General features: G+C 42.4%; 49 protein-coding genes (1 of these 49 only partly in view). 23 read left to right on the top strand and 26 right to left on the bottom strand.

Translation table 11 applies throughout. From position 1 onward, the window contains the following. Window positions 1-535: 535 nt before the first annotated feature. From I5907_RS00750 to dnaE, 3 genes are all read right to left on the bottom strand, one after another. Window positions 536-778: a hypothetical protein gene (locus I5907_RS00750; protein ID WP_196988842.1), complete on the bottom strand. Its 243-nt coding sequence runs from the start codon at window positions 776-778 to the stop codon at window positions 536-538. Window positions 779-960: 182 nt separating this feature from the next. Continuing rightward, the gene (locus I5907_RS21980) at window positions 961-1,227 is read right to left on the bottom strand and encodes a T9SS type A sorting domain-containing protein (protein ID WP_196988841.1); all 267 of its coding nucleotides are present in this window, start codon (window positions 1,225-1,227) and stop codon (window positions 961-963) included. A 145-nt stretch (window positions 1,228-1,372) separates the two neighbouring features. Next, window positions 1,373-5,050 carry a DNA polymerase III subunit alpha gene (gene dnaE, locus I5907_RS00740; protein WP_196988840.1) on the bottom strand — a complete coding sequence of 1,226 codons (3,678 nt, stop codon included), beginning with the start codon at window positions 5,048-5,050 and terminating at the stop codon, window positions 1,373-1,375. 167 nt (window positions 5,051-5,217) lie between these two features. Between dnaE and I5907_RS00735 the strand changes: the two genes are divergently transcribed. Continuing rightward, window positions 5,218-5,895, top strand: coding sequence for a C40 family peptidase (locus I5907_RS00735; protein WP_196988839.1), 678 nt, complete (start codon window positions 5,218-5,220; stop codon window positions 5,893-5,895). A gap of 54 nt (window positions 5,896-5,949) precedes the next feature. On the opposite strand, the gene I5907_RS00730 is transcribed toward I5907_RS00735, so the two are convergent. Then, window positions 5,950-6,453: a DinB family protein gene (locus I5907_RS00730; protein ID WP_196988838.1), complete on the bottom strand. Its 504-nt coding sequence runs from the start codon at window positions 6,451-6,453 to the stop codon at window positions 5,950-5,952. A gap of 242 nt (window positions 6,454-6,695) precedes the next feature. Here I5907_RS00730 and I5907_RS00725 point away from each other — a divergent pair, with 242 nt between their 5' ends. Then, window positions 6,696-9,200, top strand: a complete 2,505-nt coding sequence (locus I5907_RS00725; RefSeq protein WP_196988837.1) for a serine hydrolase — start codon at window positions 6,696-6,698, stop codon at window positions 9,198-9,200. 150 nt (window positions 9,201-9,350) lie between these two features. Here I5907_RS00725 and I5907_RS00720 read toward each other — a convergent pair whose 3' ends face one another. The 3 genes from I5907_RS00720 to I5907_RS00710 form a co-directional block, all read right to left on the bottom strand. Further along, window positions 9,351-11,360, bottom strand: a complete 2,010-nt coding sequence (locus I5907_RS00720) for an OstA-like protein (RefSeq protein ID WP_196988836.1) — start codon at window positions 11,358-11,360, stop codon at window positions 9,351-9,353. Between the two features lie 14 nt (window positions 11,361-11,374). After that, on the bottom strand, window positions 11,375-12,385 hold the full coding sequence (locus I5907_RS00715; protein ID WP_196988835.1) for an MlaD family protein: 1,011 nt from the start codon (window positions 12,383-12,385) through the stop codon (window positions 11,375-11,377). 431 nt (window positions 12,386-12,816) lie between these two features. After that, a complete protein-coding gene (locus I5907_RS00710) occupies window positions 12,817-13,731 on the bottom strand; it encodes an N-acetylmuramoyl-L-alanine amidase family protein (protein ID WP_196988834.1) in 915 nt (304 codons plus the stop codon). A gap of 73 nt (window positions 13,732-13,804) precedes the next feature. On the opposite strand from I5907_RS00710, the gene I5907_RS00705 reads away from it, so the two are divergent. Beyond that, window positions 13,805-16,507, top strand: coding sequence for a putative LPS assembly protein LptD (locus I5907_RS00705; protein ID WP_196988833.1), 2,703 nt, complete (start codon window positions 13,805-13,807; stop codon window positions 16,505-16,507). 140 nt (window positions 16,508-16,647) lie between these two features. On the opposite strand, the gene I5907_RS00700 is transcribed toward I5907_RS00705, so the two are convergent. Further along, a complete protein-coding gene (locus I5907_RS00700) occupies window positions 16,648-18,678 on the bottom strand; it encodes a M13 family metallopeptidase (RefSeq protein ID WP_196988832.1) in 2,031 nt (676 codons plus the stop codon). A 241-nt stretch (window positions 18,679-18,919) separates the two neighbouring features. Between I5907_RS00700 and I5907_RS00695 the strand changes: the two genes are divergently transcribed. Beyond that, on the top strand, window positions 18,920-19,909 hold the full coding sequence (locus tag I5907_RS00695) for a bifunctional heptose 7-phosphate kinase/heptose 1-phosphate adenyltransferase (RefSeq protein WP_196988831.1): 990 nt from the start codon (window positions 18,920-18,922) through the stop codon (window positions 19,907-19,909). 230 nt (window positions 19,910-20,139) lie between these two features. Here the strand turns inward: I5907_RS00695 and rpsG are convergent, their stop codons facing one another. From rpsG to I5907_RS00680, 3 genes are all read right to left on the bottom strand, one after another. After that, window positions 20,140-20,607, bottom strand: a complete 468-nt coding sequence (rpsG, locus tag I5907_RS00690) for a 30S ribosomal protein S7 (protein ID WP_196988830.1) — start codon at window positions 20,605-20,607, stop codon at window positions 20,140-20,142. A 23-nt stretch (window positions 20,608-20,630) separates the two neighbouring features. Next, on the bottom strand, window positions 20,631-21,014 hold the full coding sequence (gene rpsL / locus I5907_RS00685; RefSeq protein WP_196988829.1) for a 30S ribosomal protein S12: 384 nt from the start codon (window positions 21,012-21,014) through the stop codon (window positions 20,631-20,633). Between the two features lie 173 nt (window positions 21,015-21,187). Beyond that, window positions 21,188-22,252, bottom strand: coding sequence for a branched-chain amino acid aminotransferase (locus I5907_RS00680; RefSeq protein WP_196988828.1), 1,065 nt, complete (start codon window positions 22,250-22,252; stop codon window positions 21,188-21,190). A 63-nt stretch (window positions 22,253-22,315) separates the two neighbouring features. Between I5907_RS00680 and I5907_RS00675 the strand changes: the two genes are divergently transcribed. The 4 genes from I5907_RS00675 to I5907_RS00660 all read left to right on the top strand — a co-directional run bounded on the left by I5907_RS00675 (window position 22,316) and on the right by I5907_RS00660 (window position 24,529). After that, entirely contained in the window at window positions 22,316-22,870 is a 555-nt protein-coding gene (locus I5907_RS00675) for a hypothetical protein (protein ID WP_196988827.1), read from the top strand. Between the two features lie 143 nt (window positions 22,871-23,013). Then, window positions 23,014-23,481 carry a DinB family protein gene (locus I5907_RS00670; protein WP_196988826.1) on the top strand — a complete coding sequence of 156 codons (468 nt, stop codon included), beginning with the start codon at window positions 23,014-23,016 and terminating at the stop codon, window positions 23,479-23,481. A gap of 20 nt (window positions 23,482-23,501) precedes the next feature. After that, window positions 23,502-24,101 carry an RdgB/HAM1 family non-canonical purine NTP pyrophosphatase gene (gene rdgB / locus I5907_RS00665; protein ID WP_196988825.1) on the top strand — a complete coding sequence of 200 codons (600 nt, stop codon included), beginning with the start codon at window positions 23,502-23,504 and terminating at the stop codon, window positions 24,099-24,101. Next, entirely contained in the window at window positions 24,089-24,529 is a 441-nt protein-coding gene (locus I5907_RS00660; protein ID WP_196988824.1) for an acyl-CoA thioesterase, read from the top strand. The genes rdgB and I5907_RS00660 overlap by 13 nt, the downstream gene beginning before the upstream one ends. A 3-nt stretch (window positions 24,530-24,532) precedes the next feature. Here the strand turns inward: I5907_RS00660 and I5907_RS00655 are convergent, their stop codons facing one another. Beyond that, window positions 24,533-25,753: a glycoside hydrolase family 5 protein gene (locus I5907_RS00655; protein ID WP_196988823.1), complete on the bottom strand. Its 1,221-nt coding sequence runs from the start codon at window positions 25,751-25,753 to the stop codon at window positions 24,533-24,535. 140 nt (window positions 25,754-25,893) lie between these two features. On the opposite strand from I5907_RS00655, the gene I5907_RS00650 reads away from it, so the two are divergent. From I5907_RS00650 to I5907_RS00635, 4 genes are all read left to right on the top strand, one after another. Next, window positions 25,894-26,496 (top strand): hydrolase, encoded by a 603-nt coding sequence (locus I5907_RS00650; protein ID WP_196988822.1) that lies wholly within the window; start codon window positions 25,894-25,896, stop codon window positions 26,494-26,496. Window positions 26,497-26,604: 108 nt separating this feature from the next. Further along, complete coding sequence (locus I5907_RS00645) at window positions 26,605-26,952, top strand: DUF6496 domain-containing protein (protein ID WP_196988821.1); 348 nt, start codon at window positions 26,605-26,607, stop codon at window positions 26,950-26,952. A gap of 17 nt (window positions 26,953-26,969) precedes the next feature. After that, window positions 26,970-27,146, top strand: a complete 177-nt coding sequence (locus tag I5907_RS00640) for a hypothetical protein (protein ID WP_196988820.1) — start codon at window positions 26,970-26,972, stop codon at window positions 27,144-27,146. 158 nt (window positions 27,147-27,304) lie between these two features. Continuing rightward, window positions 27,305-28,531, top strand: coding sequence for a 4-hydroxy-3-methylbut-2-enyl diphosphate reductase (locus tag I5907_RS00635; RefSeq protein WP_196988819.1), 1,227 nt, complete (start codon window positions 27,305-27,307; stop codon window positions 28,529-28,531). A gap of 55 nt (window positions 28,532-28,586) precedes the next feature. On the opposite strand, the gene I5907_RS00630 is transcribed toward I5907_RS00635, so the two are convergent. The 4 genes from I5907_RS00630 to I5907_RS00615 form a co-directional block, all read right to left on the bottom strand. Continuing rightward, window positions 28,587-29,141: a hypothetical protein gene (locus I5907_RS00630; protein WP_196988818.1), complete on the bottom strand. Its 555-nt coding sequence runs from the start codon at window positions 29,139-29,141 to the stop codon at window positions 28,587-28,589. 170 nt (window positions 29,142-29,311) lie between these two features. Further along, window positions 29,312-29,719 carry a thiol-disulfide oxidoreductase DCC family protein gene (locus tag I5907_RS00625; RefSeq protein WP_196988817.1) on the bottom strand — a complete coding sequence of 136 codons (408 nt, stop codon included), beginning with the start codon at window positions 29,717-29,719 and terminating at the stop codon, window positions 29,312-29,314. Between the two features lie 79 nt (window positions 29,720-29,798). Next, on the bottom strand, window positions 29,799-30,521 hold the full coding sequence (locus tag I5907_RS00620; protein WP_196988816.1) for a YebC/PmpR family DNA-binding transcriptional regulator: 723 nt from the start codon (window positions 30,519-30,521) through the stop codon (window positions 29,799-29,801). A gap of 342 nt (window positions 30,522-30,863) precedes the next feature. After that, complete coding sequence (locus I5907_RS00615; protein ID WP_196988815.1) at window positions 30,864-32,393, bottom strand: amino acid permease; 1,530 nt, start codon at window positions 32,391-32,393, stop codon at window positions 30,864-30,866. Between the two features lie 141 nt (window positions 32,394-32,534). Between I5907_RS00615 and I5907_RS00610 the strand changes: the two genes are divergently transcribed. The 6 genes from I5907_RS00610 to I5907_RS00585 all read left to right on the top strand — a co-directional run bounded on the left by I5907_RS00610 (window position 32,535) and on the right by I5907_RS00585 (window position 38,186). Then, window positions 32,535-33,782 (top strand): dicarboxylate/amino acid:cation symporter, encoded by a 1,248-nt coding sequence (locus tag I5907_RS00610; RefSeq protein ID WP_196988814.1) that lies wholly within the window; start codon window positions 32,535-32,537, stop codon window positions 33,780-33,782. Between the two features lie 166 nt (window positions 33,783-33,948). Next, on the top strand, window positions 33,949-34,668 hold the full coding sequence (locus tag I5907_RS00605; RefSeq protein ID WP_196988813.1) for a DedA family protein: 720 nt from the start codon (window positions 33,949-33,951) through the stop codon (window positions 34,666-34,668). 11 nt (window positions 34,669-34,679) lie between these two features. Next, on the top strand, window positions 34,680-35,927 hold the full coding sequence (locus I5907_RS00600) for an MFS transporter (RefSeq protein ID WP_196988812.1): 1,248 nt from the start codon (window positions 34,680-34,682) through the stop codon (window positions 35,925-35,927). Between the two features lie 221 nt (window positions 35,928-36,148). After that, window positions 36,149-37,147 (top strand): glycosyltransferase family 9 protein, encoded by a 999-nt coding sequence (locus I5907_RS00595; protein ID WP_196988811.1) that lies wholly within the window; start codon window positions 36,149-36,151, stop codon window positions 37,145-37,147. Between the two features lie 14 nt (window positions 37,148-37,161). Further along, on the top strand, window positions 37,162-37,596 hold the full coding sequence (locus I5907_RS00590; RefSeq protein ID WP_196988810.1) for a hotdog fold thioesterase: 435 nt from the start codon (window positions 37,162-37,164) through the stop codon (window positions 37,594-37,596). A gap of 35 nt (window positions 37,597-37,631) precedes the next feature. After that, a complete protein-coding gene (locus tag I5907_RS00585) occupies window positions 37,632-38,186 on the top strand; it encodes a hypothetical protein (RefSeq protein ID WP_196988809.1) in 555 nt (184 codons plus the stop codon). Here I5907_RS00585 and I5907_RS00580 read toward each other — a convergent pair whose 3' ends face one another. Beyond that, window positions 38,187-38,603: an NUDIX hydrolase gene (locus tag I5907_RS00580; protein ID WP_196988808.1), complete on the bottom strand. Its 417-nt coding sequence runs from the start codon at window positions 38,601-38,603 to the stop codon at window positions 38,187-38,189. 88 nt (window positions 38,604-38,691) lie between these two features. Between I5907_RS00580 and pyrE the strand changes: the two genes are divergently transcribed. Together pyrE and I5907_RS00570 are read left to right on the top strand one after the other, a co-directional pair. Beyond that, window positions 38,692-39,324: an orotate phosphoribosyltransferase gene (pyrE, locus tag I5907_RS00575; RefSeq protein WP_196988807.1), complete on the top strand. Its 633-nt coding sequence runs from the start codon at window positions 38,692-38,694 to the stop codon at window positions 39,322-39,324. Window positions 39,325-39,432: 108 nt separating this feature from the next. Further along, on the top strand, window positions 39,433-39,924 hold the full coding sequence (locus I5907_RS00570; RefSeq protein WP_196988806.1) for a hypothetical protein: 492 nt from the start codon (window positions 39,433-39,435) through the stop codon (window positions 39,922-39,924). 182 nt (window positions 39,925-40,106) lie between these two features. On the opposite strand, the gene ychF is transcribed toward I5907_RS00570, so the two are convergent. Next, window positions 40,107-41,204, bottom strand: a complete 1,098-nt coding sequence (gene ychF, locus I5907_RS00565; RefSeq protein ID WP_196988805.1) for a redox-regulated ATPase YchF — start codon at window positions 41,202-41,204, stop codon at window positions 40,107-40,109. Window positions 41,205-41,492: 288 nt separating this feature from the next. Here ychF and I5907_RS00560 point away from each other — a divergent pair, with 288 nt between their 5' ends. Then, complete coding sequence (locus I5907_RS00560; RefSeq protein WP_196988804.1) at window positions 41,493-42,725, top strand: nucleoside recognition domain-containing protein; 1,233 nt, start codon at window positions 41,493-41,495, stop codon at window positions 42,723-42,725. Window positions 42,726-42,865: 140 nt separating this feature from the next. Next, complete coding sequence (locus I5907_RS00555) at window positions 42,866-44,470, top strand: flavin monoamine oxidase family protein (RefSeq protein ID WP_196988803.1); 1,605 nt, start codon at window positions 42,866-42,868, stop codon at window positions 44,468-44,470. A 202-nt stretch (window positions 44,471-44,672) separates the two neighbouring features. On the opposite strand, the gene I5907_RS00550 is transcribed toward I5907_RS00555, so the two are convergent. The 4 genes from I5907_RS00550 to I5907_RS00535 all read right to left on the bottom strand — a co-directional run bounded on the left by I5907_RS00550 (window position 44,673) and on the right by I5907_RS00535 (window position 50,875). Further along, window positions 44,673-45,743: an agmatine deiminase family protein gene (locus tag I5907_RS00550; protein WP_196988802.1), complete on the bottom strand. Its 1,071-nt coding sequence runs from the start codon at window positions 45,741-45,743 to the stop codon at window positions 44,673-44,675. A gap of 99 nt (window positions 45,744-45,842) precedes the next feature. Continuing rightward, complete coding sequence (locus I5907_RS00545) at window positions 45,843-46,856, bottom strand: carbon-nitrogen hydrolase (RefSeq protein WP_346266761.1); 1,014 nt, start codon at window positions 46,854-46,856, stop codon at window positions 45,843-45,845. 108 nt (window positions 46,857-46,964) lie between these two features. Further along, the gene (locus I5907_RS00540; RefSeq protein WP_196988801.1) at window positions 46,965-48,866 is read right to left on the bottom strand and encodes a DUF3858 domain-containing protein; all 1,902 of its coding nucleotides are present in this window, start codon (window positions 48,864-48,866) and stop codon (window positions 46,965-46,967) included. Between the two features lie 11 nt (window positions 48,867-48,877). Further along, window positions 48,878-50,875: a transglutaminase family protein gene (locus I5907_RS00535; RefSeq protein WP_196988800.1), complete on the bottom strand. Its 1,998-nt coding sequence runs from the start codon at window positions 50,873-50,875 to the stop codon at window positions 48,878-48,880. Window positions 50,876-50,959: 84 nt separating this feature from the next. On the opposite strand from I5907_RS00535, the gene queG reads away from it, so the two are divergent. After that, complete coding sequence (queG, locus tag I5907_RS00530; RefSeq protein WP_231401921.1) at window positions 50,960-51,886, top strand: tRNA epoxyqueuosine(34) reductase QueG; 927 nt, start codon at window positions 50,960-50,962, stop codon at window positions 51,884-51,886. A 389-nt stretch (window positions 51,887-52,275) separates the two neighbouring features. Here the strand turns inward: queG and I5907_RS00525 are convergent, their stop codons facing one another. The 4 genes from I5907_RS00525 to I5907_RS21880 all read right to left on the bottom strand — a co-directional run. Continuing rightward, window positions 52,276-53,274, bottom strand: coding sequence for a hypothetical protein (locus I5907_RS00525; protein WP_196988799.1), 999 nt, complete (start codon window positions 53,272-53,274; stop codon window positions 52,276-52,278). Window positions 53,275-53,438: 164 nt separating this feature from the next. Continuing rightward, on the bottom strand, window positions 53,439-54,842 hold the full coding sequence (locus tag I5907_RS00520; RefSeq protein ID WP_196988798.1) for a tetratricopeptide repeat-containing protein: 1,404 nt from the start codon (window positions 54,840-54,842) through the stop codon (window positions 53,439-53,441). 267 nt (window positions 54,843-55,109) lie between these two features. Beyond that, on the bottom strand, window positions 55,110-56,660 hold the full coding sequence (locus I5907_RS00515) for an Rne/Rng family ribonuclease (RefSeq protein ID WP_196988797.1): 1,551 nt from the start codon (window positions 56,658-56,660) through the stop codon (window positions 55,110-55,112). A gap of 330 nt (window positions 56,661-56,990) precedes the next feature. After that, a protein-coding gene (locus I5907_RS21880) for a tetratricopeptide repeat protein (protein ID WP_196988796.1) crosses the window boundary here: on the bottom strand, window positions 56,991-57,671 show its 3' portion. The gene runs 159 nt beyond the window's last position; 681 of the gene's 840 nt are visible here — the last part of the coding sequence; the start codon falls outside the window, past its right edge; it ends in the stop codon at window positions 56,991-56,993.

Genomic DNA, 57,671 nt, shown 5'->3' with positions numbered 1-57,671 from the left:
TTGCGTCGCACTCTTGTACGGTTGAATATATTGCAGCACGCATAACCTCATCTGCGTGTTGCTGTAGTTACATAGAATCAACTTTGGGCAACGCTGCCACGACTGACTTTTTTACCGGCATATAGCTATGGTTGCGCTGCCACTGGTGGTTGAATGGTGTGGCGGCAGATCATGAACGTTTCCGCATTGTTGCTTTAAAGGCTTGTGTGTTGGCTAAGGATGCTGCGAAGACTGAATTAATACTTGAGTTTTGATGGATTTTGTTTCGTGCCCCAAAAGAGCAAAATTTCTATTTGTTTTTTCCTGGGCTTATAATGATAAATTAACTGCGTGTGTTTATCCAGGATACCTATTCTTACATTCTTTCTTTTAAGTGAAGGGCGACACATTTCAGGATAACGTTTTAGCAGCAATAACATTTCTTCTGTACGGGTTACAAATTTTTCAACTTCTTTCTCCGACCATGCCTGCTTCAGATAATCTACTATTTAACTAAAGCTGATTTTAGCGCTGTCTGTCCAGCATATTTCCAGTACTACTTCTTCAGCCATTTCTTATACTTTTTCATTACTTCATCATGCGGCGTAAGTTTACCTGCTTTCATTTCAGCCAAAGATTTATCTATTGCATTTTGCTGCTCTTCACTAATTTCATCCCACCAGTCCTGTTGATCTTTCATAAATGTTTTTACAACAGAAAGAACTGTTCTTTTTTGTTTCTCATTTAATCGCGGCAGGTATTCCGCAATTTCTTTATCGAGTGTTTTAGCGGTATTCATAACCAAAGAATTTCTGATTATTTATTGTAATAACTGATTTGTTTATTTCAAATATACTGAAAACTGCTGAGTGAAATTTTGGATTGGTTTACAAAGGCACAGGATGTTAAACACAAAAGCTGCGCCTCAATCCTGCGCAAACATCAGGTTGATATACTCAGACCAACTGGGGAGAATTTTATTCAGCTTATTCTTATTGCTTTATACTTAGTTGACGATATGCCATTTTTATTTTCTACTCTTATAAAATATGTCCCGCTTTTAAATTCGCTCGTGTTAAGTGGTAATTCCTCTGACATATCGGAAACATTGTATTCTATTTTTGTTATTATTCTGCCAGAAATATCCATTGCTGTGATTTTGTTCTGTCCTGCTACGGTAGGCTTAATATGTAAGATATCTTTTCTTCTATCGGTCGGTGTCCTCACCGACCGAAACTGTACAATCATTCCGGTTTGTGAGGGCACAAACCGGTAGAGCGTTTTTGTTCAATCTACAATCAAACCGTACAAGAGTGCGACGCAACAGAAGCTTAATAGTAGCAATGCTGCCTGGCTCACAAAAACTAAAAAAATTTATACTCGAAACACGTAACTAACCCGCCAGCCCAACGCTTACTTCCACATCAGGGTTGGTCATCAGGTAGCCGGCCATTTCTTCATTCATGGTAAAACCTTTTTCAAGTGTGTACAAAGTAATCTTCAGATTGTCTATAGGGTCGTACACATTGAAACGAAGGGAATGCTTGCCGGGATTTGCTTTTACATTGCTATCTATAAAATCTACAAAATCTTTGGTTACAGAAGCGGGTGTCAGGTTTACTTCCACCTGCCTGGTAAGTACCTGTTTGGCTGTTTCGAGCAACATAATATTGCTTACTTTAAACTCGTATTGGTCGCTGTTGAAACGTTGTTTGAAAAAACCATTGATGAGCAGGTTGTATCCTTTATTGAGGTAATTCTGGAAACGGGTATAGTCGTCGCTCCACAACATGAGCTCAGATTTACCACTGAAATCTTCTATGCTAAGTGCACCAAAGTTCCTGCCCGTTTTAGTAACGCGGTGCTGTGCATCTACTACAAGACCGGCTATGCGGAAACTACGGTTTGCATTGGCTGCAATAAGGGTGGAAGAATCTTTTATTTCATTAAAGTCGGCAAGGTTCATAATGCCGTAATGCTTTAATTCAAACTTGAAGTGATCCAGCGGGTGGCCGCTCATAAACATGCCCGTTACCTCTTTCTCAAAATCGAGTTTTTCGGTAAGCGTCCACTCTTCGCATTGCGGCAGTTTGGGAGTGGCAATTTCTGGCATTACGCTATCGCCAAAAAGGCTGTTAGCGCTTTGGCTTTTGTTTGCCTGGAACACATTGCCAAAGCGGATGATTTTTTCGATACCTGTAAGCGGATCGCCCTGCGATACATAAAAATACTGGGCACGGTGTACATCTTTGAAACAATCGAAAGCACCTGCATATGCAAGGCTCTCCAAAGATTTTTTGTTTACGGTACGCTGGTTAACGCGCCTGATAAGATCGAAGATATCTTTGTAGGGGCCATTTTTTGCACGCTCTTCTATAAGGCTTTCGATGGCTGCTTCACCTACGCCCTTCAAACCCCCGAGGCCAAAACGTATTTCTCCTTTTTGGTTTACGGCAAAGCCTTTCAGCGATTCGTTGATGTCAGGACCAAGTACTTTTAAACCCATACGTTTACACTCTTCCATAAAGAAGGTGATCTTTTCTATGGCACCGGCATGGTTTAGTACTGCAGCCATATATTCACTTGGGTAATGAGCTTTGAGATAGCCGGTCTGGTAGGCCACAAAGCCGTAACAGGTAGAGTGCGATTTATTGAAGGCATACTGTGCAAACGCTTCCCAGTCTGTCCATACTTTTTCAAGTACGTTCTTATCGTGGCCTTTGGCAACGGCGCCATCCATAAACTTGCCTTTCATTTTGTCGAGCGTTTTACGGTCTTTCTTTCCCATTGCTTTGCGCAATACATCGGCATCGCCTTTGGTAAAGCCTGCAATGCTCTGGCTAAGCAGCATCACCTGTTCCTGGTAAACAGTAATACCGTAAGTTTCTTCCAGGTACTCTTTCATGTCGGCAATGTCATACACCACTGCTTCACGGCCATGTTTACGCGCAACATACTGCGGTATGTAAGCCATCGGCCCCGGGCGATACAGGGCATTCATGGCAATAAGGTCGGCGAATTTATCGGGTTTTAATTCACGCAGGTATTTCTGCATACCGGGGCTTTCAAACTGGAATGTGCCATTCGTTTCCCCGCGCTGGTATAGGAGAAATGTTTTCTCATCATCCAGCGGTATATTGTCAAGGTCGATTTTAACGCCGTGGTTTTTGTTAATCAGCTCCAATGCCGTTTTTAAAATAGACAACGTCTTTAAACCAAGAAAGTCCATTTTTATTACACCGGCTTCTTCAATAACGCTGCCTTCTATCTGGGTTACCCACAGGTCAGAATCTTTTGCAGTGGCAACAGGTATCAGTTCGGTAAGATCCCTTGGTGCAATGATGATGCCCGCTGCATGTATACCGGTATTTCGTACAGAACCTTCCAGGCGTTCTGCTTCGCGCAGTACCTGTCCGCGAATATCGTCACCTTTGTATATCTCACGGAGGCGTTTAATATTTTCCAACTCTTCGCCTCCATAGCCTTCTTTGTCTTCCAGCGATTTTTGACCTTCTTTAGCTTCTTTGGAAGTCATGGGTGCGGTGAGTACGCGGCCCAGGTCTGTACCCGGCCTGTCGGGCACCATCTTGGCCAGTGCATTGCTTTCGCTCAGGGGCAGATCCATTACACGCGCCACGTCTTTTATACTCATTTTGGCGGCCATGGTACCATAGGTAATGATCTGCGCTACCTGGTTCTTCCCGTATTTATCCACCACGTAATTGATTACACGCTGGCGGCCGTCATCATCAAAATCCGTATCTATATCCGGCATTGACTTACGATCCGGGTTCAGGAAACGCTCAAACAGCAGGTTATACTTAATGGGATCTATATTGGTTATACCAATACAATATGCAACGGCACTGCCTGCTGCAGAACCACGGCCGGGGCCCACAAATACACCCATGTCCCGGCCGGCTTTTATAAAGTCGCTTACAATTAAAAAATAACCGGCAAAGCCCATTGTTTTAATGGTAAACAATTCAAAGTCGAGCCTTTCGCTTATCTCTTCAGTTATTTCTCCGTACCGCTGCCTGGCCCCTTCGTAAGTTAAGTGGTGCAGGTAGTTCCATTGGTTTAGATTGCTGTCGTCTGTGGTTTGAAATTCTTTTGGGATAGGAAAGGCGGGCAGCAGAATGTCTTTTTTCAGGTTGAGTACCTCCACCTTATCAACGATGGCTTGTGTATTTTCAAGCGATTGTGGCACATCACTGAATAGCTGCGCCATTTCATCCTGCGTTTTAAAATAAAACTGGTCATTGGGAAATTTGAAACGACGGTTCTTAACATTAGCGTCGTCGTTTACAAAATCATCAAAACCCGGTGTGCTTTGTTTTTCACCGGTATTGATGCACAGCAGGATATCATGGGCGTTATAATCATCTTTATCTGTGTAGTGGCTGTCATTGGTGGCAATGGCAGGCACATTGTACTTTTTGGCAAACTTCAGCAAAGTAGCATTGATCAGTTCCTGTTCCTTGATCTGGTGGCGTTGTAATTCTATATAATAATCATCGCCAAACATATCCAGCCACCATTTAAATTCTTTTTCTGCTGCTGCTTCCCCATCGTGTAAAATGGTTTGCGGCACATAGGCTCCAATGCAACAGGTAGTGGCAATTAAGCCTTCCTTATATTTTTCTATCAGCTCTTTATCTATGCGTGGGTATTTGCTGTACATGCCTTCTATAAAACCCAGGGAGGTAAGCTTTACCAGGTTTTCGTAACCCTTCTTGTTTTTTGCCAGCAATACCTGGTGATAGCGTTCGTCTTTCTGTTCCTTCGAAAATGTTTTCCTGTGCCTGTCTGCCACCACGTAAAACTCGCAGCCGACAATTGGTTTTACAACCGGCTCCAGTATGTCTTTGCCTTCCGGTGTTTTGCCTACAATTTTGGTATTGTTCCATGCCTGCTTTACAAATTCAAAAACGCCAAACATATTGCCGTGGTCTGTAATGGCCAATGCTGGCATACCGAGTTTACCGGCTTTTTTATAGAGGTCACTTATTCCTGCTGCGCCGTCAAGCAGGGAATATTGCGTATGTACGTGTAAGTGTGAAAATTGCATGAGTGTAAGCCGTTTTTTTTCTTCGTTGGTCAGGCGTCAAATTTCGCACTTTATAGCGTGGGGGAAGTGCAAAAAATTTATCCACATCAGGCGTTTTGCACATACGAAGTGTAAAAGTTCTGCACTTTACTTGTGTAAACTGGCCACGAAAACTATATTGCACCGGCATGAAAAGAGTACACTTATTATATCTTCTCTGCGCTATGGCTTGCGTTACCAGTTGTAAGAGTTTTAAAGCGACGACGACCGGCCCTTCTTCAACTGCTCCCAGGCCACGGCAAACCAGTAATAGTGCTGTCTTTATAGACGACATAAGTGTTACACCCGGCGAAAACAGGACATCTGTTACAACAAGTGAGCCCAAAAAGCCGGTGTTCAATAACAGGGTTGTTTCCGCTTCTAATGTAGATATTGAATCTGTACAGGGGGTACAGATCAGGTATGCTACCATGCTGGATGTACCCGTGGAGGCCCTTACCAATGTGCCTCTTTTGCAGGATTTGGATTATTGGTGGGGTACCAGGTATTGCATGGGTGGTTCCACACAAAATTGTATAGACTGCTCCGCATTTACACAAACTGTTATCAAAGATGTATATGCCGTGCAATTGCCCAGGACAGCAGAGGAACAATACAATGCGTCCACACCCATCGACTATGTCGATCTCAGAGAAGGTGATCTTGTTTTTTTTCAAACTTATGGCAGAACCATTTCTCATGTGGGGGTCTATATAGCCAACAATAAATTTGCCCATGCTTCTACCAGTGGCGGTGTTATGATCAGCGATCTGAATGAAGAGTATTGGAAAAAAAGATATCGTGCTGCGGGCAGGGTTACAAAATAGTTTTAGGGCTGACGGTACATTAAAAAAGGTTGCTGTGTAAGCAACCTTTTGTTTTTAAAAATCGTTTTCGTCTGCGCTTGGCCCATAACTGCCCGGTATTGGTATATTCAACAGCCGCAGGTAAACACCCAGTTGTGCCCTGTGGTGTATTGTTTGGCTAAACGACATACGTATTACTTCATATTTCGAAGACACGCTGTGAATTTTGTCTCCTGTTCTCAACGTCCAGTCTGGCAGAAGATCTTCTTCTTTTGCATTTTCAAGCGCAGCCCTTCCTTCTGCGTACGATTTTTCATAAAGCGCCAGTATATCTTCAGTGGTTGTAACTTCTGCAGGTGTGTAATCCATTCCTGCAAAATCAAGTTCTGTAGTGTTCAGTACCATGGCAGACCACGAGGGCAGTTCCGCAATATGTGTGGCAAGATTTTGCATACTCATACTTTTTTCATGCGGTTTCCAGCCAAACTTATCGGCGGGTACACGTTGTAACATTTTTCTTGTTGTTGCAGCTTCCTGCTCCATTTCTTTCAGCAGCAGGTTAATAATTGATAGTGCCATAAAGTGTGTTTTGTTTAATTGATATAACAAAGTAAACAACGTTGTATGACAGCCCTATGTCAACAGTATTTTTTACGTTGGAATTTTCTATGTACCCGGCAGCAGCAATGCTATTAAGCTTCCGTTGCGTCGCACTCTTGTACTGTATATCATTATGCAGCTGCGCCGGGTGGCATCAGCGCAGTTTACATGCAGAGATATTATTTATATAAAATATCTTTAGTATAAATCAACTGCATTTTATGAAAGCAGCTTCTCTGTTTATGTGTCTTTTTTTCTTTATGGCTGGTCATGCGCAAATATCTGAAACCGCAACACAACTGGATGACGTACTAACGTTGTTGTACAAGACAGATCGCTTTAATGGTACTGTACTATATGCCGAGAAAGGTAAAGTAGTGTATAAAAAAGCGTTTGGCATTACCGACTGCAGAACTGCGGAAATGCTTACCACAAAATCATCATTCAACCTCGCATCTGTAACCAAGCAATTTATATGTGTGGGCATATTAGTGCTCCAGGAAAAAGGCTTGCTGAACATAGATGATAATATAAAAAAATATATACCTGAATTGCCATACGACAGCATCAGTATCCGCAATCTTATGACCCACACTTCCGGTCTGCCTGAATATTTCGACCTCTTTCAGCGCTACCGCGGAACACTGGATACACTCACCAATGACATGTTGATAAAGCTTTTTGCGCAGCATAAGCCTGCACCTGCATTCCGGGCTGGCACCGGTTGGAGTTACTGCAATACAAACTATGTATTGCTGGCAAGCATTATTGAACGCGTAAGTGGCGAAGCGATTAAAGATTTTATATCAGTTAATATAACAACACCGCTGGGCATGCATGATACCTATGTGTACACTAATCTTATGCGTACCATACCCGCCAATCACGTTGCAGGTTTTACGCAGGTAAATGGTATAAAAAAACTGCATGACCTTACCAACCTCGATGGCGTTGTGGGCGATGGTAACTTATACAGTTCTGTAGAAGATTTGTATAAATGGGAGCAATCTTTTTACACCGGGCGGCTGCTAAAAAAGCATACAATACAGCAGTTGTTTGAGCCGGTAACGCTAACGGCAGATTCCACATATCCTTATGGCTTTGGCTGGTTTATAGATAGTGCAGGTTTGTACCAGCATACCGGTGGCTGGGCGGGTTTCAGAAATATTATCTGCAGGGATGTAAACAATAACCGTACGCTCATAATACTTAGCAGTGGTGATAATGCAAGTGCCATCCAGGCAGGTAAACAGGTGTTTATTCAACGGCCTTATATGGTGCAGCCAATTACGCTTGTTACAAATGTGCGGCTGATAGATGGAACCGGCACTCCTGCACGCAACGCTGCTGTTAGAATAGAGGGTGACAGGATTGTTGCTGTGGGTAGTTTGAAACCGTTCGCGAATGAAACAGTAATAGATGGAAAGGGCAAAATACTGGCACCGGGTTTTATAGATACGCATAGCCACCTGGAAGGCTCCTTGAAAGAATCACCTGATGCGGTTGCTGCGCTTAACCAGGGTATAACAACTATTGTGGGCGGGCAAGACGGGGAAGGTGATATGATTGAGGAAATAAAAAAAACACTCCATGAAAGACCTGCGGCTATAAATGTTGCTACCTACACCGGGCATACCACTATAAGAGAAAAGGTGTTGGGGCCAACACAATTAAGCAGAACAGCTACAGCAGCAGAAATCGTGCAGATGCAACAACTGCTGCAGGAAGAATTAAGCAAAGGTTCTTTAGGTCTTTCTTCAGGCCTGGAATATGAAGGTGCTTTTTACAGTAACCGGAATGAAGTGATAGAACTCGCCAAAACAACTGCTGCCGCAAAAGGCAGGTATATCAGCCATATACGCAGCGAGGATATTACGATGGCCGATGCAATTGACGAGATCATTACCATTGGCCGGGAGGCAAACTTACCTGTACAAATATCGCACATAAAAATAGCGCTGAAAGACGACTGGGGAACAGCCGGCAACCTGCTGGCTCAGTTACAACTGGCAAGGGCAAATGGTATTGACATTACAGCAGACTGCTATCCCTATAATTTCTGGAACAGTACTTTGCGTGTATTGTTCCCCAAAAAAGATTTTACCAGCATGGCTGGGGCAAAGTATGCTACCGATCATTTATTCGATGCAGACGGCTCTGTACTGGTAAGGTTTGCACCAGACAGCACCTATAAAAACAAAACGATTGCAGCAATTGCAGCAATACGCAATGAAACGCCTGCCCAAACTTTATTGTATCTGGTTGATGCTGCTGAAAAATATGAACAGCAACACCCGGGTGAAAATGCGGAGACGGTAATGGGCAAAGCCATGAGCGATGATGATATTACACCATTTCTTTCCTGGCAGCATTCCAACATTTGTTCTGATGGCGCCATCGGGGGGCACCCGCGTGCATTTGGTGCGTTTACAAAACTATTGGGATATTATGTGCGTGAAAAAAAGATCATGCCGCTGGAGACCGCCATTAATAAAATGACCGCACTGGCTGCTGAGCATGTTGGTATAAAAGAACGGGGTATTATAGCGCCCGGTTTTTATGCAGACCTTGTTTTGTTTGATGCTGATTCAGTAAAAGATCGTGCAGGTATAAAAAATCCTGCTGCTCTTTCTGATGGCATTATAAATGTTTGGGTAAATGGCGTTTTGGTATATGATCATCAGCAGTCAACAAAGAAATATCCGGGTGTATTTGTGGAACGTTAAAAGACTTTTGTTGTACGAATATATTGCAGTTTATAGCATAGCCTTTTTTGCACATGCAGTATCGTTGATGCCCGGCGTTATGCAGTACAAGAGTGCGACGCAAGGGACGATCAATAGCGTTGTTGCAGCCTGGTACATGAAAGAAAAAAATTAGTCGGCGAAAAGCTCGTACTTCGATTTCGGTCTTTGATCTTCGAGCCATTTAAAACCGCGGAGTTTTAACTCTTCGTGGTTTACCTGCCGCATAGGGTAGGTGGTGCCCACAAGGTTATTTCTAAAGACTACTTTTTGCGGTTTCTTTTCCTGGAAATACATGTCGATAATATCGGCGGTTGCCTGGTTAACGCCGATGAATTTATTGCTTTCATCCTGGGCATAATAGATACTTTCTGCGTTACTTTTTGCACGCAAAAAATCCATATTGCCGTTCTTGAAGTACCCATTGATGGTGCGGCCCTTTACCTGGTTGTAATAGTTGCTACCTACTTTATTTACCGTTAATGCATTTTCAAAAACGTACAGGCGGGATGGTTTTTTGTTTTGCGTGTAGAGATACATGGTATCCCCGGTTACCTGGCTTTCCCTGGCCCAAACCACGGGTTGCTTAAACAAACGAAAAGCAGAATCCTCCCCTGAGTAAAAGAGGCTGTCGCCCACGGCCTGTAATGAATCTGAGAAGATGCGCACATGGTAATAAGCTTCAAAAAACCGGTCTGTACTGTCGTTGCCAGCAAAGGTGGACGTATCTGCGAGCACCACTTTTTGCATGGCAGCATCTTTTTTTGCCAGCGCATCTGAAGCGGTGGCGCTGTCTTTGCTGAAAACGGTATCCTGCATTGCAATGAGCGAATCTTTTGCAGCCATTGCCTGCCTTTTTGCCGCGGTTAGTAATGTATCTTTTAGCGTGTCAGCAGTATCTTTTTTTACTGTAACGGTACTGTCTTGTTGGGTAATCAGTTTTTGCTGTGGTTGTTGCGTACTGTCTGGCGGCGATTGTTTACCGCGGGGTAACCGCGGCAGTTCCTTTCTTTCAGCCAGCGGCTTGCCGGCCGGTGGCATGTTTAATGAATCTGTTACGGTTTCGTCGTCATTACCGGCCTGTTCAAAAACAGGTGCAGTTTCTTTAACCGGGATGGCTGTATCTTTTTGAGAAGACAATTCTGTAATAACTGGTACGGTACGGTATTTCTTAAGATCTGATAAACGTGCGGAATACATCGTATCTGCTGCGACGAATAAGGAATCGCCTTCTTCCTGCTCAATGATCATGACCGGCTTTTCTGTTGCCAGGAAAGAGCTGTTCTTACGGTTACCGTTTAAATGATTGGCGAAGAGCGTTACTTTTTGCGCAGTATCTCTGTAGATCACTTTACCTCTTGCTTCATATAAACCGGTAGAGTCTTCGCTGGCCATTTCATCTGCGGTAATAAAGGTTGCTTTATCCCACACTTCGGTACGCTGGCCAAAATATGTTTTCTTTGTTTTGGTATCGTAGTAGCCATCTTTTGTTCTTACTGTGCGTCGGCCGCTGTCACTTACAATAGTGGTAGGTACTACAAATGTTGCAATGCCTGTATAAGTATTGTATAAAAGAGTGTCTGTTTTAATGGTGTATTCAGGATCTACAAGTACCACATCTTTTTTAAAATAGACGTCTCTAGTATCCTCGTAATAAAAACCTTCCTTACTGGTAAGTACGGTTTTGCCATTCACAACCTTACCGCCTTCATAGTAGTTACCAATATGCGTATTAAGATCGTAATCGAGTTTGGAAGTGGTTAATGTGCCTTTGCCATCTGTAAGTTTTACATTGCCATTGAGGTAAGCTTTTTTTTCTTTACCCAGGTATTTGAGGTAGTCTGAATAAATATGCAGGCTGTCATTATCATTGATATGTACTTTCCGGAATGCCTCGAGAATATTGGATTTTGTATTGATCGCCGCGCTATCGCAGTAAAACAATGTTTTTTCCTGCTGCACCGCCACATGCCCAACGAGTAGCTGGTACTCGGTTAAGGAGTCAACTTTTTTGAAACTTATTTTATCTGCATGTATAATGTTGATTTGTTTTTGACCGGCGCTGTCAACAATAATCGGTTGTTGTGCATATAAAAAACATGCTGTAAGCAGCATGTAAAATAACAGGAAGAGTTTTTTCAAGCTTAATTGCCCTCTCATTTCTTTTCAGGTGAAGTGCTGTCGGCCAGCGGCGCCGTAAGGTAATCTCCTTTATCTTTTTTACCGAATACAGAGATGTTTACGTAGCGTTTGGGATGGGCACGAAGGTCGTCCATTAATATATTCAGGCTTCTAACGGTATTGTTAAGGTTGTTGTACATTTCTTTGCTGTTGATGAGCGAGCCGAGCGTACCATCTGTAGAATTAACTTTTGTCATTACACCATTCAGTTTTTCAACAGAGCCTTTCAGGTTGTTGATGGCGCCGTCAATGTCTGCTTTTGCAAGGTTGTCTGTTGTTTTTTCAAGGTTAGAAAGCATGTTGTTGATCTTCTCATTATTGGCAGCAAGATTTCCTGAAAAGCTATCGAGGTGGTTGAGTGTATGGCTCAATGCACCAGACTGGTTATTCAACATGTTTTGTAACGAAACGGCAGATACCGCAATGCTCGCTGTTGCCTTGTTCAGGTTGAGCAATGTGCTTTGCAGGTTGCCTTTCGTGTTGGGGTCTAATATCGTATTAAAGTTTTGCAACAAAGAATCCAGCGATTTTAGGGTGGATTGCAACTGGTCAGACACTGGTGCAAGCTTGCCTGCAATTTCACCCAGCAGCCCTTTCGATTCGCGGGTTGTAAGCGTATCCTCGCTTTTTAAATAGCTGGTGCTGGTACCTGGTTTTATTACAATGGCCGGTGTGCCAAGCAAAGAGCCGTTTATTTCAGCAACAGAATTGGCAGGTATGTTGTAATCTTCATTCAGTTTTATTTCAACTACAACAGAAGTAAGGTTTTCATCTGCCGCCACAATGTCTGCTACAGAGCCTATCTGGAAACCGTTGAAATAAACAGGGTTCGATGGTTTCAGTTCCTGCAGGTTGGTATAATTTGCGTAGAGGTAAGTGCCCGTTTTAAAAAGACTTTTCCCTTTCAAAAAATTAAAACCCAGTATTAAAAAAGTAATGGCTATTGCAGTTAGCGCGCCGATTTTTGTTTCGTTGGATATTTTCACTTAGTTAAGTTTTTGATCAAATCTTCTTTCAAATATAAGTCCATATTTTTTATTGGGCCCGGCTGCATTACTGCTATAGCGCTTTGGTTGCGTCGCACTCTTGTACGGCAGTGCATTTTTCAGCAAGGTTTGACCCCGTTAAGTATCGTTGTAACCCGCTGCTGCGCGGTGTTTGCGCATAGCAGCGGGTAATGTGGTTGCATGCGCCTGGCCATTTTTTGCCCGGGCCGGGGCTTGTACAAAACAGATCGCTGCAGCTGCCATAAAAACGGAACCCCGAACCGAGCGTGGCAACAGGTGATGCCACAACATATGCTGCCGGTTACATACATTTTACTTTACATATGCAATGGGCGCAAAACTAATTGTTATGCAGTACAGACCTGGAAAAGATTTGTAAAATCTGTGTATCAAAAAGCCTGAAAAAAATGTTATGGATTTTCCAGCGAGTAACGATAGCGCTGTACTGCTTTGGTGATGGCATCCGCAGTTTCCTGCTGGCCTTTATCGCTGTTAAGGTATTCTTCTTCTTCGGGGTTGGTAATGTAACCTGTTTCAACCAGTATGCTTGGCATGGCCACGGCCTGTAATACCCATATGCCCACCTGGCGTTGCAATGCACCGCGAACAGCACGGCCAATACTTTGAAATTCTTCTTCTACAGTAAGTGCAAGGCTGGCACTGCGCTCAAAATACTGCTGGGTTTTTAAGCGGTAGAGTATCAGTTTTTCAGGTGCATTTGGGTCAAAATCTTCAATCTGGGTGCTCATGGTACTGTCTATGTACAAAGACTCATTCTCCCGCATGGCCAGTTCTTTATCTTCGTTTTTATGTACTGCCCAAATATAAGTTGAAGCACCTTTAGCCGGGTTGGGTGTGTACCATGTACGGTAAGTAGGTACTTTACGTGTTCTTTTTTTGCGGTTTTTTCCTTTGCCGGTATAATAAGTTTGTGTTTTGTAGCCGGTGATCTCACTGTGTTTTTGCGCAGGCGCAGCATCGCAGTGTATGGAAATGAAAAGGTCTCCTTTTGAATTGTTGGCTTTATCTGCTTTTTCCCTGGGGTTATCGAAAACGTCGGTCGTTCTTGTCATGATAACCTTTACATCAGGCATAGCCATCTGTAAAGTTTTCTCCAGTTTTATAGCTATTTGCAGGGTAAGATCTTTTTCGTACGAGTAGCTTCCTTTGGCACCGGCATCTTCCCCGCCATGGCCGGCATCTACCACGATTGTTCTTATTCTTTGTTTTTGAATAGGGGCGGGTTTGCCATTGCTTACTGTAAAAGAAGAAAATAGAAAAACACAACCTGTAAGCGCTGCAAAGAAGATTTTTTTGGTAAGCATAATTTCTGTTCGTTAAACTTGTTTTTCTTCACAAATCATTTATGTTTTAAAGCCCTACATTTGTCCGACTTCTATGGCGACGACTCGTTACAAAACTAATATAAAATATATTGTACTGCCGGTACTGGCCATGCTATTAACTGCAATAACGTTCATTACGGATGGTAAGTACAAAACTCCAAAACCTTTTTTCAAATTATTAACAGCTGGCAGCGATACAACGATCAAGGGGGATACTGTGCCGCCAAAAGTGAAAGATACAAGTTTACGTATTATTACAGACACATTTGGTGCCGGTGATACGGCTAAAAATATTGTTACAGTTGATACCCTCAGCTTTTCAAAAGACTCTATTGAGTCGCCTATAAAATACAGTGCAGAAGATTCGGGCGTGCTGGTAATTGATAAGAAACAGTTTATGCTTTACGGAAAAGCTAAAGCAGAAAATGAAGGCCTGGCACTGGATGCAAACACCATTATATATGACCAGGCAACAGAAGTTATAACGGCATACGGCGGAACAGATACTTCCCTGGGTGCATTGAATAAACCCAAGCTTACACAGGAAGGTACAGAATCCATAAGTGATACCATTCAGTTTAACCTAAATAGCCAGCGGGGTCTTACAAAGAACACTTATTTAAAGCAGGATGAGCTTTTTGTAAATGCAGAACGGTTCAAAAAGATTACCAAAGATGAGGGTTTTGGTTACCGCACCAGGTTTACCACCTGTAACCTGGATACGCCACACTTCGACTTCAGGGCTAAAAAGATCAAGATCATCAATGATAAGATTGCCGTTTCCGGGCCGGCATACCCGGAATTTGAAGGCGTGCCAATGCCGGTAGCTATTCCGTTTGGTATTTTTCCGCTAAAGCGTGGCAGGCATTCAGGGTTATTGCCACCATCATTTGCATCAAGCCAGGATTTTGGCTTAGGCCTCGAAAATATGGGATTCTATAAGGTGTTGGGCGACAATTACGACGTTACGATCCGCGGTAACCTTTATACCTACGGCGGCTGGAGTGTGAACATTACACCTGATTATTACAAACGCTATAAATACAAAGGCAACCTTAACCTCGCTATACAGAAAACCAAAATTCTTAATAGTTCAGCATCTGCCAAGGAAGAGTTTAGTACCACAAACAGTTTTTTTATTACGTGGACACACAACAAAGATTCAAAAGCCCGGCCAGGAACCAATTTTTCTGCAAGCGTTCGGGCAGGTAGTACAAAATACAACCAGTTTGTAACCAATAACAGTTATACCAATTTCCAAAACCAGTTAAGTTCTTCTATCACATGGTCTAAGATGTGGAGCCAGGGCAAATACAATCTAAATATCTCTGCCAACCACGATCAGAACAACAACCTTGGTTTGATCAACCTGCGTATACCAACAGTAAACTTTAGTACCACCACTTTGTATCCTTTACAACCAAAAGAATTTGTAGGCACACCAAAGTGGTATCAAAAGCTTGGTGTATCTTATACAGGAACCGTATTAAACCAAATATCATTTTACGATTCGGCATTTAGCACAAGACAACTACTGGACACAGCATTATGGGGTTTTGAACACAGGTTGCCACTTACACTTACATTGCCGCAACTGGGCCCGTTTACGATAAGCCCAAGTATTTCATATTCTGAAAGATGGTATGGCCAAATGCTGCTGAAAAACTGGAATGAAGCTGTAGACAGCCTTGAAACACGCATTCAGCGCGGATTTTATACTGCACGGGAAGTTACATTCGGTGTGTCTGCAAACACGAGGATTTTTGGTACGTTCAATTTTAAATCCAAAACAATTAAAGCATTGCGGCACGAGATTAAGCCATTTATCTCGATGAACTATAAACCAGATTTGGTAAGTCAGTATTACAAAAGAGTAAAAATAGATGCAAAAGGAACGGAAACAACATATTCCGTTTTCCAGAACGGTGTGTTGGGTAACTATAGCCAGGGAAAATTTGGCGGCATCAGCTTTGGACTGGACAATCTTTTTGAAATGAAGGTGAAGGATAAAAAAGATACGGCTGCTTCAGCAACAAAGAAGATCAGGCTTATTGACGGGCTGGGCGTAACAGGTGGCTATAACCTGATTGCAGATTCTTTAAACTGGAGCCCTTTTAGTTTTAGCCTTCGCAGCACCTTATTTGAAAAAATAAACATTACGGGTAGTGCGTCCATGGACCCATATGGTGTTGACTCTTTTGGCAGAAGGGTGAACAGGCTGTTGTGGAAAGACGGTAAAGTTGGCCGCTTAACAAACGGAAGCCTGGCTATTTCTACGTCATTAAAGAGCAAATCCAAAGATGGTAAAACAGACCAGGAGCGTGTGCCCGTTGATGAGACGCTTACTCCGGATGAGCAAATGCGGCAACTGGAATATGTGCGCAATAACCCTTCTGAGTTTGTAGATTTTGATATACCCTGGAATGTATCGCTTTCTTTTTCACTTAGCTTTTACCGTACGCTTGCTTCCAACCTAAGGGATTATACAACCACCATTAACAGTAACCTTAGTGTGAACGGGGACTTTAGTTTAACGCCAAAATGGAAAATTGGCGGTAATACTTATTTTGATTTTAAACAGGCTAAAATATCGCAGTTGTCGATGTTTATTACCCGTGAAATGCACTGCTGGCAGATGTCTATTAATGTAACGCCTGTGGGTTTGTACCGTTCATTTAACGTTTCCATCAGCCCCAAATCCGGTATACTGCGTGATCTCAAGATCAACCGTTCAAGATTCTTCTATAACCAATAACAAATACAACAGTACAAACAGGAATTCTTTAAGAGGGGTATGTACCGCGCACGCTGGTCGGTGCTGAGTAATGTACAGGAAGTACAAGAGTGCGACGCAACGATGCCTCACCCTTGTACTGCTGTTTGGTTAATTGTAATTTACCAGATCCGCACTCTTGCGCTGTCTGGGATAAACATCTTATTTCCCTGCTTTACATTGAAGGTTTCGTAAAATGCATCTACATCGCTCATAGGCCCGTTTACACGGAATTTTGCAGGCGAGTGTACATCTGTAAGAACCTGTGTTCTTAATTGCTGCTCCCTTGTGTGACCGAGCCAGCCAAGTGCATAACCCATAAAATATCTTTGGGCGGGGGAGAGGCCCGCAAGCTTTTCGTTCTTTTTGTATTGTTCGGTGTTTTTAAATGCATCCCACCCCAGCAGAATGCCACCAAGATCTGCAATGTTTTCACCCAATGTAGCTTTGCCGTTTATCTTGAAAGTGTCTACTACCACATAGTTGCCAAATTGCTTTACCATAACATCTGCGCGGTCGGTAAATTTCTTTTCATCATCTTTAGTCCACCAGCTTTCGAGGTTGCCTTGTGCATCAAACTGCCTGCCTTCATCATCGAAGCCGTGTGTAAGTTCGTGGCCGATCGTGGAAGCACCGCCATAGCCATATACCACAGCATCATCCAGTTCTTCATCTTTATAACCGGGTACCGTAAAGATGCCTGCAGGCATTACTATTTCGTTATTGGAAGGATTGTAATATGCATTGTATGTTTGAGGGTACATGTCCCACTCGTCTTTATCTACCGGTTTGCCCAGTTTGTTTACGTTATAGTTGTGCCACCACAAAGAAGCATTGATCAGGTTTTGCACATAACTCTCTTTGCCAACTTTCAGTGCAGAGAAATCTTTCCATTTATCCGGGTAGCCGATCTTTTTTGTAACAGATGCCAGTTTTGCCTGCGCCTTTGCTTTGGTACTGTCACTCATCCACGCCAGGTTTTGGATACGGTTTTGTAAAGCTCCGCGAATTTGTTCTGCAAGGGTTTCATACCGCTTTTTCGCAGTTTCATTAAAGAATTCTTTTACATACAACTGGCCAAGCAGTTCGCCCATTACGTTTTCTTCAGAGCGTATAACCCTTTTCCAGCGCGGCTTTCGTTCTGTAGCACCTGTAAACAGTTTGCTGAATTCAAAATCTTCCCTGCCAAATGCGTCAGGCAAGGCAATAGAAAATGCCTGTACCAGGTTAAGGCGCAGGTAATCTTTCCATGTTTCAATTGCTGTTGATTGCAGCACTTTGCCCGCAGTGGTGTAATATTCAGGCTGGCCGATAATTACAGAATCAACTTTGGCCACATCAAAAATGGTCATGTAATTATTCCAGTTTATAACGGTTGAGACTTTACTGAGGTCTTTTACCGCGAACTTATTATAGTTGGCGTAAGGGTCTCTCAGGTCTTCAATTTTACGGTGAGATTGTGCCAGTGCAGTTTCCAGCGCCAGTATGTTTTTTGCACCCGTGTTAGCCGCAACACTGTCACTACCCAGCATGGAAAGCATTGTAGCTATATATGTCACATATTTGTTCCGTATGTTTTGAGAAGTGCTGTCTGTTTTAAAATAGAATTCTCTTTCCGGCAGTCCCAGTCCTGTTTGCCACATTTGCAAGGCATATACAGTGCTGTTTTTTGCGTCCTGGCTTACACCAAAAGCAATTACGCCATCCACACCCATGCGGTCCAGCTCAGCCATGGTGCTTTGCAGTGAGGTAACATCTTTTATTGCTGCAATTTTATCGAGGTATGGCTGTATGGGTTTTATGCCTTCCTGCTCAATTTTTGCAGAATCCATGGCAGTGGTCCAGAAGTCGCCTATCTTTTGCTCATTACTGCCTTGCGCCGCATTGGCTTTGGCCGCTTCTTCATTAATAATACGTAAACGCTTCTGGTTTTCTTCAATTACAAGGTTGCCAATGCCCCAACTGCTTTCCTCGGCTGGTATAGGGTTCTTTTTTATCCAGCCACCATTTGCATAATCAAAAAAATCATCTGCAGGGTTTACCGTGCTGTCCATATTGGCCGCAAGTACATCAGGTTTGTCAGCCTCTTTTTTTGTTTCGCTGCACGATGCGCTCATTGCCAGCAGCACTGCCAGTGCAATGTATCTGTTCATAAATAAAATTTGTGGCAATGTAATAATTAGGTGGCCATTGTTGCTGTTAATTTGATGAACGTATGTAAGGTTTATGTGAGCCCGGCTTCATTGCTGCTATTGAACTTTGTTGCGTCGCACTCTTGTACTTCCTGTTCGCTTTGCAGCATTGGCAAAGCCGCTGTCGTGTATTTTTACCGGTTGAGTAATTAAAGGCGAATAGATACATTTGCAAACTGCCGTAATATCATAAACAGATAGTATGAACGATTTCAATAAATTATTTGCAGCATTTGCTGATCTTAAAGTGGCTGTAATAGGTGATGTAATGCTGGATACCTACTGGTGGGGCAAGGTAGACAGGATTTCACCTGAAGCACCTGTACCCGTAGTGGCGTTAAGAAATAAAGAGCAGCGTATAGGCGGTGCAGGTAATGTAGCATTGAATACTATTTCTCTTGGTGCAGAAACAACACTGTTTACGGTAACCGGTGCTGATGAAGATGCCGAAATGTTGTGTGGACTTTTACAGGATCAGCATATTGATACAAAATATATTGTAAAAAGTGCAGACAGGATAACAACTAATAAAATACGCATCATCAGCCGCAACCAGCAAATGATGCGGCTCGACTCAGAGGTTACGCATTATATCTCAAAAGAAGACGAAGAAACCCTGGTAAAGAACTTTATTGCTTATGTAAAAAGACATAAACCGTCGGTGGTTATATTTGAAGATTACAATAAAGGGGTACTTACTCAAACATTGATCGAAAACATTATCGCTGTTTGCAAAGAACATGATATTGTTACAACGGTTGATCCCAAGAAAAAGAACTTTTTTGCTTTTAAGAATGTAGATATTTTTAAACCGAACCTGAAGGAAGTTACCGAAGGGCTCAATCTTATTATAGAAGCCGTAAATGAGCAAACGCTGAGACAAATACACACCGAATTAAATGCGCAGTTGCAGCACAAAATATCTTTGATCACGCTCTCTGAAAAAGGTGTTTATATACAAAAAGGCAACTATGCCAGGGTAATACCAACACATGCCCGCAATATTGCCGATGTAAGTGGCGCCGGAGATACTGTTATTGCAGTCGCTTCACTTGTTTATGCAGCCACAAAAGATGTTACACTTGCTGCACAGGTTGCCAATGTGGCCGGCGGACAGGTGTGTGAAGAGGTAGGAACCGTAGCTGTTGATAAAGCGAAGCTGCTGGAAGAATGTAAACTCCTGCTAAAGTAATGTTCTATGTATTTCTTTTATTAAGGGTATTTCCCGGAGCGCATGCAAGAGAAACATGCGCTATATTTTTGGTATAAGCAGGGCAGCTCATTTAGCTTCGTTGCTGCCATCTTCCTTATGTACAAGAGTGCGACGCAACCAAAGCTGATGCACCAATCAACTGCCGGGTACAAAAAATAAAAAAAGCCACCGGTATTCCGGTGGCCTCAGTATTTCTAATCCAAAATGTGCTATACTTTAAAGTGGCTGAATGCTTTGTTCGCTTCTGCCATACGATGCGTGTCTTCTTTCTTTTTGTAAGCTGCACCTTCACCTTTGCTTGCTGCTACTATTTCATTGGCCAGTTTATCTGCCATTGTTTTACCATTTCGCTCACGGCTGTAACGGATCAGCCATTTCATACTTAAAGAAATCTTTCTGTCAAGACGTACTTCTGTCGGAATCTGGAAAGTTGCACCACCAATTCTGCGGCTGCGTACTTCTACAGCAGGCGTTACATTACCCAATGCTTTTTTCCATATTTCATAGCCATCATCACCGGTTATTTTAGATACTTTATCTACAGCATCATAAAAAATGTTGATAGCTACACTTTTCTTGCCCTGCCACATCAGGTTATTGATAAAACGGGTAACCAGTTTATCATTATAGCGTGCATCCGGCGCTAATGGTAATTTTTTGGCTTGCGACTTACGCATATCTGAAGATTACGTTGATTTAATTATTTTTTCTTTGCTTTTTCTTTCTTGGTACCGTATTTAGAGCGGCTCTGTTTGCGGTCTTTTACACCGGCAGTATCAAGACTACCACGTACGATGTGATAACGTACACCCGGTAAATCTTTTACACGACCACCACGGATCAAAACGATAGAGTGCTCCTGGAGGTTGTGGCCTTCACCCGGGATGTATGCGATAACCTCTACTTTATTCGTCAAACGCACCTTTGCAACTTTACGCAAAGCTGAGTTTGGTTTCTTTGGTGTAGTGGTATAAACCCTTGTGCAAACACCGCGACGTTGAGGGCAGGCATCCAAAGCCCTGGATTTGCTCTTCGCCCTGATAATCTCACGGCCCTTTCTTACTAACTGTTGTATTGTAGGCATTATGTACCAATTATTTTGGGACGGCAAAGGTATAAGCCTCACGGTAAAATTCCAAATAGATCATCTTTTTTTTTGAACATAATATCGATTTCTGCCTAAAATGTACCGTGATTGTGGAAAACAAAGCTATAAAAAAATAAAATGAGCGGCTGCAAACCGCTCATTTTTACCATTTAGATTTTTATAAGCCAGCCATATTTGTCTTCAGCTTTTCCTTCTTTTATAGCGTTCATTCTGTTTTTTAGTTCGGCGGCTATTTTAAAGTTTGCCGGTTCAAACTCCATCACCTGGTCTTTATATTTAAGTTCTTTGATCATTGCTATGGTTGCCGCGGTACCTGTACCAAAGACTTCCTGCAAATACCCTTTGCTGTACGCAGACGTCAATTCATCTATGCTTATTTTTCGCTCATCAACGGTAAAGCCCATATCTTTCAGGAGCATAATCGCACTGTCTCTCGTAACTCCCGCCAAAATGGTCCCCTCCTCAAGCGAAGGTGTAACGGCCAGACCATTGATTATAAAAAATACGTTCATCATGCCAACTTCCTGCAACCATTTGTGTTCAAATGCATCTGTCCACAATACCTGGTCGTAGCCAAGCTTTTTCGCATCTGTTGCAGCCTTCATACTGCCGCCATAGTTGCCTGCATTCTTTGAAAAACCAACGCCACCCGGTGCCGCACGGGTGTATTTTTCTTCTACGGCAATTTTCATGGGGGCGGCATAATACGGCCCCGTGGGGCTCAGCAGTATCAGGAACTTATATGTGTCAGAAGGTTTTACACCCAGTGTAGTGTCTGTTGAAAACATTACCGGCCGTATATACAATGAGTGGTCTGGTTTTGCAGGAATCCAATTACGATCCAGGTCAATCAGCTGTTTCATTCCTTCTATGAAAATGTCTTCGGGTATTTCAGGCATATTCATCCTTTCAGCAGACTGGTTAAACCTGCGGAAATTGTCGTACGGCCTGAAAATAAATGCATCGCCATCTTCGCTGCGGTATGCTTTTATGCCTTCAAAAATTGCCTGGCCATAATGCAATGCCGATAATGATGGTTCCAGCAGCAGTGGCTGGTAAGGCTTTATCTCCACATTTTTCCATTCCCCGTTTTCATAATCGGCTTCCAGCATATGATCAGTAAAATATTTACCGAAAGGAATATTCTCAAGGTTCAGGTCTTTTAGTTTGCTGCGCTCAGCTTTGGTAACATTGATTTCAAGTGCGTCTGTCATATCGCTAAATTTGTTGCAAAGAAAAGTAAAAAAGAAAACTAACGAACGTTAACAGTAATTCAAATGTCAACTTCATTACCTCATTTCATACTTGCGGGGCTTTTCAAAGACGCGCTTGTTATTACAGAAGATCGTTTTGAGCAGCAGGAACCCGCAAAAAAGCCGCGGCAATTTACTAACAAAACAAGCAATGAGGAAAGTGCACCACCACCAATACCAAAAAAATGGTTTTTGGGTGACAATAAAAGAAACGTGGTCATACTCTTAAAGGATGAAGCAGCAGTGCATATCAACGATGAGTGGCTGGGAACATTGAGTAAATTGCTGGCTGCTTGCAGGCTAAACCTGGCAGACGTCGCCATTGTAAACCTAAAACCCGGAATAACATTTACCCTGTTACAGGAGCAGTTACAACCGCAACATGTATTAATGTTTGATGTAAAGGCAGAAGAAATTGGTTTGCCATTCAGCATACCCAGCTACCAGGTACAAAAATACGGTGGCACCACGTTTATGATTGCACCCGCTGTTACACTTTCGGCTGATAAAACCAGCGATGCAATAAAAGCTGAAAAGCGCAATCTCTGGGAACGCCTTAAAGTCATATTCAATGTATAAATCTTTTGGAGCCGGGCTGCAGTGCAGGCATTAAGCTTTTGTTGCGTCGCACTCTTGTACTGCCGGAAACTTTATTGAGCAAACACGAAGATCTGATCGTAACAATATATAGACCTTGTCTTTAAAATTATAGCCTGCCTTCTATGGAAAAGAAAGCATTAATACTTAGAAATTTTGAAGAAGTAAGACGCCGTAGTATCATGCTGTGGAATGGCTTGCCCGAAGCCTGCAATTACTGGAAACCGGATGATGCTGCCATGAGCGCAATTGAACTGGTTCGCCATGTATTGCAGGCAGATTACGGCTGGAACATTATCATCAACAAAGGTGATATGACCAACTACAAGACACCATGGGATGGCAGAGATTTTATAAGTGTACAGGATGAGATAATATTTGCCCAGCCTTACCGTGAAACTTTTCTGAGGAGTGTAAACAGTTTTTCAGAAGAGCAATTGTCAGCAACCACCATCATACATCCGGGCAATGGTGCAGAAAAAAACCTGGCTGATTACCTGCTAAGAATTGCTTACCACGAATCTGTACATGCAGGGCAGTTTCTTTCTTACCTGAGAGCCATGAAAATTGACAGGCCTTTTATTTGGGATTAATAGCAGTTATAAACACTATTATGGAGCAACGAACAATCATTTTTGCAACGAACAACGATCATAAAGTGGCAGAGATAAGAAAAGTGATCGGGGAAAAATTCCGGGTTATTACAATGAAAGAGGCAGGAATAGATATAGATATTCCCGAGCCGCATGATACCCTTGAAGCAAACGCCACAGAAAAGTCAACCACGATATACCAGCTTACAAAGCTACATTGCTTTAGTGAAGATACCGGTCTTGAAACAGCGGCGCTCAATGGAGAGCCCGGGGTAAAAAGTGCAAGGTATGCAGGTGAAGGAAGAGATTTTCAGGCCAATATAGACAAGTTGTTGCGTAAGCTGCAAAACAAAACAGACCATACAGCAAGGTTTAGAACGGTAATCTCTTTAATATGGAACAACACAGAATATCTTTTTGAAGGCATATGTAATGGTGTTATTATCCGAGATCAAAAAGGAAACAAAGGTTTCGGCTACGATCCGGTGTTCATACCCGACGGTGCTGACAAAACATTTGCTGAAATGACCATCGACGAAAAGAATATTTACAGCCATAGAAGAAAAGCAACGGATCAATTGATTGCTTTTCTTCAAAAACAACCAGCATGGAACGAGTAAAAGTAAACCTTCCCGATGTTTTCAGTTTTTCAGTAGAATTGCGTATACGCATAACAGACCTCAATTTTGGCGGGCATGTTGGTAATGATACTTTTCTTTCACTGCTGCATGAAGCACGTCACGAATACCTGAAGCGCCATGGCTATGGCGAAGTTTCATTCGAAGGAGCAGGTCTTATTATGGCAGATGCTGCAATCGAGTACAAGAAAGAATTGGTACAAGGTGATGATATTAAGATATCCGTTGTAGCTGCGGGTTTCGACAAATACGGCTTCGATCTTTTTTACAAAATAGAAGTTAACCAGCCGGGCGGTTACGCGCTGGCGGCAAAAGCCAAGACAGGTATGCTCTGCTTCGATTATGCCAAACGAAAAATTGCATTGCTACCGGGCGCTGCACAAGAAAAGTTGCAGGCGTTGACTGCATAGATTTTACTCAGCTTTAAAACCCAGTGCCTTGATATAGCCATTATTTGGTGTGCAATTTTTAAAAGCACAATTTTTCAGAAAGCCATCCAATGCCTGAATGATTTCTGCTGTGTTGGCAGGCCTTAGTTTTCTTACCTCTTCAAAATTCTTTTTTGCCGTATCTGCATATTGCATTACCTGCTCATAATATTGAGGAACCTGAAAAGTAACAATGCCCCTGGTATTATCAAGCTTTTTATAGGGCCAGTAATGCCAGCTGATGTTATGAGCGTCCATTGTTTTCCTGAAAGCTTCAACCCAGGCATCATCGTTTTCGCCTGTTTCTCCGCAATACAGCGGCACATTGTACTTACTGCTGAAATCAATGTACTCCTGTATAACGTCTGCGGTGGTCGCAGTCCAGTATTTGTGAAAGGTGTAAACAAGTTTATCATCGAAAGGGGCACCAAACGGTTTGAAATTGGAATTCCATTGTGCACCGCCAATAAAGACCAGGTGGTTTTTGTCAACAGTTCTTATGGCAGCGGTTATACGTTTGTATAAAGGCTCCAGCAGCGGGTTTAGTTTGTCTTTATCGAAGTAGTGTGCAATTGGTTCATTTAGCAGGTCATAACCCAGTATTACCGATTCTTTGGCGTAATGTGTTGCAATACGTTTCCAGATATCTATGCATAGCTGCTGGCTGCCTTCGTTTTCAAAAATATAAGGATAGCCATAACTGTCATCTATATTATCTCCTGTTTGCCCGCCGGGTGCGCAGTGCATATCCAGCAATACATACAGGTTTTCTGCTTTACACCACTTTATTACACGGTCAAGCATTTTAAAACCGAGCGTTGAATCATTTACACCCATATAATTCTCATTCGTGAACAGGCGGTAATTGAATGGTACGCGAATGGAATTCATGCCAATACTTTTCAGGTAGTGAATATCTTCCTGCGTAATGTAAACATCAAGATATTTTTTCCAAAAGGCTTTCGTTGCATCAGGCCCTACGAGTTCTACAAATGTTTGATTGATGAGCCTTGGCGAGCTGGCATTGTTAAATTTAAACATGTAACCTTCCGGTACCAGCCAGTTGCCGAGGTTGGTGCCTTTTAGCAGCAGGGGTTTGCCATCAAGGCCGATAATGTCTTTGCCGTTGGTTCCAATAAATTTTTGTGCGCCAACATTAGTTGTGGTACACAACAGCAGCAGGAAAAGTGCAGGTATAAATTTCATACAGCAATATAGATTTTGAACGTGCTCAAAGCTGAATAAAGATATGCAGTACAAGTGAGTGACACAACAAAAGCTTCATACATGTACTGCAGCTAAATACACCTATACTTACAATGTTTATGTTTGTAAAAAATTAGTGCATGTCATCGTTACTACTCAACAGAACAACTTTTGGAGATACAAAGAATAAAGGCAATGTTCTTTCTGAGCAGGAAGCAAATGAACTTTTTACTACGTGGGTGTTGAATGCCAAATTGCAGTTACACATGAAGCAGGTTGGGCACTTAATGAAATGCTGGGCAGCAGAGCAGGAACACCTGGGCGAAGAGGATCAATGGCGCTGGGAATTAGCAGGGTTACTACATGATGCAGACTGGGACCAGTGGCCTGCGCAACATTGCAGGAAGATTATTGAAGAGCTTGAAACAAGAGATATTGACCCGGAAATAATCCGGGCCATTGCGTCTCACGGGCCCTTGCATTTTGGTGTGCAGCCTGAAACCAGGATGGACAAAATGTTGTATGCATTTGATGAATTAAGCGGGCTGGTACATGCATATTCGCTGATGCGGCCAGCAGGGTATGAGGGTATGGATCTGAAAGGTGTAAAGAAGCGCTTAAAAGAAAAATCTTTTGCCGCAAATGTTTCAAGAGATGACATCAATGATGCCTGTGCACGTGCCGGTTTACAGCAGGATGAACTGATTATGTTTATTATCGCGCATCAGCCTGCTGTGCAATAAATTACACAAAACAACTGCTGTAGCGCATATTTGGTATTGTTATGTTGTTGGCAATCTATTTGCTGCTTTTGCTGTGATAACTTAATCCATTAATTCAAAACATTATTTATGGCAAAGTATGCTAAGAAGTCGCAGGCAAAGGTTAAGCGTGCAATGGAAGAAATGAAAGAAGGAACATTGAAAAGTGGTAGTGGCAAGAAAGTGACAGACCCCAAACAGGCAATTGCAATAGGCTTGTCTGAAGCAAGAGAAGAGGGTGCGAAAGTGCCTAAAAAAGCTTCTTCTAAAAAGAGTGCAACAAAAGCAGCGCCCAAAAAAGCGGCTAAGAAGGCGGCTCCGAAAAAAGCTGCCGGTAAAGCAGCAACAAAAAAGGCAGCAATGAAAAAATCTGCAAAAAAAACCACACCAAAGAAAGCGGCTACCAAAACGGCAAAGAAATCTGCCGGTAAAAAATAAACAACAAATGCTGACATATGAAATCATCAACACACACGCAAAAGAAGGCTATGGAAAAGCCCATGAAATCGAATGTTCCAAAACCAGACGTAAGAGATAACCTGGACAGCAGGAAAAACGAGGAGTTTGAGATCAATAAAGGCAAGGTTACGCACAACGAAAAAGCGCATCACCACGAAAACAAAAAAAATTAAAGGCCGGAAGGCCTTTTTTTATTTTGGGTTTATTGACTGCACTTTATATGTGTGGCAGCAAACGTTGTTACAACTGCCTGTTTTACTAATGATGGCATGCGTTAATCTTGTTTTAGTAAAAACAGGCTTTAAACCAACTTTATTAACTTCGCAGCCAAATGAAGAAGTTCAACGTTCCTAATATATATCGCAGCGATTTAATGAGCGCTATTAAGAACAACCGGAAACAGGCTGATAAACTAAAAAAAGACTTTACGCCTACACTGCTCGATTTCGGCCCGGTACAGATATACCTGGCCCGCCATTTTGGTTTTTGTTATGGTGTAGAGAATGCAATAGAAATTGCATTTAATACGATTGATGAAAATCCCGGCAAGAGAATATTCCTGCTGAGTGAAATGATCCACAATCCCCAGGTGAATGCAGACCTTACTGCACGCGGTGTTCAGTTTTTGCAGGATACTTATGGCAAACAGATCATTCCTTTCGACAGTCTTACGCCGGACGATGTGGTGATCATTCCGGCATTTGGTACAACGGTGGCTATCGAAAAACTGTTGAATGAAAAAGGCATCAGGACAGAGCAATACAATACCACCTGTCCTTTTGTTGAAAAGGTTTGGAACCGCAGCGAGCAAATTGCTAAAAAAGGTTACAGTATTGTAGTACATGGCAAACCAAAACATGAAGAAACAAGGGCAACCTTTTCTCATGCATCATCTCATACACCCACAGTGGTGGTGAATGACATGCGTGAAACTATAGAGCTGGCAAAGTATATTACCGGCGAAAAGCCCGCCGAACATTTTTATACCGAATTCAATGGAAGGTATTCAGCAGGGTTCGATGTAATGCGGGATTTGGAGAGGATTGGTGTGGTAAACCAGACAACACAACTGGCTACAGATACACAGGCTATTGCCGAATACCTCAGAGATGTTATTAAAAAGTATTATGGCCTTGATGAGATTACAATAGCTGGGCGCTTTTCTGATACAAGAGATACATTATGTTACGCCACGAATGATAACCAGGCTGCAGTAGCAGGCATGCTTGAAACTCCTGCCGATCTTGCAATTGTAGTGGGTGGATACAACAGCAGTAATACTTCTCACCTGGTAGAGCTTTGCGAACAAAGGCTGCCTACGTACTTTATAAACAACGCTGATAAAATAATTTCCCGTGACGAAATCATTCATTGCAATTGGGTAACAAAAGAAGAAAAAACTGTGAAAAGTTTTTTGCCTTCTGCAACGCCTGTAAAAATGCTGATTACAAGCGGTGCAAGTTGCCCGGACGCTGTTGTGGAGGATGTTATTGATAAAATAATATCATTTTATCCCGTTAATAATTCCATTAGTCAGCTTGCAGAAAGTTTTATATAAAAGAAAACTGCAACGGTAAACCATTGCAGTTTTCTTTATTATCAAAAACCCCTTGTTATTGCCTGGTCACGATTTCAAAAACCTGGTGTACAATGTTGTTACTGGCTTCTTTTGCTTCAGTGAAAAAGTTAAAGGTAGAAGTGTAGCGGTCAAAAGTTACTGTAAGCACTTTAAAAGATCCGGGTACAATCTGGGCAGCCATTACATCATTTGGTGCAAGAGTAAGATTACCCGTTTTTGGATCAATGGTAAGTTCATATTTCCAACCTTTGTTTGTAAGCCCCCCGTCTGCGTAATTCAATAATACTTTGTTCCTGCCGGCAGGTATAAATTTCTTTTCAATAACATAGTCAAGCGAGATGATCGCTGTTGTATCGCTCACTTCGTTCCTGAAATCTGTTCGGCTGCCCCTCGAACTAAATGTTGACCTGAAAAATTTTACAACGGCTGTGTCAGATACAAGTTCAGATGCCACACTTTGTGAAGCTGTAAGCGCAGTATCAGCTTCTTTTTTGCTACCAATTTCTTTAGAGCAGCCGATAAAAATAACGGTCACAGTCAGTGTAAGTACAATGATTCCTTTGATGTTTTTCGCCTTCGTCAATTGCATGTTCATTTGTTTTAGGTAATGCACTCCCTATACGGCCACAGGCCGTAACAGGAAAAAAATATTTAGTATGGAACTGGTTAGCACACTCCCGGGAGCTGTGTGTAAGGTGTTCGCATTATAGTACGCAAGGCAATACGTAAGTGTTGGGGCCAGTCAAAAAGAAATTGTATTTAATCCAGGAAGCGTCGTTTAACTGCAGGTGTTGGTAACATACAGGCATCTTTTTTACCAAACCACTTATACCTGTTTTTAGCAATCCATTTGTACAAAGGGTTGCTTATAAAAGAAGGGAAAATGCGCAGTGCAAACAGTGATTTTGCCGGCCAGTCCAGGTAAGCGGCAATGCGCAATGCAGCATCTGCATAGGTATAGGCTTTGCCATTTTCAATAAATACCAGGCTGTCTGTTTCTTCCGGTATTGCATACTGTTTTCTCAATGCAGTTCCTGTTGCTGATTGTAACGGTGAAAATTTCAGCCTTCCATTGCTGTCGTTGCGAATGGCGAAATTGACCATGGCGTTGCAGTAATTGCAAACGCCATCAAATAATACAATAAGGTTTCCTGCTCCAGTCGTCATTGGATGGCAAAATTAGGCTAAATAAAAAAGGCTGATCCAAAGATCAGCCTCTTCACAAATATTTAAAATATAATGTATGTTATCCCATATTATGAAACACCTTACTTACGTCATCATCCTGCTCCAGTCTTTCTATCAGTTTACTTACGTCTTCTGCCTGTGCGTCGGTAACCGGCACTGTTGTAGAAGGAATCCATTCCAGCTCCGAGCTCAGCGGCGTAATGCCTTTGTCTTCGAGGGCTTTCTGCAGCCTGCCAAAGTCTGTAAAAGCACACCGTAATACAACAATGTTATTACCTTCATCATCGGCGCTTTCACCCATTTCTTCCAGTCCAAAGTCTATCAGCTCAAATTCGAGTTCTTCAATGTTCAGTCCTTCAGGCTTCAGTTTAAAAACACCCATTTTTTTAAACTGAAAGCTTACGCTGCCACTGTTTCCAAGTGCGCCGTTGCCTTTGTTGAAGTGGCTTTTCACATTGGCCACCGTCCGTACATGGTTATCGGTGGCGGTTTCTACCAGTATTGCTACGCCATGTGGTCCGTAACCTTCATAAAGTATCTCCTCGTAGTTATCCATTTCCTTGCCCGATGCACGTTTTATAGCTGCTTCCACGCGGTCTTTCGGCATGTTTACACTCTTCGCATTCTGGAAGCAGCGGCGCAAAGCAGGGTTTGTGTTGGGGTCTGGTCCGCCGGCTTTTACGGCAATGGCAATTTCTTTTCCTATGCGGGTAAACTGTTTTGCCATCCTGTCCCAGCGGGCAAACATGGTGGCTTTACGAACTTCAAAAATTCTTCCCATAATAAATATTCGTTGTGGGTTTTACTTTAATTGTTTGTTTCCAACTTTGGTTCTTTTGGCATCGCCTGTTGTGTCACTCACTTGTGCGTTCCGTTTTTATGGCGGCTGCAGCGTTCCGTATCTCTTACCGGCTTATAAGCAAAAGCCTAAACAGAACAGGTAAACGCTGTTACACCCGGAGGTGTTGCATTATGTTATACAGTACAAGAGTGCGACGCAACAGCAGCTTCATACATGTACTGTTGCCGGGCTCCAAAAGATCTGCCACTCAAATTTTGAGCGGTGGCAAAATTAGGTTTTCAGTTCTGTACAACAAAAAACCCCGCAAAGCGGGGCTTATTTTTAATTGAAATCTTTTGCGTGTGGTATAATCTCTGAGGGGTTTCTCAGTTTACTGTGGTGGCGGCTGTATAGAAAATAAACCACCAGTCCTATAGCCATCCAAACCAATGCAACTGTAAGCGTTTGTGTATCCAGGCCTACAATCATCGCCGAGCAGATAAGCACACCAAGAGACGAAACAATTGGTACTGCAGGTGCCCTGAATGGCCTGTGAATGGTTGGTTCTTTTTTACGCAATACCCATACACCCGCACTTACCACTACAAAAGCGAATAATGTTCCGAAAGATGTAAGATCACCCGCAACATGGCCGGGTACAAAAGCTGCAAACAAACCAACAAATACAAACAATATCCAGTTTGCTTTATAAGGTGTTTTGAATTTCGGGTGCAATTCATTAAAAACTTTTGGTATCAGTCCGTCAGAGCTCATGGTATAAAATACACGGCTCTGTCCCATTAACATTACAAGAATTACAGACGAGAAGCCCGCAAGAATTGCTATAGTTACAGCAGTAGCCAGCCAGGTATAATTTGTCATGTATGTGCTAATGGCATAAGCAACAGAAGCTTCACGTCCCTTTTCAGGATCTACAAAATCTTTCCAGTTTGCCACGCCCGTTAAAACGTGCCCAAATAAAATGTATAAAATGGTACATACAACCAGGGAGCCAAGTATACCAATTGGCATGTCTCTTTTAGGATTTTTTGCTTCCTGGGCAGCAGTACTTACTGCATCAAAACCAATGAAGGCAAAGAATACAATGGCTGCGCCACCCAAAACACCTCCCCATCCATGTTTGTTCCAGCCGCTGTAGTCAGCAATTACTTTACCAGCCTGGTCTGTAACAGGCGGTGTTCCTTCAGGAATAAGATAAGGTGTGTGGTTGGCAGGATTTATATACTGCCAGCCAATAGCTATAAAGAGTAAAACGATCGATACTTTAATGATCACAATGATCATGTTTACCGTAGCACTTTCCTGTGTGCCTTTTATAAGCAGCAGGGTAAGCAATAACAAGATTACCAGTGCCGGCGCATTTACGATGCCTGAATGCAAAATGCCGGCAGAATCTGTAAAACTTTCAAAGGGGGAGTGGCACCATTCATACGGTATTCGGTTACCTAGCAGCTTGTTGAGGTATTCACTCCATGCAATAGAAACGGTTGCGGCACCCAACGCATATTCCATAATGAGTGCCCAGCCAATTACCCACGCTACCAGTTCGCCCATTGTTGCATAGCTGTAAGCATAAGCGCTGCCCGCAATAGGAATCATGGCAGCAAACTCTGCATAACATAAACCGGCAAAAGCACAACCGATGGCTGCTACTATAAAAGATAATGTAACACCTGGCCCTGCAGCCTGGCCGGCAGCAGCGGCTGTTCTTACAAACAGACCTGCACCAATAATAGCACCAATTCCAAGCGCTACCAGGTTACCTGCACCCAGGGTTCTCTTTAAACCTTTCTCGCTATCCTCTGCCTGCGCAAGAAGAGATGATAAAGACTTTTTTGCAAATAAACTCATACAATTGGTTCGTTTTTAATAAAATGGATTTGCCAAAATAAGGATTTCTTTTTGTTCGGCTTTAAATCTTTTATAAAGCCGTTTAGCAAGACTGCTGTTAATTTTTAAATACTATATTGCGGCTTTATAAACACTACCTGCATGAAGTCTTCCGGCAAACTTACATGGTATATTTTGGGTGCTATGATCCTCGGCGCTGCTGTAGGTTATGCAGTACACGTTAATGCTTCGCCGGAGTCTGTTACTTCTTTTTCAACCAACATAAAATTACTTACCACTATCTTCCTGCGCCTGGTGCAAATGATTATTGCGCCGCTCGTATTTGCTACGCTTGTTGTAGGTATAGCAAAACTGGGCGATCTTAAAACGGTAGGTCGTGTAGGTGGAAAAGCGCTGTTGTGGTTTATTACCGCCTCACTTACCAGCCTGCTGCTGGGTATGGTACTGGTAAATTTCTTCAAACCGGGAGCCGGGCTGGATCTCAACCAGGCCAATAAAGAAGCCGTGAGTGCACTGGCTGGTAATACAAAAACTTTTACTCTGCAAAATTTTGTAGAGCATGTTTTTCCTAAAAGCCTGATAGAAGCAATGGCTGGCAATGAAATCCTGCAGATTGTTGTTTTCTCTATTTTTTTTGGTATTGCTACGGCTGCAATGGGCGATTATGCAAAGCCACTGATAAAAGCGCTTGATATCGCATCACATATCATACTCAAAATGGTGGGTTATGTAATGAAGTTTGCACCCATTGGTGTATTTGGTGCAATAGCCGCAGTAATAGCTGTTAATGGGTTTACCATTTTTGCATTTTATGCCAAATACTTTATATACTTTTTGCTTGGTATAATGGCATTGTGGATTGTATTGATTGCGGTTGGGTTTATTGTGCTGGGTAACAGGATGCCGGCATTACTTAGGCGTATTGTGCAGCCACTGTTCATTGCGTTTACCACAACAAGCAGCGAAGCCGTTTTTCCAAAACTTACAGAAGAATTGGAGCGGTTTGGTTGTAAAGACAAGATTGTTTCATTTGTATTGCCGCTTGGTTACTCTTTCAATCTGGATGGCAGTATGATGTATATGACATTTGCCAGTATTGCCATTGCGCAGGCGTATGGGATACACCTTGATACCGGTACGCAGTTAACCATGTTGCTGGTACTGATGTTAACCAGTAAAGGCATTGCAGGTGTACCGCGTGCTTCGCTGGTAGTGGTGCTGGCCACCTGTGCCATGTTTAAAATACCGCCCGAAGGCGTAGCTTTAATATTACCCATAGATCATTTTTGCGATATGTTTCGCAGCATGACGAATGTGTTGGGCAATGCACTTGCCACCAGTGTGGTGAGCAAATGGGAAGGTGAACTGGGTGAAGAAGCCGTGGCATAAACCACAGAACTAAAGTACCAAAGTTGAAGATTTGTTTGCTTTGCCCGCGTGGTGGAATATGCTCAGTAAAAGGCAGGCGTACAAGAGTGCGACGCAACGGTTGCCCAATAGTAGCAATGCAGCCGGGCTCAAAAAAAAATATTATTACTAAGAACGACTAATATACATGATACCTTACCTGTTAAGTTTTGACTGGCACGAGTTATTACAGCCACAGTTTTATATTCAGAATGGTGGCTTGTGGTTATTGCTTTTTGTAATTTTTGCAGAAACCGGTTTGTTTGCAGGCTTCTTTTTGCCAGGCGACAGCCTGCTTTTTGTTGCAGGTATTTATGCACAGAATATGGACGATGGCAGCCCCGGTTTATCGCACTCATTTTTAAGCCTGATTGGTTTGGGTGGTGTAAGCAATGAAGCGCTGGACCTCTTTGTGTTGATAGCACTTGTGTCTGTAGCCGGTATTCTCGGTAACTATGTTGGTTATTGGTTTGGCCGAAAGAGTGGGCCATTTTTGTACAACAGGAAAGATACTTTGCTGTTTAAGAAGAAATACCTGTACCAGGCACAGGAGTTTTATGAAAGATATGGTGGCTGGGCAATTGTAGCGGCCAGGTTTGTGCCCATCATCAGAACTTTTGCACCCATTGTTGCTGGTATTGTACAAATGGATAAAAAGAAATTTACCTACTTCAACCTGGTGGGTTGTATTGCATGGGTAGCCAGTATGATACTTGCCGGTCACTTCCTGCAAAAATGGATATTGGAGTGGTTCAACTTCGACCTGAAAGAACATCTTGAAATAATTGTTATAGGCATTGTACTGGTCTCAACAGTACCCATTATCTGGAAGTTGTTTTTCAGTAAAAGCAAAAAAGAAAGCGTTTAATCAACCAACGTATGCAAGAAAAGAAATACGGCATACTCTCGCTGCCTGTATTGGTTGCCGCCCTCGGCTACTTTGTAGATATCTACGATCTGCTGCTATTTAATATTATCCGTGTTCCTTCGCTTAAGTCGCTCGGCCTGAATGATCAGCAGATATCATCAGATGGTTTATTCATCATTAATATACAAATGATCGGCCTGCTCGTGGGCGGCATATTGTGGGGTGTACTGGGCGATAAACGGGGGCGTTTAAAAGTTTTGTATGCATCCATTATTTTATATTCTTTCGGCAACATTGCCAATGGCTTTGTACAAACTGTAGACCAGTATGCCATCGTGCGTTTTATAACAGGTATAGGCCTTGCAGGCGAGCTTGGCGCAGGTATAACACTTGTAAGTGAACTGTTACCCAAAGAGAAAAGGGGCATTGCAACATCAATGGTGGCAGGCATTGGGTTAACAGGTGCAGTATTTGCTTTTTTCTTAAAAGAAATGTTTATACAGCCCGATAACTCGGGCTGGCGCATTTGTTACTTTATCGGGGGTGGGTTGGGTTTCGTGTTATTGCTCATGCGTGTTGGTGTACTCGAATCAACCATGTTCAAAAGCATTGAAAACAAAAAGGTTTCCAAGGGAAATTTCCTGATGCTTTTCAGTAACGGAAAACGCCTGAAAAAATACCTGCTTGCCATACTCATTGGTTTACCCACCTGGTACGTAATCGGCATCCTCATTACATTCTCCAAAGAGTTTGGCGCAAAGATGAACATACAGGGCGCCGTTGACCCCGGTAAGGCTGTAATGTTTGCATATGCGGCCATTTCTGTTGGCGATATACTGGTTGGCTTTGTAAGCCAGTATTTCAAAAGCAGGAAGAAAGCACTGTACATTTTCTATGGTATAACTGCGCTTGCAATGGTATGGTTTTTTAACCTGCAGGGCGCCAGTGTAAACCAGCTTTATATGGCAAGTGCGCTGCTTGGGTTTGGTACCGGTTTCTGGGCCATTTTTGTTACCATGGCCGCCGAACAGTTTGGCACCAATATAAGGGCAACTGTTGCCACTACGGTGCCAAATATGGTAAGGGGTTCATTAACGCTTGTCTCTATCCTTTTTATATGGCTGCAGAAAAGTTACGATTATGTAACAGCCGGTTGGATAACAGGTATCGTTGTAATGACCATAGGGTTACTCTCCGCAATTTTTACTGAAGAAACTTTTCACAAAGATTTGAATTACCTTGAAGAAGAAACGGTGTAAAACAGGTTGCCCGCCACAGGCCGGCTTCTGAATTGCAGTTGTAAAAATGTCTTTGTTTTCCAGCAGTAGTTTTTTATGGCATCGCCGGTTGTGTCACTCCCTTCAGGGTTCTGCTTTCATGGCATCTGCAGCGCGCTGTTTCTTCCATCGCCGTATAACTCAGCCTGTCATTCTTATCTTTATAACAATTAATCAGGGAATAATTATATCAACAGCATTGCATGAAAATACTAGTTATACGTTTTTCTTCCATTGGCGATATTGTACTCGCTTCACCCGTTATGCGTTGTTTAAAAAAACAGCTTAATGCAGAAGTACATTTTCTTACAAAGCAAGGTATGAAAGCTGTTACAGAACATAATCCCTATATCGACAAATTCTTTTACTTCGATAATAACCTGGCACAGCTAAAACAACAATTAAAAGCAGAGCAATACGATTACGTGGTAGACCTGCACAAAAATTTCAGAACATTTAGTATAAAGCTTGCCTTACGCACCAAAACACTTACATATAAGAAAGAAACGCTGCGAAAATTTTTACTTACAAAACTTCATATCAACGTAATGATGGATAAACACATTACGCAAAGAAGTCTTGATACTGTAGCGCCGCTTGGTGTAAAAGACGATGGCAAAGGGCTCGATTATTTTATCGGGGAAAAAGATGTATTGCCTTTAGAGGCAATACCGCTCACCCACAGGTTTGGTTACGTGGCCCTGGTTATAGGTGGTTCTTATTTTACCAAAAAACTACCGGTAGAAAAGCTGCAGCAACTCTGCAATAAAATCAACCACCCGATCATACTGGTAGGTGGTAAAGAAGACATTTGGGAAGCTGAGCAAATTGAAAAGGTCGATGCGATCAAGATATACAATGCCTGCGGAAAGTTTAACCTCAACCAGTCTGCAGACCTGGTAAAAAAAGCAAAGCTTGTTATTTCTCACGATACCGGTTTGCAATACATTGCATGTGCATTTAACCGGCCTGTGCTGGCCATCTGGGGTGGTACTTCTCCTGAACTTGATGTAGAACCTTATTATGGCAAAGACACACAGCAGGCAGTAAAATTCACGTATGAAAACTTTGTTGTAAAAGGTTTGTCTTGCCAGCCATGTTCCAATTACGGGTTAAAGAAATGCCCACGTAGTCATTTTAAGTGTATGCAACTGCAGGACATGGATCGCATTACTGCAGCAACAGAAAAAATATTGTGGTAAATTAAAAGGCTTATATGAGTATCTGGTTCAACAAACAAATAACAATAGACGGTATCAATCCCCTCGGTAAAAACACGATGGGCGAGCACATCGGTTTGCACTTTACAGAGGTAGGGGCAGACTATCTTGTAGCAACAATGCCTGTTGACCATCGCACACATCAGCCGTACGGGCTGTTGCATGGCGGCGCTTCTGCTGCACTGGCAGAAACGCTGGGAAGCGTATGCAGTGCCCTCGTAATAGACCCGGAGAAATTTATTTGTGTTGGTATAGAAATAAATGCCAATCATGTTCGCAGTGTAAGAAGCGGGTTTGTTACCGGTACATGCACACCTATACATATCGGCGCAACTACGCATGTGTGGGACATACGTATAAAAGACGAAAGAAATAAACTGGTTTGTATCAGCAGGTTAACTGTTGCAATTTTGAAGAAGAAAGCACTCTGACCCTTATCTTCGCCTAAACTCTAAACACCTATTCTATGCGTAGCAGTAATTTTTTGTTTATTGCCCTTATCTTAGTCACTGCCTGCAATAAAGACAATGCGGCAAAAGGCATCAGTATTGAAGGTTTCAAGATAACAGACTACTACGGAAATTTTCTTTTCTACCAGGGTACACCAGATAATGACTGGAAGTTTTCCGGAGGGCTCAGTAAGGAAGAAATGGCCTTGTTTGATTTCGATCCCGGTATAAACATTGACAACACAGTTGCATCAGATATAAACAGTTTAGTTGCGGCTTATCCAAATCCGTGCTTTGGTATATTAGGTTTGCACCTTAATTTGAAAGATTCGGTACTGGTTAAAGTTGTAATTGCCGACGAAAAACTGAATGTATTAACAAAGCAGGCATTTAAAGCGGCAGGTCTGGTAAACATGAATTTCGCTTTGGATGCAAACCAGTTTCCATCCAAATCTTCACGCAGGGTTTATTATAGTATTTCTGCAAAAGATAACCCCGATTATAAAACAGGTTATGGAGACATCAGGATCTGCGATGGATGGGATCCTGCAAATACAGGCACGTGTTTCTGATTAACTTTGGCCTTTGAATCTGGCAATAATATCTTCAATATTCTTGTAACTGTTTTTTAAGCAGTTGCTGACTGCTTCATCATTTGCCCAGATGATCTTTTCTATATGCTCTTCTTCCTGCGGTACGGGTACAGGAGAGCCGGTAACTTTCATGGCATACCAGTGCGTTTCTTTGATTGCATCGCTGTTTTGCCATTTGTCGTAGTATTCGTGGTACGTAAGCCCAATCAGTTCACCAAGGGTAATATCGCTGATGCCCGTTTCTTCCGCTACTTCTCTAACCGCACATTCAGGGATTGATTCCCCATCATCGAGTTTGCCTTTTGGAAGATCCCATTTGCCGCGGCGGAAGATCATCAGCAGTTCATTGTTTTCATTGGTTACGAGGCCACCGGCAGCAATAATTTTTATGGGCATAACAATGGTGTTTATAATTTTTAGTGAGTCATCCGGAAATTGTAACCTCCTCCGCTTACCTTCGCTCCATCTGGTAAATATACTTGTTATGTCATCAAATGAAAAAGCAGTAGCTGAAAAATTATTACAGGCAGGCGCAGTAAAATTGAGTCCTGAACAGCCTTTTACATGGGCAAGCGGATGGAAGAGCCCAATTTATTGCGATAACAGGAAAGTGTTGTCGTTTCCTTACATACGCGATTTTATCAAGAGCGAAATGTGTAACGTAATTTTCGAGCAATTCCCGGAAGCTGATGCGCTTGCAGGTGTAGCCACAGCTGGTATTGCCTGGGGCGCTATGGCTGCTGACCAGTTGAAACTGCCATTCCTGTACGTACGGCCAAAACCAAAAGAACATGGTATGGGCAACCAGATAGAAGGCGCTTATGAGCCCGGCCAGAAAGTGGTGGTGGTAGAAGACCTCATCTCAACAGGTAAAAGCAGTTTGCAGGTTGTTGATGTATTACGCAACGCAGGTGTGGAAGTGGCAGGCATGGTTTCTATTTTCAATTACGGATTTGATGTTGCCGATAATGCGTTTGAAGAAAAGCACTGCAAATTTATTTCCTTAACCAACTATGGTGCTATGATTACGCTTGGTATGGAAAAAGGCATTGTTGCTGCTGACCTGGAGCCGCTATTGTTGCAGTGGAGAAGTGACCCCGCCAACTGGATGAAATAAGCCTGATCTATATTAAATACATTGAAAGGAATAACCGGGAAGTACTGTTTCCGGTTATTTTTTTGCGTTTGTTTTTTCCGTAAATTCAAGGAACTAAATAACGATTTTATGGACTTGCTCAAATATGAATTCCAGAAAGCCCCTGCCGACAATTATTCAAACGATCTTGGCTTATTGGTAAAGAAAGTAAGATACTACAGGAACAACCGCCCTGTGGAAGAGTTCAATAATGCGCTGCCGGAGCTGCATGAAATGGAAAGTAAATTACAGCAGATAGCCAAAGCAGGCGGACAGCGTAAAAGGCTGTATGTGCAGGAAATAATTGATGAACTTTCTGAAGAGAAAGACTTACAGAAAAAACTTACAGACAAAGTATCCAAAGGTTGTCATGCCATTGTACATGCTTTGTACGATGATGCTTTTGATATGAATGATTATGCCTACGAATTAAGAAAAGCAATGGGCGTTTATTGGGTGCAGTTTTTTGGCTACAAAGCAAACAGGCAAAGCGATGGTATGCTGGCGGTGGTTAAAGAAGTTTTTCGTGCTGCATGTTATGATATGCATATGGTGTTTATTGACAACAACCAGGGCCGGTAAACACCAGCGCTGCGTTTTTACGCGGTTTACCTCGTTCTTATACTGGCGGCTGTCTCGCATCGCGCTTGTTGCATACCGGCTCAACAGTACAAGAGTGCGACGCAACAGGCGATGCCATGTAATACAAAAGCCGGGCTCATAATAATCCCGGCTTTTGTATTAAGTCTGCTGGCGCAAAAACTTTACACGTTGAAACGGAAGTGCATAATGTCTCCATCTTCTACCAGGTAATCTTTACCCTGTACAGCAAGTTTTCCATTATCGCGGCATGCAGCTTCTGAACCGTATTTTAAAAAGTCTGTGTATTTGATAACCTCTGCGCGTATAAAACCTTTTTCGAAGTCTGTATGTATAACGCCTGCGGCCTGTGGTGCCAGCATACCTTTGGTAATCGTCCACGCACGCACTTCCTGCACGCCTGCGGTAAAATAAGTGGCCAGGTTTAAAAGCCGGTAAGTCGATTTGATCAACCTTGCCACGCCACTTTCGTGCAGCCCCATATCTTCCAGGAAAAGCTGGCGGTCATCAAAGTTTTCCATTACTGCAATTTCGCTTTCAATGGCCGCGCTTATAAACAGTATTTCAGCCTTTTCGTCTTTTACGGCAGCGGTTAACGCGGCAGTGTGTTTATTACCGTTTACTACTGACTTTTCATCTACATTACAAACGTAGATCACAGGTTTCATGGTAAGCAAAAACATGTCGTCAATATGTTTGGCCTTGTCTTCCGGGCTAATGTCGAATGCACGTGCGTTTTTGCCCTGTTCCAGGTGCGTTTTCAGTGCTTTCAGAATGGGCAACGCAGCGGCTGCATCTTTATCATTCTTCGCAATCTTATCGCTTTTGGAAATCTTTTTGTCAACACTGTCCAGGTCTTTCAACTGCAGCTCGGTATCAATAATTTCTTTATCACTCACCGGGTCTATCTTACCATCCACGTGAATTACATTGTCATCATCAAAACAACGCAGCACATGTATAATGGCATCGGTATTGCGAATGTTGCCCAGAAACTGGTTGCCCAAACCTTCGCCTTTGCTGGCACCTTTTACAAGACCTGCAATATCAACTATCTCAACCGTTGTGGGCACCACGCGGTTTGGTTTCACCAGTTTTTCCAGTTCAATCAAACGTTCGTCCGGAACCGTAATTACACCAACATTAGGTTCAATTGTGCAGAAAGGAAAATTGGCTGCCTGCGCTTTGGCATTGCTCAGCGCGTTAAACAATGTTGATTTACCTACGTTTGGTAACCCCACTATGCCTGCTTGTAAAGCCATATTAGTACTAAATTTTACGTTATAAGAATTGTTATGTAACAGGCTGCATTGCTACTATTCAGCTGTTGTTGTGTCACTCACTTGTACGTTCTTACCGCTATGCAGCATGTTTGCCGGCCATCTGCTGGGTAGTAACAGCATATTTTAAAAGCTTGGAAAATTGCTTTAGATATTACTGCCCAGGCCCATGTATATGCCCTTTTTTAGAGGCGCAAAAGTAGCAATACTGTATTAATTCAGAACTTTAATTTATTTTACGAGCTCATCAAACTCCCTTTAGGGCTTGGTATGGCGTTAAATATTGTTTGGGTGGCATTTATAGTAATTGCTTTTGTAATAGCGCTCATCAAGTTCCTGTTTTTAGGAGACACGATGATCTTTAAAACACTGGTAGATGGCATTTTCGATACGGCAAAGTCATCAGTGACCGATGTTGCTTTTTCGCTGGCCGGTACCATGGTGTTTTTTCTAGGGCTTATGAATATAGCCAAAGAGGCAGGCGCTATCAACTGGCTGGCACGTCGTTTAAATCCATTTATGAAACGCCTGTTCCCCGAGGTGCCGGACGGCCATCCTGCAATGGGGGAAATGGTCATGAATTTTAGCGCCAATATGCTGGGTCTTGATAATGCTGCTACCCCGTTTGGCCTTAAGGCCATGAGAAGCCTTGAAGACATTAATCCCAACAAAGGCACGGCATCAAATGCGCAGATCATGTTCCTGGTACTGCATACCAGCGGGCTTGTGCTAATACCGCTTTCTATTTTCACATACCGCATTTCTGCCGGTTCTGCAGATGCTACCAGTGTTTTTATCCCCTGTGTACTCGGTACGGTTATTACTACGCTTGCCGCCATAATGGTGGTAGGTATAAAGCAAAAACTTAAATGGGATTTTGTACTGGCCGCATGGATTTTTTCCCTGCTTGCACTGGTGGCGGCATTAATGCTGGCCGTTTATTTTATGAGCCCTGCTATGAAAAACACGTTCAGTACTGTTTCGGGTAATCTCATTTTATTATTCATTATCGTAGCAATTGTATTGGGCGGTGTTTGGAAAAAAGTATCTGTATTTGATGCTTTTATTGAAGGGGCAAAAGAAGGCTTTAACGTAGTGATCAAAATTATACCTTACCTGGTTGGTATGCTGGTGGCTATAAGAGTGTTCAGAGATAGTGGCGCCCTGGCATACATTACAGACGGTATTGCATACCTGCTTCACCTTACCGGTATTAATACCGATTTTGTGCCGGCACTGCCCACGGCAATCATGAAGCCTTTTAGTGGCAGCGGTGCACGTGGTTTAATGATCGATGCCATGAAAGCCTATGGCCCTGATTCCTTTGTAGGTAAAACAGCCTGTACCTTCCAGGGCAGTGCAGACACTACCTTTTATATACTTGCACTATACTTTGGCAGTGTAGGTATAAAGAAAGTGCGGTATTCTGTTTGGGCAGGCATGGCCGCCGACTTTATTGGTGTAATTGCGGCCATCATTATTTCGTATGTCTTTTTCGCCTGATTGAAAAAGCGGTGGTGATATATTAAAAATTTATTTCACCCGGTCTTTTTTGTTTCAATATAGAAAGACTTAACTTACGGGTACAACGGCGCGTCGATTTACCGGACAGCTTCAGCGCCATTCTTCACCAAAACTGCTTTATGCCTGTCAGAAATGGAACAAAAACTTTTTCACTGCAGCATCTCAAAATGCTTTTTCGTTTATCACTCCATGCCAATACCAAACAAACCAATGATGTAGCAGCGCTTGCAGAAGAGCACATGCATTACGCTAAAAGCCGCAGAAAATTTCTTGCAGATACTTCAAAGATCATTGCGCTGGCAGGGGCATCTTCTTTATACAAGGCATGCGCACCTGCAAACCCTGCAACACAGCCAACAATCGCAATAATTGGTGCAGGCATTGCCGGCCTGCATACAGCTTATATTTTGAACCAGGCAGGTTACAACGCTTATGTGTACGAAGGAAGCGGCAGAATTGGTGGCCGCGTTATAAGTGTAGACGATATGCTTGGAAAAGGATTGTGGACCGAAATGGGCGGTGAATTTATTGATTCGACCCATACCGAAATGCTCAACCTTTGTAAGCATTTCAATTTGCCCTTATTAGACAGGATGGAACCATCTGAAAAACACCTCGAGGAATTTGCTTACTTTTTTAATAGCCAGCACTATCACGAAAAAGATGTAATTGTTGCCCTGAAACCTTTTGCGGAAAAAATACGTGCAGACATAAATTCACTCTCCGAAGAAATTACCTACAAAACTTTCTCCCCGGCAGATAAGCATTTCGATGGAATGTCTATTATGGAATACCTGGATAGCATTGGCATTACCGGCTGGCTGCGCAGCATGATTTACAACAGTTATACGGCCGAATATGGAATGGAGGCAACAGAACAATCTGCCATAAGTTTTCTCGCCGTTTTTGATGTAGGCAACGACACACATTACAACATTTACGGCAGCAGTAATGAGCGTTATTCTGTAATAGGTGGTAACAACAAAATTTGCCAGGCGCTTGCAGATGCCATGCCCGACTACGTATTGCCCAATCATTTCCTGAAAGCAATAAAACAGCGCAATGATAAAAGTTACCAGTTACATTTCAACATTACAGGCTCCGGCACCATAGGTGTAACCGCAGATATTGTTGTGCTTACAATACCATTTACCGTACTGCGCGAACTTGAATTTGATGTGCCCATGCCCGCATGGAAAAAGAATACCATTCAGCAGCTTGGCTATGGTACAAATTCTAAAATGTTTTTTGGTTTAAATGAGCGTGTATGGCGCAGCCAGGGTTATGCAGGTTATGCTTTTGCCGATAATGACATGATGAATGGTTACGATAACACACAAATGCAAAACAACAATACCGGCCCCGGCGGGTATACCATTTTCCCTGGCGGTAAAGCAGGTATTGATGTTGGCTATACAGACCCCGGGGTTTTAAAAAACCGTTATATAAATGCGTTGGATGGTGTATACCCCGGTGCCAAAGCTGCGTTTAACAATAACTTTCAATTCTGGTGCTGGCCTACGTATGCTTATTCAAAAGGCAGTTATGTGGCTTTTAAAGTAAACCAGTACACGACCATGGCCGGCAGCGAGTTTGAGCCGGTTGACAACATCTATTTTGCAGGTGAGCATTGCAGTTACGAGTTTCAGGGTTTTATGAATGGCGGCGCAGAAACAGGCCGTCGTGTTGCGGAAATGATCATCAAAAAACTGAAAGGAAAATAATTGGTAACCAGCTTTTGTAATTCGTGGCATCGCCTGTTGTGTCACTCACTTGTACTGATGTTTTTTATGGCAGCTGCAGCAAGCTGGTTTGTAGCTGCGCCAGTTGTACCCGGAGCTGCTGCACAACGATATACTGTACAAGAGTGCGACGCAACAAAAGCCACATGCAAGCACTACAGCCGGGTACATAAAAAAACGCTTACTACAAAGCGGGCTCCTGCTGACTTAAGCAATGAAAACTGCCAAGTCCCCAGATGATTTCTGTAGAGTCTATGCCAATCACTTCACGCCCGGGAAAACAACTTTGAATAACCTGCAATGCTTTATCATCTTTAGCACAGCGAAACGTAGGTACAATAACTGAAGTATTTGCAATGTAAAAATTTGCGTAAGAGCAGGGCAGGCGCTGATCTTCGTAAACCAGTTCGTCTGGCATGGGCAGCTCTGCGATGTTTAGTTGTTTGCCATTTGATAAGCGCATTTTTTTTAATTGCGCCAGGTTGTGTTGCAGCAATGCGTAATTGTCATCCTGCTTGTTTTCTTCAACCACTGTTATAACGGTGTCTGCATTGGTGAAACGAACCGTATCATCAATATGCCCGTCTGTATCATCGCCCACAATTCCTTCATCTACCCAAAGTACCTGGTCTGTGCCATAATAATTACAGAGGTATGCTTCTATTTGCTCCTGGTTGAGATGTGGGTTGCGGTTGGGGTTTAGCAGGCAGGCAGTAGAAGTCATTACGGTGCCTTCGCCGTTGAATTCTACAGAACCACCTTCCATGATAATGCCCGGGTAAAAAACCTGCAGGCCATAATGTTTACCAATTAATGTTGGTATAACATCATCAAGATCGTAAGGTGGATATTTGCCGCCCCATGCATTATAGTTCCAGTCAACAATCGCTTTCTTTTTTTCAGTTTTATGCAGCAGGAAAGCCGGGCCATGATCTCTGCACCACGCATCATTTGTAGGGTGCATAAAGAATTCAATGTTGGAAAGATCTGCGCCTGCGGCCTCAATGTGCTGCAACGCAAATACTTTCATTGCCTCGTTCGCAACATTGATGCGTACCGGTTCACTCTTTGCCAGCACTTTGATGAACTGTGCATAGTACGGAAAAATGGTATGAATTTTTCCCGGCCATGAAGCTTCTTTGTGCGGCCAGCTAAGCCAAGTGGCTTCATGCTTTGCGAACTCGGCAGGAAAATAATAACCGAGAGATTTTGGTGCAGTATCAAAGTCAGGAAGTCCGGGAGTGTGTAAGCTCATGCGCTGATAATAATTTTATTCATTAAGAGTTTTCAGAAGCACATTCATGTCTGCGGCTGATGCGCGTTTTTCCAGTATTTGGCTTTCCGCGTTTCGCCCTTAATTGTCTTCGTCTATAAACCGTTTGGTGATTTGCTGGTAAGAGTCTATTCGTCTGTCTCTCATAAATGGCCAGTGTGTTCTGTAACGGTCTGTTTTACCAAGATCAAGTTCTTCCACATGCACTACTTCTTCTTCATGAGATGCTTTATAGATAAGGCTGCCAAAAGGATTGCTTATAAATGAACCGCCCCAGAATTTCATGGCACCTTGCTGCTCTAAACCTACACGGTTTACGCTAACCACATGCACGCCGTTTGCCACGGAGTGGCTGCGTTGTATGGTTTGCCATGCATTGTATTGCTCTGTATTGGTAGCCTCATCCTGCGCTGTGGCCCAGCCAATGGCAGTAGGGTAGAAGAGAATTTCTGCGCCCATAAGTGCAGTAATTCTCGCTGCTTCGGGGTACCATTGATCCCAGCAGATAAGCACACCAAAAGTGGCAAATTTTGTTTTAAAAATTTTGTAACCAAGGTCGCCCGGCGTAAAATAAAATTTTTCGTAGTAAGCCGGATCGTCCGGTATGTGCATTTTACGGTATTTGCCGAGATAACTGCCATCTGCATCCAGTACGGCAGTGGTATTGTGGTAAATACCCTGCGCTCTTTTTTCAAATAAAGAAGCGATGATTACAACGCCCAGTTCTCCCGCCACTTTACTCAACGCATCGGTAGAAGGGCCCGGAACAGGTTCTGCCAGTTTAAAGTTGTCGTAATCTTCCACGTCACAGAAATATAAAGATGTAAACAGTTCCTGCAGGCAAATGATCTGCGCGCCTTTCGCAGCCGCTTCACGCACCTTTGCAATTGCTTTGTCGAGGTTAGCCTGTTTATCTGCACTGCAGCTCATTTGTACAAGACCCACTTTTACTTTACTCATGTCTGAAATAATTGAGCGGCAAAAATAAGCGATACGGCCCGGATGTATAGCCACGCAACTGCTAAAAAATAATGACCGGGAAATGTTATGATACCGGCAGTTGAATGTGGTGGCATCGCCTGTTGTGTCACTCACTTCAGGGTTCCTTTTTTATGGCGGCTGCAGCGTTTCGTTTTGCCAATGGCGTAAAAAACCACAGCCCCGCAAAGGCAGGGCTGTAGGCGAATTGCAGCAGGTTGACTGTTATCCTTCTTTTTTCACAAATACAATTTTACTGCGGTCTGCCTTGTACATATAGTCGTAAAATTTTACGAGCTCACCGTAATCTGCAGCCGGAAAACGACCCTCACTGCGTGTATAGTTACGTGTACAGGTAATCATGTCTGCTTCAAATTTGAAATGGATTTCGTAGCTGCCAAACTTGTTGTTGATGCTAACATCCTTTGGCATTGATTCAATATTGTAACCGGCAGGTATTTTTATGGAGATGGTATCTCTGTCTGTAAACGATGAAGTGTATTCTATTTCGTAGCGGCGCTGCTCTTCTGTCTTTAGTTTGTAATTGTTTTTACTAAGAATGTTTGGCATTACAAACATGCGCTTTCCCGAAACAGAAGCGTAGCTGTTTGCAACAAGCTTCAAGTCTTCATTCAACGCAGCTTTTTCCAGTTTCTTTTCTTCGTACTTAAAATCTACGATATCATAGTCAGGCAGGTCTATATCCTTTTTCAGCGATTCAAGAATTTTATCTCTCGATAAATAGTTAATCTTATTATGCAAATCGTCCTGCTGCAGGCAGGTATAATAGGTTTTTATAGTAGCTGTTAATTTTCCTGTTTCATCAATAGCAGAAGTTATATTTCTTAGTTGAAGGTTGTCTTCTGCTTTATAGTATTTGGTTTGTACAATATGTCCGCCTTTTTCATCGATCAATAATGCATGGCGGTTCCCTGTAAAATCTCCCTGGTACCCGGGTGCGACTGTTTGGCTAGTGCATTCCAGCCACATAGTATCTTTTTCCATGGGCACACAAACAGTTGCATGGTTAAACTGGTTAGAAGGAAAATCCGTAAGAATATCGTCTTCATCATCACCCGCCCGAATTAGTACATAATTTGCTTTTATACCAGCTTCTCTAAGAAGTGCAACCATATAGTTTGATAATGCTTTACAATCGCCGTATCGTTTTGTAAATACATAGTTAGCGTCAAAAGGTTGCCAGCCGCCAATACCAAGCTGTACACTGATATACCTTGTATTTTGTTGCAAAAAATTGTATAGCGTTTTTACCTTTTCTTTAGGATCATTTATGCCGTCAGTCAGTGCATGTACTTTTTGCTTTACCGGGTCCGGCAGTGCACTTTTATCTTTCAAAAGGCTGTTTATAAACATGCCAAAGTTTTCCCATGAAGACATTTCGCCTTTATACCCCTGTATTTCAAAACTTGTTGGTGCCAGTATTACCATTGGCAAAATTTCCCGCCATGCAGGTTGTAAAACCTCAGATACTTTTGCTGGTATGTTTTTAATTTCCCACGTATATACTTTAGTATCCTTTTCTTCAGTTATTATTGGCTTGCCTGTGAAATTAAATTGTTTGAATCTTATGTCCAGGTTTTTAGGTGTTACTACTACCAGCTTACTGTATTGTACACTCATTGTATTGCTTTGTTGAGGATACCAGTCCGGCAGGTCGAATACTCCGTCAATTGTTTTTGATTCTTCGTATTCAACGGTGTAAGGGTAGTTGCGATAATAAAAGCTATGCGCTTTATACCTTGTATCAACCATCAGGCTTATGTCATCATTACCACTGAGGTCTTCTATATCTTTCTTTTTTACGTTTTTGAGTTGTTTACCGGCGGCATCGAATAACGAGCCATCAATGTCATTGATATCATTGAACTTGTCATAATGCGTATAGAAAAATGAGTAACGGTCTCCCGCCTCATTTAAGATCGTGTAGGCATGTTTCCGATATATTCGCGCCTTTCCCGGGTCTTTAATTTCAACGCGCAATTCTTTATACCTGCATACCACATTCGCATTTTTTGTCAAAGAATCTGCAATCAACAAAGAATTGTAAGATTGCGCTTTACACAATAAGGGCATGCAAACGGCGAGACAATAAAAAATTCTTTTCACAATATGGATGTTTATTGTTTCTTAAGTACAATTTGTTCAGCCTGTTTTTTTACAATAAATGCAAAGAAGTCTCTCAGGGTTGCGTAGTCTTCGGGTAAAAAGGTTGCTTTTTTAATTACCGTTTTGCACCGCAGTTGAATACGATCACCTGTTTTCCCGATAATGTATTCAAACATACCTTCATCTTCATTCAACATTACCCGCGCAGATTTTGGCATTTCTTCCACTACATAGCCTTTGGGTATTTCCATGTTTAATATATAGGTTTCGTTCTGGCACGAAGACATTTCAACAGGATAAGAACGTTCAGCAGCCTTAAATGGATTTTCTGTATAAGCTTCAGCAAGCATAGGATTGAAGTACAGGATGTCTTCATCTCCCGTATTGAATTTTATATCATACTTAATTGTAAGCGGGTACTCAGCCATTTTCAGCGAATCTACTTTTGCGTTAGCCATTTCTATATCCATCGGGTATGCCTTCTTAATATCTTTAAAGAACGCTTCTTCTGAAGTCGCCTTCAGCTTTTTTCTTATTCCGCGTGATTCAAAATTGCCGAGCAATGTTGAAAAAGAGCCTGCAATTTTATCGTTGTCATTGATCATGAAGACAGTGGTAACCTTCGATTCTGTCAGTGAATCAGGAGATAAGTTTACAAGTAACGGTACTTCTGCTATAACCCTTCCCGTGCCATTGTAACACTCTTCCGGAAGGTTATTAAAACCAGTGTAGGGATCTGATGCATCCAGGATATATTGCTTACCATTTTTTGTTGCCTGCACTACAACATAGTTAAACTTCGACATTATCGGGTACGTTTCAGACGCATAACCATGCTCTCTTGTGCTTAACAAAACAGGGTGAACTTCAAAGCCGGCATTTTTAAGCATGGCCGCCAAAAGAATATTGATATCAGCAACATTGCCCTTTTTTAGCTGGGCAGTTTTTTTCAATGGCTGTGATAAGAAAAGCGCATAGTTATCTGTACAGCTGTAGTTGTTTTGTACATATTCATATATCTTTTTGGCTTTGTTTTCATCTTCGGAAATGCTTGCTGTAATGGGTTTTATTTCGTCGTTAAGCCAGTTATTATCATGATTTAGCACTTCAGCAAAATCCTCGTCTTTCATCAGGTCTTTTGCAAAATCGATCCAGTTCGACATATATGGTTCTATTCCCCGGTTAGGGTAGCGGAGTGCTGAAAGCTGGAATTCCATCTTGGCTATATGATTATCCAAGGTTGTGGTATAGCTTTCTTTTTTCAAAACAGGAACGTTCTCGATGGCCCAGGTATGCTCCAATACATTCCCTTCAATGCTGCCTGTTCTGGCAGCTTCGGCACCACTGCGGTCTGCAAGATGAAAGGTGCGTTTGTACATAGATACGGTATCTTTTGCATATGGCAGGTATCCCTGGTTGATCATGACAAAGTCGTAATACTCCGGTATTGCCACGGTATACTGCGACCATAGTCTTGGGAAGTTACCCTGGAAGTTCCAGCCATTCACATAAAACGGAGATGGTGTATTTATCTGGTAATTGTATTCGATGATTGAACCTTCTTTTATATTCGGAAAGGTAAATTTGACTGTGGTATTGCTGCCATTTTTATCTTTAAATAGTGAGTTTTTGTCTAGTTTGGTTACAACGACCTTACCATTTTCTATGTTATATGTTGCTGCGTCAAGGTCCTGTAGTTTTTCTTCGTTCAGGCCATATTTATGCAACGAAAGTTCGAGGGTCGCAAGATCAAAAGAACTTTTTTTCAATAGCCGTATCCTGGCGTGTTTCTGGTAGACCACATTAAAGGAAGCATTGTTGTCTTCCTGGTAAAACGAATTTCCTACGTCAAATAAATAAACGGCATCGGCAGAAGAATCTATGCTATAAACCGCTGTTTCAAAATCTTTGGCTGTTATATCGCCATACTTAAATTTTTTTTGTTTTGACTGGGCGGTTGAAATTGTAGCCAGAAGGGATGCAAGCACAAGGAAAAATAACGAGCGCATGTTTCGTTCTTTTAAGGTTAATTTTAGAGTTATTAATGCAAATAAATAAATAGTCCTTACTTAGCAAAAAATGTTTCTATAGCCTTGAATACCAATACAGCTATATTGAAAAAAGCCGCTAAAAAGCTGGGTTTCGATTTCTGTGGCGTTGCAGCGGCTGTAAAGCTCGATGACGATGCACGCAGGCTCGAAACATGGCTTAATAAACGTATGAATGGTTCCATGAAGTATATGGAAAATCATTTTGATAAAAGAATAGACCCGCGGTTATTGGTGCCGGAGGCAAAAAGTGTCATCACGCTGATGCTGAATTATTATCCTGCGGCGCAGCAGCAAACCGATGCCCCAAAAATTGCAAAGTATGCATACGGTAAAGACTACCATGAGGTAATAAGGGAGAAACTCAGGTTACTCCTGGCTGAACTTAACAGCCAAATAGGAGCAATAAATGGCAGGGGTTTCGTAGACTCGGCCCCCGTACTGGAGAGAAGCTGGGCACAACGCACCGGCCTTGGCTGGATAGGCAAGAATGGAAACCTTATCACAAAATCTTCCGGTTCGTTTTTTTTCATCGCCACACTAATTGTAGATGCGGCGTTTGAGTATGACGATCCTTTTTCAAACGATTATTGCGGCACCTGCACACGTTGCCTTGATAGCTGTCCGACGAATGCAATTTTGCCCGGGAAAGTAGTCGACGGAAGCAAATGCATCAGCTACTTTACAATAGAATTGAAAGACCTGCTGATACCCGCCGAAATGGAGGGCAGGTTTCAAAACTGGATGTTTGGGTGCGATGTATGCCAGGATGTATGTCCCTGGAACCGATTCAGCAAACCATCCCTGGAAAATGAGTTTACGCCTATACCGGAAATACTCAATCTTTCCACAAAGGAGTGGGAGCACCTTTCCGAAGACGCATTCAATACTATTTTTAAACATTCGCCACTTAAGCGCTCAAAATATAAAGGCATACAACGAAACCTGAAGTTTTTAAAACGGGAAGAATAATGATGTACCCGGCTATAGTGCATGTATGAGGCTGCTGTTGCGTCGCACTCTTCAACACCTGAGCATTATTGGGCAAACGCGTAGATGAAAGCGAAAAACCGTTTTGTATGTTGTTCGCTTACCCGGCATCAAACATTGTTGCAGAACGGCTACTACAATTAACATAGTAAAACAGCAATGCATGCATTGCTGTTTTGTATTAACTGGTGCTAAAGGATCTTTATCGTTTCATAACATCAGTTTAAAACTGTTAGCCTGTAAGACTTCATGCAGGTACTTAAAGTGCATGAAATTGTGCCCGGAGCTGTTGCCAAAATGTTATACAGTACAAGAGTGCGACGCAACAGGTGCTTAATAGTACTACTAAAGTCCGGCTCATAATATTCTTCTTATTTTATTGCATCTCTGTAAGCGTTACCTAAAGGCGTAAGCGTTGTTCCATTGTTAAGTGCCTCGCCTTTGTCTGTACCGCTTCCTGAGCGGCAGATAACGTATTTGAACTGCCCGTTTTCAAACCCGCCAACCGTACCTGTCATAAGGGTTGTGGATGTGCTTTGCTGGTTATACTCATTGCAGATTACCGGTTTGCCTGTTTGAGTTCTTAAGTAATCTGCATCACCTTCCAGCTCTCCTGACGGGTATTTACCGGAATTATTGAACGGAGACTTTACATGCGTATTTACATAAGTAAGGTTCATTGTTTTGTAAGCGTCAATCAGCTTTTTTGTTTCCAGCGCGTTGCCCTGTAAACCCCATCCGGTTTTTACCTGGCCCACATAATCCATGTGCAGGCCACCATCTGCCACTGCAATACCGCGTTTGGTACACACGTCAACAGCAGTTCTTAGCTCAGTTATATAATTTTCGATGGGTCCTGTGTGGAATGCATCTGTTGTTGGCTCATTTTCAATTACAGCAATTTCAGGATGGTATTTATCCAGTACTTTTTCGAGTAACTTTCTGTATTCAACCATATCTGTAGGGAAAGGCACAGCTTTCTTTTTACCATTGGTGCTTGTAACGTTATCGTAATTGAGATTCAATAATACTTTGTACCCTGCATCTACCCATTTTTCATAGCCCTTGTCTGTACCATTAAAGTCTTTGATCTTTATGGCATAGCGCACATATTTAACACCAAGTTTTTCGCATACCGTGATCTCCTCATCAATACTTGTGTTGCCAGACAGCAGTGCGCCAAAGTTGGTAGGCGCTGCAACGGCATTACTGCTGGTTTCGGCCGCCATAACTGCATTTGCTGCATAATTTTCTGAGGAAACAACTTCTTTTTTACAACTTGTAAAAGCGCCGGCAAACAGTATTGCCAGTACGCATAGTTTGGGGGCAGACACAAGCGTGCCGCCATTTGGGGATAATTGGATTTTCATCGCTTTGGGGGTTTTTATGATTACACAAATAGTTTTTCTTACTCTCAAATGAATAGTCTGCAGTACTATTGTATGTTCTGCCGAAAAAACAAAAACCGCTCCATAAGCGGCTTAAATAAATTAAAATACCATAAATGAAAAATAGAATTATGTGTTCGCCAATGTTATGCCGTTACAGGCTGTAATACATTGCCCGCAAGCATTTGCTGCATTTGTTGAATTTTTGAGAGTTTGTTGATTTGCTCTTTTAGTGAATCCATCATCCATTTTTCATGTTCAATTTCTGCAGCTTCTTTTACGGCTGTTTCATAAGCCGGTAAATTACCTAAACCAAAATACGCCTCGGCTTTGTTGATCAAAATCCAAAACATTTGTTCGGTATCTGTCTTGTGCTGGCTTATAGAATATGCATCACTTTTTTGCAGGCCTTCCTGCATTTTTGCGCTTTGCTGGCGGGCAATAATTTCTGACTGGTCTTTATTACATAATACCAAAACATCTTCGCGGATGCGCCTGGCATTTACCATGTCTGCAATACGTTCATCTTTTGTTTTGCAAAGCGAAGACTGCGCCCGGTAATCAAGCATAAAAGCAAGGTTTATGGCGTGATAACGGTTATGCAACAGGTAATAACCACGCTGGTAAAACAATATGCCGTTGCTAAGGTGTTCTTCTCCGCCGCCATTTTCGTAAAGCCTCTTTTCTATGGCACCAGCTAATGCCACGGTTTCTGTATCGTTGGTATGTGTAAGATCAATTTCGTCCAGAAGTTTCAATGCATTTTTTAAAGCGGTTACTTCATCAGGTAGTTTGGCTTTGTATGTTGCCAATGCCAGCCGGTGCACAAGATATGGATTGGGTGCAGCTTTATTATTGTCGTTTTCAGGTCGGCCGATAAGCATAGCAGACTGGAACAGTGTTTTTGCGGTAACAAAGTCATTGATTGCAAGCGCATCTTCCGCCTGGTCAGTAATAACGGCAAGCGTTTGCGATGCATCAGCAGCATCGTCTGTTACGGTAGCCTGGTGCGACCTTTCATGCACTGCCTGCTCTATCTGTTCCTTAAGCGATGGTGGAATAAGCTGTAGAAAGGTATATACCGGACTGTCAGGCTGGTCAGCATTTAAAACATCATCCAAAGTTTCTTTCAATACTTTCCTGAAGCGTTCGACTTCTTCATAATCTATTGCATCGCCAAGGTGGGCATAGCTGGTTATTTTTATGTGATTCAGGTCGAAGGGGTAAGGCATTTTATTTTCAGAAATAACGATCGTTGTCCGCGGCCGCAGCGCATGCCTTACGCCAAGCTCATACAAAGCATTCGGGTTGGCAGTAGAGATATCTGCAATTACCACATCTGCCCTTAATAGTTCCATGTACATCGGCACATCAATAGCGCCACTGTGCATGATCTCATCTGCGCGTATGCATACCAGACCTTTTTCCTCTATTACAGGTTTTATTAAAAGACGGTAAGATTTATTAAGGTCGAGCTTTCTGCCCGTGGCAAAGTCTGTTTTGGTGCCAAAGCCCATTACAACAAAACATCTTTTTTGGTTTTCATTCATAATGGTGTCAAGGTTAGAATATAAAATATGCAAGATCAGTCCATATAAAATTATTCAATTGGTTTATAAAATACAATCTCTTTTTGTTCAGTATGTTTTTTTGTGGGCCAGGCAGCAACAAAGCAGGGGGCTTTTGTTGCGTCGCACTCTTCAACGCCTGAATCTATGTGGGGCAAGAGCGAAGATCGGAGCAGGAATGAATAAGGGGAATATATCATGCAAAAAGCATCGCCGCCGGCGATGCTTTTTGCATGAGTATCTGTAGCACTAAAATTTTATTTCTTCATCATTTGAATCGAAAAAGTGGAATTCTGTCAGGTAGTAGTCCGAGTTTGGCTTTACGGATATCTTACACTTGCATTTACGTTTCCATTTATTGGCAATCGAGAACCACCAGCCTTTGGTTAGGTGAGAATGTACGATCGGGTGCACATAAATCGTCAGGTTGCTGTGCTGGTGTGTTAACAGGTAGAGCAGTCTTTTTTCAATTTCGTCTTCCAGTAAAAGTGTGCTGGTTACTTTACCGGTGCCATTGCAACTCGGGCATATTTCCGAAGTGTTAATGTTTACTTCAGGCCTCATGCGCTGCCTGGTTATCTGCATCAGTCCAAACTTTGATATGGCTAATACAGCATGTTTTGCCCTGTCGCTGCGCATAAAGTTTTCCATGGCTTCCTGCAGCTTTCTTTTGTTGTCAGGCAATTTCATATCGATAAAATCAACAACGATAATGCCACCAATATCTCGCAGTCTTAGCTGTCTTGCAATCTCTTCCGCCGCTTCAAGATTTGTTTCCAGTGCATTTTCTTCCTGGTTATTGCTTACGCTTTTATAACCACTGTTTACGTCTACTACATGCAATGCTTCTGTATGCTCAATAATCAGGTATGCGCCACTGGGCAGGTTTACGGTTTTACCGAAAGACGATTTTACCTGTTTGGTAATACCGTATTGATCAAAAATCGGGATGCCATTATGGTAATGAGATACGATATTCTGCTTATCGGGTGCTATTTTGTTTACGTAAGAAAGGGTATCGTTGTAGATATTTTTATCGTTGATAACAACGCGGTTAAAATCTTCGCTCAGCAAATCGCGTAGAATAGAGGTTGTTTTGTCCTGCTCGCTTAAAATTTTGGCAGGTGCAGTATTACTCTTTAAATTTCTTTGAATCGCTTTCCAGGTTTCGACAAGATTAAGAAGATCCTCATGTAGCTCCGAAGTACTTTTTCCCTCCGCTGCGGTACGCACAATTACACCAAAATTTTTCGGTTTTATTGCATCTACTATCTTTTGTAGTCTTTTGCGCTCCTCACCGGAATGAATTTTTTTAGAAACTGCTACAATATCATTGAAGGGGGTAATAACTACAAATCTTCCCGGCAACGATATTTCGCAACTTAGTCTTGGTCCTTTTGCTGCAATGGGTTCTTTTAAAATCTGTACAAGAATATCCGGCTTGCCGTTTAGTACTTCATTTATTTTCCCGGTTTTTATAATTTCAGGTTCGGCCTGGAATTTGGAAAAATCAAATATTTGTTCAGATTTATCGCCAATGCATTGCTGGGTAAATTTCAGGAGCGATCGGGCATACGGACTTAGGTCTGTATAATGAAGGAATGCATCCTTCTCGAAGCCAACATCCACAAATGCGGCATTCAATCCTGGAATAAGTTTTTTTACTTTTCCAAGATATAGATCGCCCACTGCGAAACTGGCGTCTGCTTTTTCGTGGTGCAGTTCTACCAGCTTTTTATTTTCGAGCAGGGCGATTTCAACACCGGTTGGTGCTGCGTTAATAATTAGTTCTTTATTCACAAATGCAACTTTTTTAACCGGGCTCATAGTAGCTAAGGCCCGGCAGAGTTCGAAGTTCTTCCAACAAAACACCGTGCTGCCAGCATGTAAGGAAAGGAAAGGTAAAAAGTTGCTGGGGAAGGTATGGCAGTTCGTGTAAGCGGTCAATGCCGGCAACAATCACTGCTACCGGCATTGAAATTTACTTATATGAAGTATAATTACTTATTCTTCTTTTTATGGCGATTTTTTCTAAGTCTCTTTTTGCGTTTGTGCGTAGCGATTTTATGACGTTTTCTTTTTTTGCCACAAGGCATAGTCCAATAATTTTTGAGGTTAAATAATGATTTTTTATTTCAATGAATTGATCCTTTCTTCAATTTCCTGCTTTGCTGCGGGAATTTCTACATGGTTTTGCACCAGCCTGTACCATTTTACAGCATTTGCTTTATCGCCCTTGCGCTCGTAGGTTTCTGCAAGGTTGAACAAGGCTTGTATGTTATGTGGTTCGTACTTCGCAACCCTTTCGAGCCGCACAATGGCTTTATCGTACTGCTGACTTTTTATGTCTGCCAGGCCAAGCATTAATTCTGCATACATATTGCTTGAATCCCTGGTTAGCACTTCTTTGATTTTCCCGATACCTTCCATGGGCATCTCAGAAATGCCGCCAAAAAGATAACATGCACCTAATTCAATCTTTGCAGAATCATCTGATGGATTGAGCTGCAAAACCTTTTCATAAAGAACTTTAGCGTTCTTTGCCACCCAGGTTACAGCTGAAGGATCTCCACCTGCCATTACCTGGTTAAACATCAAACGGGCTGCGAAATTGAGGCTTTTTTCCGAATTTTCCAACTTTGCTGCTTCTCCAAGGTAATAAACACCAATATAAGGCCTGCCAACAGAATCCTGCCAGTAGCGCGCAAGCTGGTTGTACACGCCTATTTGTTGCTCTTTTACATTACCCCGTACAACACTATTCTCCAATTGGGTTATTTTCTCTGACTGGTCTGTGGTAAGATCATGCCT

It is taken from the genome of Panacibacter microcysteis (assembly GCF_015831355.1).
GTDB lineage: Bacteria > Bacteroidota > Bacteroidia > Chitinophagales > Chitinophagaceae > Panacibacter > Panacibacter microcysteis.
This window is presented reverse-complemented; position numbering and strand designations above follow the sequence as displayed.

What these genes read in the sequence shown, in the direction of transcription:
- I5907_RS00750 (WP_196988842.1), bottom strand. Translation starts at nt 778, where the DNA reads ATGAATACCGCTAAAACACTCGATAAAGAAATTGCGGAATACCTGCCG.
- I5907_RS21980 (WP_196988841.1), bottom strand. Translation starts at nt 1,227, where the DNA reads ATGATTGTACAGTTTCGGTCGGTGAGGACACCGACCGATAGAAGAAAA.
- dnaE (WP_196988840.1), bottom strand. Translation starts at nt 5,050, where the DNA reads ATGCAATTTTCACACTTACACGTACATACGCAATATTCCCTGCTTGAC.
- I5907_RS00735 (WP_196988839.1), top strand. Translation starts at nt 5,218, where the DNA reads ATGAAAAGAGTACACTTATTATATCTTCTCTGCGCTATGGCTTGCGTT.
- I5907_RS00730 (WP_196988838.1), bottom strand. Translation starts at nt 6,453, where the DNA reads ATGGCACTATCAATTATTAACCTGCTGCTGAAAGAAATGGAGCAGGAA.
- I5907_RS00725 (WP_196988837.1), top strand. Translation starts at nt 6,696, where the DNA reads ATGAAAGCAGCTTCTCTGTTTATGTGTCTTTTTTTCTTTATGGCTGGT.
- I5907_RS00710 (WP_196988834.1), bottom strand. Translation starts at nt 13,731, where the DNA reads ATGCTTACCAAAAAAATCTTCTTTGCAGCGCTTACAGGTTGTGTTTTT.
- I5907_RS00705 (WP_196988833.1), top strand. Translation starts at nt 13,805, where the DNA reads ATGGCGACGACTCGTTACAAAACTAATATAAAATATATTGTACTGCCG.
- I5907_RS00700 (WP_196988832.1), bottom strand. Translation starts at nt 18,678, where the DNA reads ATGAACAGATACATTGCACTGGCAGTGCTGCTGGCAATGAGCGCATCG.
- I5907_RS00695 (WP_196988831.1), top strand. Translation starts at nt 18,920, where the DNA reads ATGAACGATTTCAATAAATTATTTGCAGCATTTGCTGATCTTAAAGTG.
- rpsG (WP_196988830.1), bottom strand. Translation starts at nt 20,607, where the DNA reads ATGCGTAAGTCGCAAGCCAAAAAATTACCATTAGCGCCGGATGCACGC.
- rpsL (WP_196988829.1), bottom strand. Translation starts at nt 21,014, where the DNA reads ATGCCTACAATACAACAGTTAGTAAGAAAGGGCCGTGAGATTATCAGG.
- I5907_RS00680 (WP_196988828.1), bottom strand. Translation starts at nt 22,252, where the DNA reads ATGACAGACGCACTTGAAATCAATGTTACCAAAGCTGAGCGCAGCAAA.
- I5907_RS00675 (WP_196988827.1), top strand. Translation starts at nt 22,316, where the DNA reads ATGTCAACTTCATTACCTCATTTCATACTTGCGGGGCTTTTCAAAGAC.
- I5907_RS00670 (WP_196988826.1), top strand. Translation starts at nt 23,014, where the DNA reads ATGGAAAAGAAAGCATTAATACTTAGAAATTTTGAAGAAGTAAGACGC.
- rdgB (WP_196988825.1), top strand. Translation starts at nt 23,502, where the DNA reads ATGGAGCAACGAACAATCATTTTTGCAACGAACAACGATCATAAAGTG.
- I5907_RS00660 (WP_196988824.1), top strand. Translation starts at nt 24,089, where the DNA reads ATGGAACGAGTAAAAGTAAACCTTCCCGATGTTTTCAGTTTTTCAGTA.
- I5907_RS00655 (WP_196988823.1), bottom strand. Translation starts at nt 25,753, where the DNA reads ATGAAATTTATACCTGCACTTTTCCTGCTGCTGTTGTGTACCACAACT.
- I5907_RS00650 (WP_196988822.1), top strand. Translation starts at nt 25,894, where the DNA reads ATGTCATCGTTACTACTCAACAGAACAACTTTTGGAGATACAAAGAAT.
- I5907_RS00645 (WP_196988821.1), top strand. Translation starts at nt 26,605, where the DNA reads ATGGCAAAGTATGCTAAGAAGTCGCAGGCAAAGGTTAAGCGTGCAATG.
- I5907_RS00640 (WP_196988820.1), top strand. Translation starts at nt 26,970, where the DNA reads ATGAAATCATCAACACACACGCAAAAGAAGGCTATGGAAAAGCCCATG.
- I5907_RS00635 (WP_196988819.1), top strand. Translation starts at nt 27,305, where the DNA reads ATGAAGAAGTTCAACGTTCCTAATATATATCGCAGCGATTTAATGAGC.
- I5907_RS00630 (WP_196988818.1), bottom strand. Translation starts at nt 29,141, where the DNA reads ATGCAATTGACGAAGGCGAAAAACATCAAAGGAATCATTGTACTTACA.
- I5907_RS00625 (WP_196988817.1), bottom strand. Translation starts at nt 29,719, where the DNA reads ATGACGACTGGAGCAGGAAACCTTATTGTATTATTTGATGGCGTTTGC.
- I5907_RS00620 (WP_196988816.1), bottom strand. Translation starts at nt 30,521, where the DNA reads ATGGGAAGAATTTTTGAAGTTCGTAAAGCCACCATGTTTGCCCGCTGG.
- I5907_RS00615 (WP_196988815.1), bottom strand. Translation starts at nt 32,393, where the DNA reads ATGAGTTTATTTGCAAAAAAGTCTTTATCATCTCTTCTTGCGCAGGCA.
- I5907_RS00610 (WP_196988814.1), top strand. Translation starts at nt 32,535, where the DNA reads ATGAAGTCTTCCGGCAAACTTACATGGTATATTTTGGGTGCTATGATC.
- I5907_RS00605 (WP_196988813.1), top strand. Translation starts at nt 33,949, where the DNA reads ATGATACCTTACCTGTTAAGTTTTGACTGGCACGAGTTATTACAGCCA.
- I5907_RS00600 (WP_196988812.1), top strand. Translation starts at nt 34,680, where the DNA reads ATGCAAGAAAAGAAATACGGCATACTCTCGCTGCCTGTATTGGTTGCC.
- I5907_RS00595 (WP_196988811.1), top strand. Translation starts at nt 36,149, where the DNA reads ATGAAAATACTAGTTATACGTTTTTCTTCCATTGGCGATATTGTACTC.
- I5907_RS00590 (WP_196988810.1), top strand. Translation starts at nt 37,162, where the DNA reads ATGAGTATCTGGTTCAACAAACAAATAACAATAGACGGTATCAATCCC.
- I5907_RS00585 (WP_196988809.1), top strand. Translation starts at nt 37,632, where the DNA reads ATGCGTAGCAGTAATTTTTTGTTTATTGCCCTTATCTTAGTCACTGCC.
- I5907_RS00580 (WP_196988808.1), bottom strand. Translation starts at nt 38,603, where the DNA reads ATGCCCATAAAAATTATTGCTGCCGGTGGCCTCGTAACCAATGAAAAC.
- pyrE (WP_196988807.1), top strand. Translation starts at nt 38,692, where the DNA reads ATGTCATCAAATGAAAAAGCAGTAGCTGAAAAATTATTACAGGCAGGC.
- I5907_RS00570 (WP_196988806.1), top strand. Translation starts at nt 39,433, where the DNA reads ATGGACTTGCTCAAATATGAATTCCAGAAAGCCCCTGCCGACAATTAT.
- ychF (WP_196988805.1), bottom strand. Translation starts at nt 41,204, where the DNA reads ATGGCTTTACAAGCAGGCATAGTGGGGTTACCAAACGTAGGTAAATCA.
- I5907_RS00560 (WP_196988804.1), top strand. Translation starts at nt 41,493, where the DNA reads ATGGCGTTAAATATTGTTTGGGTGGCATTTATAGTAATTGCTTTTGTA.
- I5907_RS00555 (WP_196988803.1), top strand. Translation starts at nt 42,866, where the DNA reads ATGCCTGTCAGAAATGGAACAAAAACTTTTTCACTGCAGCATCTCAAA.
- I5907_RS00550 (WP_196988802.1), bottom strand. Translation starts at nt 45,743, where the DNA reads ATGAGCTTACACACTCCCGGACTTCCTGACTTTGATACTGCACCAAAA.
- I5907_RS00535 (WP_196988800.1), bottom strand. Translation starts at nt 50,875, where the DNA reads ATGCGCTCGTTATTTTTCCTTGTGCTTGCATCCCTTCTGGCTACAATT.
- I5907_RS00525 (WP_196988799.1), bottom strand. Translation starts at nt 53,274, where the DNA reads ATGAAAATCCAATTATCCCCAAATGGCGGCACGCTTGTGTCTGCCCCC.
- I5907_RS00520 (WP_196988798.1), bottom strand. Translation starts at nt 54,842, where the DNA reads ATGAATGAAAACCAAAAAAGATGTTTTGTTGTAATGGGCTTTGGCACC.